At 70.3% G+C, this 57,671-nt stretch carries 27 protein-coding genes and 2 pseudogenes (1 of these 29 running past the window's edge); 7 read left to right on the plus strand and 22 right to left on the minus strand.

Features of this window, described 5'->3' with window-relative positions:
• The 13 genes from D7Y15_RS05285 to D7Y15_RS05340 all read right to left on the minus strand — a co-directional run.
• Positions 1–413 (minus strand): hypothetical protein (locus D7Y15_RS05285; protein WP_148712695.1); only part of this gene is annotated, 413 nt, incomplete at its 3' end.
• On the minus strand, positions 410–29,635 hold the full coding sequence (locus tag D7Y15_RS05290; protein ID WP_148712696.1) for a non-ribosomal peptide synthetase: 29,226 nt from the start codon (positions 29,633–29,635) through the stop codon (positions 410–412). The genes D7Y15_RS05290 and D7Y15_RS05285, both read right to left, overlap by 4 nt.
• A gap of 317 nt (positions 29,636–29,952) precedes the next feature.
• A complete protein-coding gene (locus D7Y15_RS05295; protein WP_199745884.1) occupies positions 29,953–30,897 on the minus strand; it encodes a 5'-nucleotidase in 945 nt (314 codons plus the stop codon).
• A 66-nt stretch (positions 30,898–30,963) separates the two neighbouring features.
• Complete coding sequence (locus D7Y15_RS46360; protein ID WP_255429453.1) at positions 30,964–31,098, minus strand: hypothetical protein; 135 nt, start codon at positions 31,096–31,098, stop codon at positions 30,964–30,966.
• On the minus strand, positions 31,098–31,973 hold the full coding sequence (locus D7Y15_RS05300) for a tetratricopeptide repeat protein (protein ID WP_121751881.1): 876 nt from the start codon (positions 31,971–31,973) through the stop codon (positions 31,098–31,100). The genes D7Y15_RS46360 and D7Y15_RS05300 overlap by 1 nt, the downstream gene beginning before the upstream one ends.
• Before the next feature lie 74 nt (positions 31,974–32,047).
• Positions 32,048–33,301 carry a protein-glutamate O-methyltransferase CheR gene (locus tag D7Y15_RS05305; protein WP_120576042.1) on the minus strand — a complete coding sequence of 418 codons (1,254 nt, stop codon included), beginning with the start codon at positions 33,299–33,301 and terminating at the stop codon, positions 32,048–32,050.
• Positions 33,302–33,312: 11 nt separating this feature from the next.
• The gene (cheB, locus tag D7Y15_RS05310; RefSeq protein ID WP_120576041.1) at positions 33,313–34,371 is read right to left on the minus strand and encodes a chemotaxis-specific protein-glutamate methyltransferase CheB; all 1,059 of its coding nucleotides are present in this window, start codon (positions 34,369–34,371) and stop codon (positions 33,313–33,315) included.
• Positions 34,372–34,482: 111 nt separating this feature from the next.
• The gene (locus D7Y15_RS05315; protein ID WP_121751882.1) at positions 34,483–37,410 is read right to left on the minus strand and encodes a response regulator; all 2,928 of its coding nucleotides are present in this window, start codon (positions 37,408–37,410) and stop codon (positions 34,483–34,485) included.
• Positions 37,407–39,218 carry a methyl-accepting chemotaxis protein gene (locus tag D7Y15_RS05320; RefSeq protein ID WP_121751883.1) on the minus strand — a complete coding sequence of 604 codons (1,812 nt, stop codon included), beginning with the start codon at positions 39,216–39,218 and terminating at the stop codon, positions 37,407–37,409. Before D7Y15_RS05320 ends, D7Y15_RS05315 begins: the two co-directional genes overlap by 4 nt.
• A 2-nt stretch (positions 39,219–39,220) precedes the next feature.
• Positions 39,221–41,065: a methyl-accepting chemotaxis protein gene (locus tag D7Y15_RS05325; RefSeq protein WP_120576038.1), complete on the minus strand. Its 1,845-nt coding sequence runs from the start codon at positions 41,063–41,065 to the stop codon at positions 39,221–39,223.
• Positions 41,062–41,430 carry a protein CrdC gene (locus D7Y15_RS05330; protein ID WP_120563960.1) on the minus strand — a complete coding sequence of 123 codons (369 nt, stop codon included), beginning with the start codon at positions 41,428–41,430 and terminating at the stop codon, positions 41,062–41,064. The genes D7Y15_RS05325 and D7Y15_RS05330 overlap by 4 nt, the downstream gene beginning before the upstream one ends.
• Positions 41,431–41,434: 4 nt before the next feature.
• Positions 41,435–41,869 carry a chemotaxis protein CheW gene (locus D7Y15_RS05335; RefSeq protein WP_120576036.1) on the minus strand — a complete coding sequence of 145 codons (435 nt, stop codon included), beginning with the start codon at positions 41,867–41,869 and terminating at the stop codon, positions 41,435–41,437.
• A 23-nt stretch (positions 41,870–41,892) separates the two neighbouring features.
• Positions 41,893–42,642, minus strand: coding sequence for an OmpA family protein (locus D7Y15_RS05340; RefSeq protein ID WP_120576045.1), 750 nt, complete (start codon positions 42,640–42,642; stop codon positions 41,893–41,895).
• Positions 42,643–42,818: 176 nt separating this feature from the next.
• Between D7Y15_RS05340 and D7Y15_RS05345 the strand changes: the two genes are divergently transcribed.
• Complete coding sequence (locus D7Y15_RS05345) at positions 42,819–44,279, plus strand: sigma-54 dependent transcriptional regulator (RefSeq protein ID WP_121751884.1); 1,461 nt, start codon at positions 42,819–42,821, stop codon at positions 44,277–44,279.
• A 148-nt stretch (positions 44,280–44,427) separates the two neighbouring features.
• On the opposite strand, the pseudogene D7Y15_RS46720 reads toward D7Y15_RS05345, so the two are convergent.
• From D7Y15_RS46720 to D7Y15_RS46725, 4 genes and pseudogenes are all read right to left on the minus strand, one after another.
• Positions 44,428–44,628 (minus strand): annotated as a pseudogene (locus tag D7Y15_RS46720) (tyrosine-type recombinase/integrase); the annotation flags it as partial.
• Between the two features lie 292 nt (positions 44,629–44,920).
• Entirely contained in the window at positions 44,921–45,325 is a 405-nt protein-coding gene (locus D7Y15_RS44620; protein WP_158629011.1) for a phage minor tail protein L, read from the minus strand.
• On the minus strand, positions 45,322–45,573 hold the full coding sequence (locus tag D7Y15_RS44625; protein ID WP_158629012.1) for a hypothetical protein: 252 nt from the start codon (positions 45,571–45,573) through the stop codon (positions 45,322–45,324). Before D7Y15_RS44625 ends, D7Y15_RS44620 begins: the two co-directional genes overlap by 4 nt.
• Positions 45,574–45,683: 110 nt before the next feature.
• Positions 45,684–45,908: pseudogene (locus tag D7Y15_RS46725) on the minus strand (phage tail protein); the annotation flags it as partial.
• Between the two features lie 278 nt (positions 45,909–46,186).
• On the opposite strand from D7Y15_RS46725, the gene D7Y15_RS05365 reads away from it, so the two are divergent.
• Together D7Y15_RS05365 and D7Y15_RS05370 are read left to right on the plus strand one after the other, a co-directional pair.
• Positions 46,187–46,630, plus strand: coding sequence for a hypothetical protein (locus D7Y15_RS05365; protein WP_121751887.1), 444 nt, complete (start codon positions 46,187–46,189; stop codon positions 46,628–46,630).
• A 2-nt stretch (positions 46,631–46,632) separates the two neighbouring features.
• Entirely contained in the window at positions 46,633–47,139 is a 507-nt protein-coding gene (locus D7Y15_RS05370) for a hypothetical protein (protein ID WP_120578856.1), read from the plus strand.
• Positions 47,140–47,321: 182 nt separating this feature from the next.
• On the opposite strand, the gene D7Y15_RS05375 is transcribed toward D7Y15_RS05370, so the two are convergent.
• On the minus strand, positions 47,322–48,653 hold the full coding sequence (locus tag D7Y15_RS05375; RefSeq protein ID WP_121751888.1) for a hypothetical protein: 1,332 nt from the start codon (positions 48,651–48,653) through the stop codon (positions 47,322–47,324).
• 249 nt (positions 48,654–48,902) lie between these two features.
• Between D7Y15_RS05375 and D7Y15_RS45170 the strand changes: the two genes are divergently transcribed.
• From D7Y15_RS45170 to D7Y15_RS05385, 3 genes are all read left to right on the plus strand, one after another.
• Positions 48,903–49,475 (plus strand): hypothetical protein, encoded by a 573-nt coding sequence (locus D7Y15_RS45170; protein ID WP_172808733.1) that lies wholly within the window; start codon positions 48,903–48,905, stop codon positions 49,473–49,475.
• Positions 49,462–49,845, plus strand: coding sequence for a GIY-YIG nuclease family protein (locus D7Y15_RS45175; RefSeq protein WP_126935224.1), 384 nt, complete (start codon positions 49,462–49,464; stop codon positions 49,843–49,845). Before D7Y15_RS45170 ends, D7Y15_RS45175 begins: the two co-directional genes overlap by 14 nt.
• A gap of 125 nt (positions 49,846–49,970) precedes the next feature.
• Positions 49,971–51,488 carry an Hsp70 family protein gene (locus D7Y15_RS05385; protein WP_120578852.1) on the plus strand — a complete coding sequence of 506 codons (1,518 nt, stop codon included), beginning with the start codon at positions 49,971–49,973 and terminating at the stop codon, positions 51,486–51,488.
• Here D7Y15_RS05385 and D7Y15_RS05390 read toward each other — a convergent pair.
• Positions 51,485–54,223: a response regulator gene (locus tag D7Y15_RS05390; protein ID WP_121751889.1), complete on the minus strand. Its 2,739-nt coding sequence runs from the start codon at positions 54,221–54,223 to the stop codon at positions 51,485–51,487. The genes D7Y15_RS05385 and D7Y15_RS05390 overlap by 4 nt on opposite strands.
• A gap of 117 nt (positions 54,224–54,340) precedes the next feature.
• Positions 54,341–55,540, minus strand: a complete 1,200-nt coding sequence (locus D7Y15_RS05395) for a hypothetical protein (RefSeq protein ID WP_121751890.1) — start codon at positions 55,538–55,540, stop codon at positions 54,341–54,343.
• A gap of 201 nt (positions 55,541–55,741) precedes the next feature.
• Here D7Y15_RS05395 and D7Y15_RS05400 point away from each other — a divergent pair, with 201 nt between their 5' ends.
• Positions 55,742–56,119: a two-component system response regulator gene (locus D7Y15_RS05400; RefSeq protein ID WP_233597215.1), complete on the plus strand. Its 378-nt coding sequence runs from the start codon at positions 55,742–55,744 to the stop codon at positions 56,117–56,119.
• 10 nt (positions 56,120–56,129) lie between these two features.
• Here the strand turns inward: D7Y15_RS05400 and D7Y15_RS05405 are convergent, their stop codons facing one another.
• On the minus strand, positions 56,130–56,804 hold the full coding sequence (locus D7Y15_RS05405; RefSeq protein ID WP_120578849.1) for an SOS response-associated peptidase: 675 nt from the start codon (positions 56,802–56,804) through the stop codon (positions 56,130–56,132).
• Between the two features lie 56 nt (positions 56,805–56,860).
• A protein-coding gene (gene dgt, locus D7Y15_RS05410) for a dGTP triphosphohydrolase (protein ID WP_121751891.1) crosses the window boundary here: on the minus strand, positions 56,861–57,671 show its 3' portion. 629 nt of this gene lie beyond the right edge of the window; the window shows 811 of its 1,440 coding nt (coding positions 630–1,440); its start codon lies beyond the right edge, outside the window; its stop codon occupies positions 56,861–56,863.

Consider the following 57,671-nt stretch of genomic DNA (forward strand, 5'->3'; position numbering starts at 1 on the left):
GGGGCGGCCCGCCACAGGCGCCTGGCGGTCAGGGCCATGAACACGCCCATGGTGCCGTTGAGGTACAGCCACGCGACGTGGAGGTGCTGCTTCGCGGTCCAGAACCACACCATCAGGGCCAGGTTGAGGACGTAGACAAGCGCCACCACGCCCAGCGCGGAGAGGATGCCCGCCCGCCGCTTGAAGATGAGCAGCGCGATGGTGAGCGGGTTGAGGACCGTGAACAGCTCGTTCACGACGACGAACGGCATGGGCAGCGGATCCGCCGGATCATTCGCGAAGAGGCCGTACTTCGCCACGACGAGGATGTGGATCAGTGAGCCCACGGAGAAGCACACGAACCAGATGGCCAGGATGATGCGGTTGGGCCACGGTGAGCCCCCGCTGGATGTCGCGGATGTTTCAGTGGTCATGACTTGTCCTCCAGGGCCTCGCGCAACAGCGTGGCCACGTGCCGCACGTACGGCTCCTGCATGAGTTGATGGTGTCCCCCAGGGACGTCCTTCACGTCCAGTCCCCCCCGGACGAAGGGCTCCCAGCCGCGGTGGCGGGGCACCTCGGGGGTGGGGGTCCCTTCCGTGGCGGCGAGCAACAGCGCCGGTCCGTCGTAGGGGCCAGGCACGTAGCGGTCCATGGCGCGCAGGTTGGCCTGGTAGACGCGGAACAAGGCGCGCAATTGCTCGCGGCCCGTCGCTTCCTCCAGGAGTCCGGCCTGGACGCCCACGGCGAGGAGCGTCCCCAGCATGGCTTCGTCATCCATGCGCTCCAGGGCCTCGTTGGACACCGGCAGGGTCAGGGAGAAGGCCTGGGCCACCGTCAGGGCGAAGGCGACGCGTGTGCTGGCGTCGGGGTCTTTCCTGGGAGCGTCGCCGGGAGGCGCCCCGACGCCGGGGACGTAGGCGTCCAGCAGCGCCAGCAGCCCCACGGTCTGGCCTTGAGCGCGCAGCTGGCGGGCCATCTCGAAGGCGATGACGCCGCCGAGCGACCAGCCCGCGAGGCGGTACGGCCCTTCCGGCTGCTCCGAGCGAATGGCGGCCACATACAGGGTGGCCATCTCCTCCACGGTCTCCACCACGGCATGGCCGGCCTGGAGGCCGCGAGCCTGGAGGCCGAAGACAGGCTGCTGGGGCCCCAGGAGCCGCGCCAGCTCCGGGTAGGCGAGCACGTTGCCGCCACCCGGGTGGACGAGGAACAGGGGCCGGAGGCCCGCGTCGCCCTTCTCCAGCGGGACGAGCGGCGACCACGTCTCCGTCTCGGCGCGAAGCAGGTTGGCCAGGTCCTCCACGGTGGGGTGCTGGAAGAGCGCGGCCAGGGGGACATCGCGGCCCAGTTGTTCGCGCAGCGCGGCCATCAGGCGGACCGCGAGCAGCGAGTGGCCTCCCAGCGCGAAGAAGCTGGTGCGCACCCCGATGGGCTTCACGCCCAGGACCTCTTCCCACACCGCCACGAGCTGGGACTCCAGCGCGTCACGGGGTGCGACGAAGTTCTCGGCCTGGGACGTGGTGACGTCCAGGTCCGGCAGGGCCTTGCGGTCCACCTTGCCGTTGGAGTTGAGCGGCAGTGCCTCCAGCACCACCACCGCTCCGGGCACCATGTACTCCGGCAGCCGTTGGCGCAGGCTTGCCTTCAGGGCCTCCGCTTCCAGTGTCGCGTTGGCCTTCGGCGCCACGTACGCCACGAGCCGCTTCTCCGCGCCCTCCCCCTTCGCCACCACCACCGCGTCCTTCACCGTCTCCTGCTGGCGCAGTGCGGACTCCACTTCGCCCAGCTCGATGCGGAAGCCTCGCACCTTCACCTGGAAGTCCACCCGGCCCAGGTACTCCAGCACTCCATTCGCGCGGTACCGCACGCGGTCCCCCGTGCGGTACATCCGGCTGCCTTCGGGGCCGTAGACTTCCGGCAGGAACTTCTCCGCCGTCAGATCCGGCCTCAGCAGGTAGCCGCGTGCCTGGCCTTCGCCTGCCAGGAACAACTCTCCCGCGACGCCCACCGGCACTGGCTGGAGGTACTTGTCCAGCACGTACGCACGCGTGTTGGTCAGCGGCCGGCCGATGTTCGGCACCTCATTCCGCCCCACCAGCGACCACGTCGAGTACGTCGTGTCTTCCGACGGGCCATACAGGTTGTACAGCTTGCGCACCGTGGGGATGCCGTAGACGCCCTTCGCCAGTGTCTCCGGCAAGGCTTCACCGGCGAGGTTGATGACCTGCACCGACGGCGGCACTGCGTTCAGCCGCGCCAACTGCGCCATCGCAGACGGCACCGTGTTGATGAGCGTGACGTCCACCTCCGGCTTCTCCTCCACCAGGTGCAGGGCATTGCGCACCACCACCACGCTGCCGCCCCTCACCAGCGGCGCGAAGAGTTCGAAGACGGAGAGGTCGAAGTTCAGGCTCGTTGCCGCGAGCACTGCCTTCGTCTCTTCTTCGGTGAACGTCTCCGTTGCCCACGACAGGAAGGCCACCGCGTTCCGGTGCGTCACCGCGACGCCCTTCGGACGGCCCGTGCTTCCCGACGTGTAGATGAGGTACGCCACGTTCTCCGGGCGCAGATCTGCTTCCGGTGCCTCCTTGGGCTCCGTGGCCAACGTCGCGTCCGTGTCCAGGCAGACCGCCTGCGCCCTGAAAGCGGGCAACGACTCCAGCAGGTGCGAGTGCGCCACCAGTGCCGGACCCTGCGCGTCCTCCAGCAGCCAGCCCAGGCGCTCCTTCGGATAGCTCGGGTCCAACGGTACGTACGCGCCGCCGGCCTTGAGGATGCCCAGCGTCCCCACCACCACGTCCGCCGTACGCTCCACGCACAGGCCCACTCGGGACTCGGGACCCACGCCCAGCTTGCGCAGCCGGTGCGCCAGCTGGTTCGCCTTCGCCTCCACCTCCCGGTACGTCAGCCGCTGCTTGCCGCTCACCACCGCCACGGCATCCGGCGTGCGCTTCGCTTGTGCCTCGAAGAGCTGGGGAATCGTCGCGGCGCGGTCGTACTCCGCCTGCTGCTGGTTCCACGTCACCAGCACCTGCTGGCGCTCCGCCGGAGTGAGTAGGGGCAACTGGCCCACCGCTGTTTCCGGCTTCGCCACCACGCCTTCCAGCAGCATGTGCAGGTGCTCCACCATCCGGCGCACCGTCGCTGCTTCGAACAGGTCGGTGCTGTATTCCAGCGTTCCGCTCAGGCCCTCCGCGGTCTCCACGAAGAAGACGCTCAGGTCGAACTTCGACGTTCCGCCCGCGATCTCCACAGGCCTGAGCGTCATGCCGGGCAGCCGGGCTTCACCCACGGGCACGTTCTGGAGCGCCAGCAGTGTCTGGAACAGCGGCGTGTGGCTGCGGCTGCGCTCGGGCTGGAGCGCCTCCACCAGCTTCTCGAACGGCACCTCCTGGTGTTCCTGCGCCTCCAGAACCGTCTCACGCACCTGCTGGAGCAGGCCCCGGAAGCTGGGGTCTCCGGACAGGTCCGTGCGCAGCACCAGCGTGTTGACGAAGAAGCCGATGAGGCCCTCCACCTCCGCGCGTGTGCGGCCCGCGATGGGCGAACCCACGCTGATGTCCTGCTGGCCGCTGTAGCGCGACAGCAGGACCTGCCAACCCGCCAGCAGCACCATGTACAGCGAGGCCCCTTCACGCTGCGCGAGGCCACGGAGTCCCTGGGCCAGCGATTGCGGCCAGAGGAAGTTCTGGGTCGCTCCCGCGGTTCCTCGCACCGCGGGACGCGGACGGTCCGTGGGCAACTCCAGCACTGGCGGCGCACCGGAGAGCTTCTGCTTCCAGTAGTCCACCTCCCGCTGGAGCGTCGCGCCCTGCAACCCGCCGCGCTGCCAGGCCGCGTAGTCCGCGTACTGCACGGGCAACTCCGGCAGCGGCGAGGGCTGGCCCTGCACGAACGCCGCGTAGAGCGCGCCGACCTCGCGGACCAACACGCCGAGCGACCACCCGTCCGACACGATGTGATGCATCGTGACGACGAGCACGTGTTCGCGCGTGTCGAGCTTCAGCAGGAGCGCTCGGAGGAGCAGACCGTGTGCGAGTTCGAAGGGCCTCAGCACTTCCTGCTCCACACGCTTGCGAAGCGCGGCGGTGTTCGACGTCAGGTCATCCACCGCCAGCGTGAAGGCGCTATCGGACGTGGTCCGTTGCTCCGGCTCGGGGTTGCCCGCGACGAACGTTGTCCGCAGGGCCTCGTGACGGCGCACGACCTCACGCAGGGCCCGGTCCAGGACCTCCACGTTCAGGTCGCCTTCCAGCCGTACCGCGATGGGCACGTTGTAGAGCGCCGTGCCCGGCTCCAACTGGTCGATGAACCACAGGCGCTGCTGCGCGAACGACAGTGGCAACGCTGTGTCTCGTGACACGGACACGATGGCCGGTGCCTTCGCGCGTCCAGCCTTCTCCAACCGACGGGCGAGGGCTTCCACCGTGGGCGCTTCGAACAACGCGCGCAGCGGCAGCTCCGCGCCCGTCTCCGCGCGCACCCGCGACACCACCTGTGTCGCGAGCAGCGAGTGGCCACCGAGCGCGAAGAAATCGTCCTTCACGCCGACCTGAGGCACTCGCAGCACTTCCGCCCAGATGGTCGCCAGCTTCGCTTCCACTTCCGTGCGGGGCGCTTCGTACGTGTTGCCGGACTTCTGGGCCTCCGGCTCCGGCAGGGCCTTGCGGTCCACCTTGCCGTTGGAGTTGAGCGGCAGTGCCTCCAGCACCACCACCGCTCCGGGCACCATGTACTCCGGCAGCCGTTGGCGCAGGCTTGCCTTCAGCGACTCCGCTTCCAACGTCGCGCCGGCCTTCGGCGCCACGTACGCCACGAGGCGCTTCTCCGCGCCCTCCCCCTTCGCCACCACGACGGCTTCCTTCACCGTCTCCTGCTGGCGCAGCGCGGACTCCACTTCGCCCAGCTCGATGCGGAAGCCTCGCACCTTCACCTGGAAGTCGACGCGGCCCAGGTACTCCAGCACTCCATCCGCGCGGTACCGCACCCGGTCTCCCGTGCGGTACATCCGGCTGCCTTCCGGGCCGTACACTTCCGGCAGGAACTTCTCCGCCGTCAGCTCCGGCCTCAGCAGGTAGCCGCGGGCCTGGCCTTCTCCTGCCAGGAACAACTCTCCCGCCACGCCCACCGGCACCGGCTGCAGGTACTTGTCCAGCACGTACGCCCGCGTGTTGGTCAGCGGCCGGCCGATGTTCGGCACCTCCCCGCGTCCCACCAGCGACCACGTCGAGTACGTCGTGTCTTCCGACGGGCCGTACAGGTTGTACAGCTTGCGCACCGTCGGTACCGCGTACACGGCCTTCGCCAACGTCTCCGGCAACGCTTCACCGGCGAGGTTGATGACTTGCACCGATGGCGGCACTGCGTTCAGCCGCACCAACTGCGCCATCGCCGATGGCACCGTGTTGATGAGTGTCACCTCCGCCTCTGGCTTCTCCTCCGCCAGGTGCAGGGCGTTGCGCACCACCACCACGCTGCCGCCTCGCACCAGCGGCGCGAAGAGTTCGAAGACGGAGAGGTCGAAGTTCAGGCTCGTCGCCGCGAGCACGGCCTTCGTCTCTTCTTCGGTGAACGTCTCCGTTGCCCACGCGAGGAAGGCCGCCGCGTTCCGGTGCGTCACCGCCACGCCCTTCGGGCGGCCTGTGCTTCCTGATGTGTAGATGAGGTACGCCACGTTCTCCGGGAGCAGATCTGCTTCCGGTGCCTCCGTCGGCTCCGTCGCCAATGCCGCGTCCGTGTCCAGGCAGACCGCCTGTGCACTGAAGGCGGGCAGCGACTCCAGCAGGTGCGAATGCGCCACCAACGCCGGGCCCTGCGCGTCCTCCAGCAGCCAGCCCAGCCGCTCCTTCGGGTAGCTCGGATCCAGCGACACGTAGGCGCCACCGGCCTTGAGAATGCCCAGCGTGCCCACCACCACGTCCGCCGTGCGCTCCACGCACAGGCCTACTCGCGACTCCGGGCCCACGCCCAGCTTGCGCAGCCGGTGTGCCAGCTGGTTCGCCTTCGCCTCCACCTCCCGGTACGTCAGCCGCTGCTTGCCGCTCACCACGGCCACGGCATCCGGCGTCCGCTTCGCCTGCGCCTCGAAGAGCGCCGGAATCGTCGCGTCGCGGTCGTACTCCGCCTGCTGCTGGTTCCACGTCACCAGCACCTGCTGACGCTCCGCGGGCGTGAGCAGTTGCAGCCGGCCCACCGCCGCGTCCGGCTTTGACACCATGCCTTCGAACAGCATGCGCAGGTGCTCCACCATCCGGTGCACCGTCGCCGCTTCAAACAGGTCGGTGCTGTACTCCACCGCTCCGGCCAGCCCGTCCGGCGTCTCCGTGAAGAAGAGACTCAGATCGAACTTCGACGTGCGCCCCTCGAGACTCATGGGCTTGAGCACCAGCCCTGGGAGATGGGACTCCTCGATGGGCACGTTCTGGAGCGACATCAACGTCTGGAAGAGCGGCGTGTGGCTCAAGCTGCGCTCCGGATGCAGCGCTTCCACCAGCTTCTCGAACGGCACGTCCTGGTGCTCGTACGCGCCCAGCACCATCTCCCGCACCTGCGCGAGCAGTGCGCGGAAGGACGGGTCTCCATCCATCTGGGTGCGCAGCACCAGCGTGTTGACGAAGAAGCCGATGAGGCCTTCCACCTCCGCGCGCGTGCGGCCCGCGATGGGTGAACCCACGCTGATGTCCTGCTGGCCGCTGTAGCGCGACAGCAGCACCTGCCACCCGGCCAGCAACACCATGAACAGCGAGGCGCCTTCACTTCGAGCCAGTGCGCCCAACCGCTGGGACAGCTCCAGCGGCAGCATGAAGCCCAGCGTCGAGCCGGCGTTGGTGCGCACCGCCGGACGCGGACGGTCCGTCGGCAACTCCAGCACCGGCGGTGCTCCCGTCAGCGACTGCTTCCAGTAGTCCACCTCGCGAGCCAGGGTTTCATCCCTCAGCCAGTCGCGCTGCCAGGCCGCGTAGTCCGCGTACTGCACCGGCAGCGGCGGCAGTGCCAACGCCAGGCCCTTCGCCCGCGCGGTGTACAGCGCCCCCAGCTCGCGGAGCAGGACGCCCACGGACCAGCCGTCCGACACGGCGTGGTGCATCGTGACCACAAGCAGGTGGTCGCGTGCATCCATGCGCACCATCAGCGCCCGCAGGAGCGGGCCTCGCATCAGGTCGAAGGGATTCGCAAGCTCCTCCATCACCCGCTGACGGGCCACGTCCTCCCGCTCGGGCCCGGAGCCCGTCAGGTCCAGGATGTTCAACGGCACGTCCACGGACGCGTGGATGCGCTGGACGGGCTGGCCTGCCTCCTCTTCGAACGTCGTGCGCAGGGCTTCGTGCCGTTGCACGACCTCCCTCAGGGCCTGCTCCAGCGCGGCGGCGTCCAGGTCGCCCTCCAACCGCACCACGGTGGGCACGTTGTAGAGCGGGCTGCCCGGTTCCAGCTGGTCGATGAACCACAACCGCTGCTGCGCGAAGGACAGCGGCAGCGACGCCGGACGCGCTCCGGCGCTCAGCGTGGGCACACCGGAGCGTCCCAGTTGCTCAATCCGCTGCGCCAGCGCATCCACCGTGGGCGCTTCGAACAGCAGGCGCAGAGGCATCTCAACGCCCAGCGACGTGCGGATGCGCGACACCACCTGCGTCGCCAGCAGCGAGTGGCCACCCAGCGCGAAGAAGTTGTCCTTCACGCCCACGCGCTCCAGCCGCAGCACCTCCGCCCAGATGGATGCGAGCTTCGCCTCCGTCACGGTGCGCGGGGCCACGTAGGCGTCGCCCCCACGGGCTGCCTCCGGCTCTGGCAGCGCCCTGCGGTCCACCTTGCCGTTCGCGTTGAGCGGCAGGGCGTCCAGCACCATCAGCGCCCCCGGCACCATGTACTCGGGCATCCCCTGGCGCAGGCCCGTGCGCAGCGTGTCCACGTCCAGCGCGTGGCCTTCCTTCGCCACGACGTAGCCCACGAGCCGCTTGTCGGCACCGTCGCCCCGCACCAGCACCACGGCCTCGCTCACTCCCGGCTGCCGCGCCAGCGCGATTTCGACCTCGCCCAGCTCGATGCGGAAGCCGCGCACCTTCACCTGGGAGTCGATGCGGCCGACGAAGTCCAGCTGGCCGTCCGCACGCCAGCGCACGACGTCGCCCGTCCGGTAGAGACGGGCGCCCACTTCACCCGAGAAGGCGTCCGGCACGAAGCGCTCGGCGGTGAGTCCCGGGCGTCCCGCGTAACCACGCGCCACGCCCACGCCGCCGATGTGCAACTCACCGCGCACGCCCATGGGCACCGGCTGCCCGTATGGGTCCAGCACGTAGACGCGCACGTTCGCCAGCGGCCTACCGATGGGCGGCACGTTCCCATCCGCCACCACCTCGCCCAGCGTGGCGATGACGGTGGCTTCCGTCGGGCCGTATGTATTGAGCAGGCGCCGCCCCGGAGCCCAGCGCGCGGCGACGTCCGCGGGCAGGGCCTCACCGCCGGAGATGACGGTGCGAACATTGGGCAACCCCTCGGAAGAGGTGGCCGCCAGTGCCGCGGGGGTGAGGCTGACGACGCTCAACTCCTGCTCACGCAGCAGCACGGGCAGCGGCGCGCCCGGCATCAACTTCTCCAGCGGCGCGAGCACCAGCGTGGCGCCGTTGCAGAGTGTGGTGAAGATCTCCTCCACCGACAGGTCGAAGCTGAGGCTGGCGAACTGAAGCACTCGGCTGCCAGGGCCGATGCCGTACGCCACCGCTTCGTGGGTGACCAGGTTGGCCACGCCGCGATGCTCCACCGCCGTGCCCTTCGGCGTCCCCGTGCTGCCCGAGGTGTAGAGCAGGTACGCCATGTTCGCGGGCGTCACGCCCGTCACAGGCGCATCCGTCGACTCCCTGGCCAGCGACTCGCGCTCCGTATCCAGGCAGAGCGCACGTGCATGCAGGGCCTCCGGGAAGCGGGCCACCAGGGGCTGCTGGGTGACGAGCACCTGCGCCGCGCTGTCCTCCAGCATGAAGGCCAGGCGCTCACGGGGCAGGAGCGGATCCACGGGCACCCAGGCGCCACCGGCCTTCAGGATGCCGAGCAGGCCCATGACGATGTCGAGGGAGCGCTCGACACTGAGGGCGACGCGGACCTCCGGGCCCACGCCACGACGGCGCAGGGCGTGGGCGAGCTGATTGGCGCGCGCATCCAGCTGCGCGTACGTCAGTTGCGTTCCCTCGAAGACAGCAGCCACTGCCTCTGGCGCGCGACGGACCTGTGCCTCGAAGAGCGCGTGCAGGCAGGACTCGGGGAAGGGCGCGCGCGTGGCGTTCCACTCCACCAGCATTTCGCGGCGTTCGGCGCCGGTCAGCAGGGGCAGTCGGGCCACTCGCGTGTCCGGGCGCGCGACCGCGCCTTCGAGCAGCGTGAGCAGGTGCGTGACCATCCGCTGGACCGTGCCCGCGTCGAACAGCTCCGTGCTGTACTCCATCGTGCCGGAGAGGCCCTGAGGCTGCTCCATGAATGACACGCTCAGGTCGAACTGCGCGATGGGGCTCTCCACGTTCACCGGCTGGAGCACCACGTCCGGCAGCCGCAGCTCGCCCATCGGCATGTTCTGGAGGGCGACCATCGTCTGGAAGAGCGGCGTGTGGCTGCGGCTGCGCTCGGGCTGGAGGACCTCGACCAGCTTCTCGAACGGGACCTCCTGGTGCTCGTACGCATCCAGCACCGTTTCACGCACCTGGGCGAGCAACTGCCGGAAGGACAGGGCGCCGTCCACGTCCGCGCGCAGCACGAGCGTATTGACGAAGAAGCCGATGAGCCCCTCCAGCTCCGCGCGCATGCGGCCCGCGATGGGTGAACCCACGCTGATGTCCTGCTGGCCGCTGTAGCGAGCCATCAGCACCTGCCACCCCGACAGCAGCACCATGTACAGAGAGGCCCCTTCCCGCTGGGCCAGCGCCTTGAGCGCTCCCGTCAACGACCGGGACAGGGTGAAGGCGTACTTCGCGCCCGCGATGCCCCGCTCGGGCGGACGCGGGCGGTCCGTGGGCAGCTCCAGCACCGGCGGCGCGCCGGCGAGCTTCCGCTTCCAGTAGTCCACCTGCCGCGCGAGGACTTCTCCCTGGAGCCGGCCGCGTTGCCAGGACGCGTAGCGCGCGTACTGCACGGGCAGCTCGGGCAGAGGGGACGGCTGCCCCGAGGAGAAGGCCGCGTAGAGCGCGCCCACCTCGCGGATCAACACGCCCAGCGACCAGCCGTCCGACACGATGTGGTGCATCGTCACCACGAGGACGCTCTCGCGCTCCCCGAGCGTGAACAGCCGGGTGCGGATCAACGGCCCACGGCCCAGGTCGAAGGGGCGGAGCATCTCCTGCTCCACCTGCCGGTGGGCCTCCGTCTCGCGGCGGGCTTCGTCGATGGACCGCAGGTCCTCCCGGCCCAGCTCCAGTGACAGGGTGGGCTGGATGACCTGGATGGCCTGACCGCCGCGCTCCTCGAAGGTGGTCCGCAGGGCTTCGTGACGGCGCACGACCTCGTTCAGGGCCCGCTCCAGGGCCGCGACATCCAGCGCGCCCATCAGCCGCACCGCCACGGGCAGGTTGTAGAGCGCCGTACCCGGCTCCAACTGGTCGATGAACCACAGGCGCTGCTGCGCGAACGACAGCGGCGGCGTCATGCCCATCAACGAGTCGCCCGGCATCGAACTCTGACCGCGGCCCGCCGTCCCCATCCGTTGGGCCAGGGCCTCGAGCGTGGGAGCCTCGAACAGCGCACGCAGCGGCAACTCCACGCCGGTCTCCGTGCGGATGCGCGACACCACCTGCGTCACCAGCAGCGAGTGGCCTCCGAGCGCGAAGAAGTCGTCCTTCACGCCCACCTGGGGGACTCGCAGCACTTCCGCCCAGATGGCCGCCAGCTTCGCTTCCGTCTCCGTGCGCGGGGCCACGTACGTGCGGGTGGAGGTCGGTGCCTCCGGCTCCGGCAGGGCCTTGCGGTCCACCTTGCCGTTGGAGTTGAGCGGCAGTGCCTCCAGCACCACCACCGCCCCAGGCACCATGTACTCCGGCAGCCGCTGACGCAGGCTTGCCTTCAGCGACTCCGCTTCCAACGTCGCGCCGGCCTTCGGCGCCACGTACGCCACGAGGCGCTTCTCCGCGCCCTCCCCCTTCGCCACCACCACTGCTTCCTTCACTGCCTCTTGCTGGCGCAGCGCGGACTCCACTTCGCCCAGCTCGATGCGGAAGCCTCGCACCTTCACCTGGAAGTCCACTCGGCCCAGGTACTCCAGCACTCCGTCCGCCCGGTACCGCACCCGGTCCCCCGTGCGGTACATCCGGCTGCCTTCCGGGCCGTAGACTTCCGGCAGGAACTTCTCCGCCGTCAGCTCCGGCCTCAGCAGGTAGCCGCGCGCCTGGCCTTCGCCCGCCAGGAACAGCTCTCCCGCGACGCCCACCGGCACCGGCTGCAGGTGCTTGTCCAGCACGTAGGCCCGCGTGTTGGTCAGCGGCCGGCCGATGTTCGGCACCTCTGCGCGCCCCACCAGCGACCACGTCGAGTACGTCGTGTCTTCCGACGGGCCGTACAGGTTGTAGAGCTTCCTCACCGTGGGGATGCCGTAGACCCCCTTCGCCAACGTCTCCGGCAACGCTTCACCGGCGAGATTGATGACCTGCACTGACGGCGGCACCGCGTTCAGCCGCACCAACTGCGCCATCGCCGACGGCACCGTGTTGATGAGCGTCACCTCCGCCTCCGGTTTCTCCTCCGCCAGGTGCAGGGCATTGCGCACCACCACCACGCTGCCGCCTCGCACCAGCGGCGCGAAGAGTTCGAAGACGGAGAGGTCGAAGTTCAGGCTCGTCGCCGCGAGCACCGCCTTCGTCTCTTCTTCGGTGAACGTCTCTGTCGCCCACGCGAGGAAGGCCGCCGCGTTCCGGTGCGTCACCGCCACGCCCTTCGGACGGCCCGTGCTTCCCGACGTGTAGATGAGGTACGCCACGTTCTCCGGGCGCAGTTCTGCTTCCGGTGCCTCCTTGGGCTCCGTCGCCAATGCCGCGTCCGTGTCCAGGCAGACCGCCTGCGCCCTGAAGGCGGGCAGCGACTCCAAGAGGTGCGAGTGCGCGACCAACGCCGGGCCTTGCGCATCCTCCAGCAGCCAGCCCAGACGTTCCTTCGGGTAGCTCGGATCCAACGGCACGTACGCGCCGCCGGCCTTGAGGATGCCCAGCGTCCCCACCACCACGTCCGCCGTGCGCTCCACGCACAGGCCCACTCGCGACTCCGGACCCACGCCCAGCTTGCGCAGCCGGTGTGCCAGCTGGTTCGACTTCTCCTCCACCTCCCGGTACGTCAGTTGCTGCTTGCCGCTCACCACGGCCACGGCATCCGGCGTGCGCTTCGCCTGCGCCTCGAAGAGCGCCGGAATCGTCGCGTTCCGGTCGTACTCCGCCTGCTGCTGGTTCCACGTCACCAGCACCTGCTGACGCTCCACGGGCGTGAGCAGGGACAGCCGTCCCACCGCTGCGTCCGGCTTTGACACCACGCCTTCCAGAAGCATGCGCAGGTGCTCCACCATCCGGCGCACCGTCGCTGCTTCGAACAGGTCGGTGCTGTACTCCACCGCTCCGGCCAGCCCGTCCGGCGTCTCCGTGAAGAAGAGGCTCAGGTCGAACTTCGACGTCCGGCCTTCGTAAGGCACGGGCTTGAGCACCAGGCCGGGGAGTCTGGACTCCTCGACAGGCACGTTCTGGAGCGACATCGACGTCTGGAACAGCGGCGTGTGGCTCAGGCTGCGCTCGGGCTGCAGTGCCTCCACCAGTTTCTCGAAGGGCACGTCCTGGTGCTCGTATGCGCCCAGCACCGTGCCCCTCACCTGCTTCAGCAGCTCACGGAAAGACGCCTCTCCGTCGACCTGGGTGCGCAGCACCAGCGTGTTGACGAAGAAGCCGATGAGGCCCTCCACCTCCGCGCGCGTGCGTCCCGCGATGGGGGAACCCACGCTGATGTCCGTCTGCCCCGAGTACCTCGACAACAGCACCTGCCACCCGGCCAGCAGCGCCATGAACAGCGAGGCACCCTCTTGCTGGGCCAGCGCGTTCAGCTTCCGGGACAGGTCCAGCGGCAACATGAATCCCAGCGTCGTGCCACCGTTGGTGCGCACCGCCGGACGAGGACGGTCCGTCGGCAGCTCCAGCACCGGCGGTGCTCCCATCAGCGACTGCTTCCAGTAGTCCACCTCGCGCGCCAGGGTTTCATCCCGCAGCCAGTCACGCTGCCAGGCCGCGTAGTCCCCGTACTGCACGGGCAACTCGGGCAGGGGTGACGGCTGCCCCGAGGAGAAGGCCGCGTACAGCGCGCCCACTTCGCGGATCAACACGCCCAACGACCAGCCGTCCGACACGATGTGGTGCATCGAGACGACCAGCGCGTGCTCCTGATTGCCCAACTTCAGCAGGAGCGCTCGCAGCAGCGGACCACGCGACAGGTCGAACGGCTTCAACATCTCCTGTTCGATCCGCTGCCGTGCAGCGGACTCGGACACCTCCACCCGCTCCAGGTGCAGGGCCAGGTCCGAATGGATGACATGGAGGGGCTGACCGTCCTGCACCTCGAAGGTCGTGCGCAGGGCCTCGTGACGGCTCACGACCTCCCGCAGGGCACGCTCCAGGACGCCCACGTCCAGGTCACCTTCCAGCCGCAGTGCCACGGGCATGTTGTAGAGCGCGGTGCCTGGCTCCAGTTGGTCGATGAACCACAACCGCTGCTGCGCGAACGACAGCGGCCGTGCAGTGGCCCCCAGCCGGCGCCTCATCGCCGTCTTGCTCGAGAACGCGGCTTTCTCCAGCTGATGGGCGAGCGACTCCACCGTGCGCGATTCGAACAGCGCGCGCAGCGGCAGCTCCGCGCCCATCTCCGCGCGCACTCGCGACACCACCTGTGTCGCCAGCAGGGAGTGGCCACCCAGCGCGAAGAAGTCGTCCTTCACGCCCACCTGGGGCACCCGCAGCACCTCCGCCCAGATGGCCGCGAGCCTTGCTTCCGCATCCGTGCGCGGAGCCTCGTAGGTACTTCCGGCCTTTTGCGCATCCGGCTCCGGCAGGGCCTTGCGGTCCACCTTGCCGTTGGAATTGAGCGGCAGTGCCTCCAACACCACCACCGCCCCAGGCACCATGTACTCCGGCAGCCGCTGACGCAGGCTTGCCTTCAGCGACTCCGCTTCCAACGTCGCGCCGGCCTTCGGCGCCACGTACGCCACGAGGCGCTTCTCCGCGCCCTCCCCCTTCGCCACCACCACCGCTTCCTTCACCGACTCCTGTTGACGCAGGGCTGCTTCGACTTCGCCCAGCTCGATACGGAAGCCTCGCACCTTCACCTGGAAGTCCACTCGGCCCAGGTACTCCAGCACTCCGTCCGCCCGGTACCGCACCCGGTCTCCCGTGCGGTACATCCGGCTGCCTTCCGGGCCGTAGACTTCCGGCAGGAACTTCTCCGCCGTCAGCTCCGGCCTCAGCAGGTAGCCGCGCGCCTGGCCTTCGCCCGCCAGGAACAGCTCGCCCGCGACGCCCACCGGCACCGGCTGCAGATACTTGTCCAGCACGTACGCCCGCGTGTTGGTCAGCGGCCGGCCGATGTTCGGCACCTCTGCGCGCCCCACCAGCGACCACGTCGAGTACGTCGTGTCTTCCGACGGCCCATACAGGTTGTAGAGCTTCCTCACCGTGGGGATGCCGTAGACCCCCTTCGCCAACGTCTCCGGCAATGCTTCACCGGCGAGGTTGATGACCTGCACTGACGGCGGCACTGCATTCAGCCGCACCAACTGCGCCATCGCCGACGGCACCGTGTTGATGAGCGTCACCTCCGCCTCTGGCTTCTCCTCCGCCAGGTGCAGGGCATTGCGCACCACCACCACGCTGCCGCCTCGCACCAACGGCGTGAAGAGTTCAAAGACGGAGAGGTCGAAGTTCAGGCTCGTCGCCGCGAGCACCGCCTTCGTTTCCTCCTCCGTGAACGTCTCCGTTGCCCACGCCAGGAAGGCCACTGCGTTCCGGTGCGTTACCGCCACGCCCTTCGGGCGGCCTGTGCTTCCTGACGTGTAGATGAGGTACGCCACGTTCTCCGGGCGCACCTCCGGCGTCGGCGGGCAGCAGGACTCTTCCGCCCACTCTTCTTCACGGTCCAGGCACACCGGCTTCGCGCTGAAGGCGGGCAGCGACTCCAGCAGGTGCGAATGCGCCACCAATGCCGGGCCCTGCGCATCCTCCAGCAGCCAGCCCAGTCGCTCCTTCGGGTAGCTCGGATCCAACGGCACGTAGGCGCCGCCGGCCTTGAGGATGCCCAGCGTGCCCACCACGACGTCCGCCGTGCGCTCCACGCACAGGCCTACTCGCGATTCCGGACCGACTCCCAGCTTGCGCAGCCGGTGCGCCAACTGGTTCGCTTTCGCCTCTACGTCCCGGTACGTCATCCGCTGCTTGCCGCTCACCACGGCAACGGCATTCGGAGTGCGCTTCGCTTGCGCCTCGAAGAGCCCCGGAATCGTCGCGTCGCGCGCGTACTCCGCCTGCTGCTGGTTCCACGTCACCAGCACTTGCTGGCGCTCCGCTTCCATCAACATGGGCAACTGGCCCACCGCTGCGTCCGGCTTCGCCACCATGCCTTCGAACAGCACTCGCAGGTGCTCCGCCATCCGGCGCACCGTCGCTGCTTCGAACAGGTCGGTGCTGTACTCCATCGCACCCGTCAGTCCGTCTGGCGTCTCCATGAAGAAGAGGCTCAGGTCGAACTTCGACGTCCGGCCTTCGTAGGCCACGGGCTTGAGCGTCAAGCCCGGCAGTCGCGTTTCGCTCTCAGGCAGGTTCTGGAGCGCCAGGAACACCTGGAACAACGGCGTGTGACGCCGGTCGCGCTCAGGCTGGAGCGCCTCCACCAGCTTCTCGAAGGGCACGTCCTGGTGCTCGTACGCGCCAAGCACCGTCTCCCGCACCTGCGTGAGCAGCGCCCGGAAGGACTGGCCTCCATCCACCTGGGCGCGCAGCACCAGCGTGTTGACGAAGAAGCCGATGAGGCCCTCCACCTCCGCGCGCGTGCGTCCCGCGATGGGCGAACCCACGCTGATGTCGTCCTGCCCCGAGTACCTCGACAGCAGGACCTGCCAACCCGCAAGCAGCGCCATGTACAGCGACGCACCTTCCCGCTGGGCCAGCGCCTTGAGGTCCCCCGTCAGCGACCGGGACAAGGGGAAGGAGTACGTCGCTCCCGCGCTGCCACGCACCGGCGGACGGGGATGGTCCGTGGGCAACTCCAGCACCGGCGGCGCGCCAACGAGCTTCCGCTTCCAGTAGTCCACCTCCTGCTGGAGCGTCGCGCCCTGCAACCCGTCGCGCTGCCAGGCCGCGTAGTCCGCGTACTGCACAGGGAGCTCTGGCAGCGGCGACGGACGGCCTTCCGCGAAGGCCGCGTACAGCGCGCCCACCTCCCGGATCAGCACGCCCAGCGACCAGCCGTCCGACACGATGTGATGCATCGTGACGACCAACACGTGCTCCGCGCTTCCCAGCGTCAGCAGGAGTGCCCGGATCAGCGGACCGCGCGACAGGTCGAACGGCTTCAACATCTCCTGCTCAATCCGCTGCCGCGCATCCCCCGAGGACACCTCCACCCGCTCCAGATGCAGGGTCATGTCCGAGTGGATGACCTGGAGGGACTGACCATCCTTCTCCGCGAACGTCGTCCGCAGCGCTTCATGGCGCCGCACCACTTCGCGCAGCGCCCGTTCCAGGACGTCCTGGCGCAGCGCCCCCTCCAGCCGCACCGCGACGGGCACGTTGTAGAGCGCCGTCCCCGGCTCCAGCTGGTCGATGAACCACAACCGCTGCTGCGCGAACGACAGCGGCCGGGCGGCATCCCCCAGCCTGCGCTCCATCGTGTTCTTGCCAGAGAACGCGGTCTGCCCCAGCTGACGAGCGAGCGACTCCACCGTTCGCGCTTCGAACAGCGCACGCAGCGGCAGCTCCGCGCCCGTCTCCGCGCGAACTCGCGACACGACTTGTGTCGCGAGCAGCGAGTGTCCGCCCAGCGCGAAGAAGTCGTCCTTCACGCCCACCCGAGGGACGCGCAGCACTTCCGCCCAGATGGCCGCCAGCTTCGCTTCCGTCTCCGTGCGCGGGGCTGCGTAGGTGATGATGGCTGCCGGCGCCTCCGGATCCGGCAGGGCTTTGCGGTCCACCTTGCCGTTGGAGTTGAGCGGCAGTGCCTCCAGCACCACTACTGAACCGGGCACCATGTACTCCGGCAGCCGTTGGCGCAGGCTCGCCTTCAAGGCCTCCGCTTCCAGTGTCGCGCCGGCCTTCGGGGCCACGTACGCCACGAGCCGCTTCTCCGCGCCCTCCCCCTTCGCCACCACCACCGCTTCCTTCACTGCCTCTTGCTGGCGCAGCGCGGACTCCACTTCGCCCAGCTCGATGCGGAAGCCTCGCACCTTCACCTGGAAGTCCACTCGGCCCAGGTACTCCAGCACTCCGTCCGCGCGGTACCGCACCCGGTCTCCCGTGCGGTACATGCGGCTGCCTTCGGGGCCGTACACCTCCGGCAGGAACTTCTCCGCCGTCAGCTCCGGCCTCAGCAGGTAGCCGCGCGCCTGGCCTTCGCCTGCCAGGAACAACTCTCCCGCTACGCCCGCCGGTACCGGCTGCAGGTACTTGTCCAGCACGTACGCCCGCGTGTTGGTGAGCGGCCGGCCGATGTTCGGCACCTCTGCGCGCCCCACCAGTGACCACGTCGAGTACGTCGTGTCTTCCGACGGGCCGTACAAGTTGTAGAGCTTCTGAACTGTTGGCACCGCGTACACGGCCCTTGCCAGCGTCTCGGGCAGCGCTTCACCAGCGAGATTCACTACGCGCACCGACGGCGGCACCGCCTTCAGCCGCACCAACTGCGCCATCGCCGATGGCACCGTATTGATGAGCGTGACGTCCGCTTCTGGCTTCTCCTCCGCCAGGTGCAGAGCGTTGCGCACCACCACCACGCTGCCGCCTCGCACCAGCGGCGCGAAGAGTTCGAACACCGAGAGGTCGAAGTTCAGGCTCGTCGCCGCGAGTACCGCCTTCGTCTCCTCCTCCATGAACGTCTCCGTTGCCCACGCGAGGAAGGCCACCGCGTTCCGGTGCGTCACCGCCACGCCCTTTGGGCGGCCTGTGCTTCCTGACGTGTAGATGAGGTACGCCACGTTCTCCGGGCGCACCTCCGGCGTCGGCGAGCAGCAGGACTCTTCCGCCCACTCCTCCTCACGGTCCAGGAAGACCGCCTGCGCGCTGAAGGCGGGCAGCGACTCCAAGAGGTGCGAGTGCGCCACCAATGCCGGGCCCTGTGCGTCCTCCAGCAGCCAGCCCAGTCGCTCCTTCGGATAGCTCGGATCCAACGGCACGTACGCGCCGCCGGCCTTGAAGATGCCCAGCGTGCCCACCACCACGTCCGCCGTGCGCTCCACGCACAGGCCCACTCGCGACTCCGGGCCCACGCCCAGCTTGCGCAGCCGGTGCGCCAGCTGGTTCGCCTTCGCCTCCAGCTCCCGGTACGTCAGCCGCTGCTTGCCGCTCACCACGGCTACAGCATTCGGGGTGCGCTTCGCTTGTGCCTCGAAGAGCAGGGGAATCGTCGCGGCGCGGTCGTACTCCGCCTGCTGCTGGTTCCACGTCACCAGCACCTGCTGGCGCTCCGCGTCCGTCAGCATGGGCAGCCGGCCGACTGCCTCCTCCGGCTTCGCCACCACGCCTTCCAACAGCACTCGCAGGTGCTCCACCATCCGGCGCACCGTCGCCGCTTCGAACAGGTCGGTGCTGTATTCCACCGCTCCGCTCAAGCCCTGCGGCGTCTCCGTGAAGAAGATGCTCACATCGAACTTCGACGTACGAAGCTCCAGCTCCAAGGGCTTCATCGTCAGCCCGGGCAGCCGTGCCTCTCCATCGGGCGTGTTCTGCAACGCGAGCAGTGACTGAAACAGCGGCGTGTGACTCAGGCTGCGCTCGGGCTGCAGCGCTTCCACCAGCTTCTCGAACGGCACGTCCTGGTGCTCGTACGCCTCCAGCACCGTGCCTTTCACTTGCGTCAGCAACTCCCGGAAGGATTTCTCTCCGTCCACCTGCGCGCGCAGCACCAGCGTGTTGACGAAGAAGCCAATGAGCCCTTCCAGCTCCGCTCTCGTCCGGCCCGCGATGGGCGAACCCACGCTGATGTCCGTCTGTCCGCTGTAGCGCGACAGCAGCATCTGCCACGCCGCCAGCAGCACCATGTACAGCGATGCACCCTCGCGCTGCGCCAGCGCCTTCAGTCCCTGCTCCAGCGATAACGGCAGAACGAATGAATGGATCGCACCCGCGTTGCCTCGCACCGCGGGGCGCGGATGGTCCGTGGGCAATTCCAGGACGGGCGGCGTCCCGGCGAGCTTCCCCCTCCAGAAGTCCACCTCCTTCTGGAGCGTCTCGCCCTGCAACCAGCCACGCTGCCACACCGCATAGCCCGCGTACTGCAACGACAGCTCCGGCAGCGGCGACGGACGCCCTTCCGTGAAGGCCGCGTACAACGCTCCCACTTCGCGGATCAGCACGCCGAGCGACCATCCGTCCGACACGATGTGGTGCATCGTGATGAGCAGCACGTGCTCGGCGGCTCCCAGCTTCAGCAGGCTCGCCCGGATGAGCGGCCCCTTTTGCAGGTCGAAGGGCTCCGCCAACTCCACTCCGAGCCGGCGCCGGACTTCCGCCTCCCGCTGCTCGCCGTCCAATGCCCCCAGGTCGACCTGCACCATGGAGAGGCGCACTTCGTCGGCATGGATGCGCTGCACGGGCTGTCCCTCGTGCAGCTCGAACGTCGTGCGGAGGGATTCGTGGCGCCGGACGATTTCACGCAGGGCCCAGTCCAGGGCTCCCACGTCCAGCTCGCCTTCCAGGCGCACCGCGACGGGCACGTTGTAGAGCGCCGAGCCCGGCTCCAACTGGTCGATGAACCACAGGCGCTGCTGCGCGAACGACAGCGGCGACGGCCCAGCGTTCGCGATCGACTCCAGCGCCACGGGCAGCGGACGCTCGGCCGTCTCCAGCCGTCGGGCCAGGGCTTCAAGCGTCGGAGCCTCGAACAACGTCCGCAGTGGCAGCTCCGCGCCCAGCTCCTTCCGGATCCGCGACACCACCTGGGTCGCCAGCAGCGAGTGCCCGCCCAGCGCGAAGAAGTTGTCCCTCACCCCGACCCGCGGGACGCGCAGCACTTCCGCCCAGATGGCCGCCAGCTTCTGCTCCGACTCCGTGCGAGGCGCTTCGTACTCGTGCTGCGAAGCAGTCGCTGCGATTTCAGGTAGCGCCTTGCGGTCCACCTTGCCGTTGGCCGTGAGCGGCAGCGCTTCCAACACGCCCATCGCCGACGGCACCATGTACTCCGGCAACCGCTGCCGCAGCTCCGCTTCCACTGCCTTCGGATCGATGTTCTGTCCCGGCTTCGCCACGAGCCACGCGACGAGCCGCTTGTCTCCGCCGACGTCGCGCACCACCGCCGCGGCTTCCGCCACGCCCGGATGCTGGAGGAGGGCCGCTTCCACCTCGCCCAACTCGATTCGGAAGCCTCGCACCTTCACCTGGAAGTCGGTGCGCCCCAGGAACTCCAGCGTCCCGTCTTCCTTCCAGCGCGCCTTGTCTCCCGTCCGGTACAGCCGCGCGCCGGGCTCCGTACTGAACGCGTTCGGAACGAAGCGCTCCGCCGTCAGGTCTGTACGGTTGAGGTAGCCCCACGCCAGGCCTTCGCCGCCGACGTACAGCTCTCCCGGCACGCCCACTCCGGCCACGCCGCCGTACCCGTCCAGCACGTACGCCGTCGAGTTTCCAATCGGCTTGCCGATGGGCACTGAAGCGGTGACGGCCGAGTCACGCGTGAGCGCGTGCGTCGCGGAGAACGTCGTGTTCTCCGTCGGGCCGTATCCGTTCACCAGCACCGCGCCTTCCGGCAAGTGCTTCAAGTGCTCGCGCACTCGCTGGGCTGGCAACACGTCGCCGCCCGCGAGGACCTGCGACACTTCCGCCAGCGCATCCACCTGATGCAGCGCCATCTGTTCGTACAGCGCGGCGGTCAGCCACAGCGTGCTGATGCGCTCCTTTCGCAGCAGCACGCCCAGCTCCTCCAGCGTCTGTGCGTGCGGCGGCGCCAGCACCAGCTTCGCCCCGTGCAGCAGCGCGCCCCAGAGTTCCAGCGTCGACGCGTCAAAGGCCACCGGCGCCAGTTGCAGCCAGACCTCCCCCGGCCCGAAGCGCAGGAAGTCGTTGCCCACCACCAGCCGCGTGATGCCCCGGTGCGGCACGCTCACGCCCTTCGGCCGGCCGGTGCTTCCCGACGTGAACATCACGTACGCCAGGTCGTCCGCGCTCACTTCTTCCTGCGGCGCCGAGGTCGGCAGGTGCGCGATCTCGCTCCATGCAGTGTCCAGCAGCAGCGGCGTTCCCGCGCTCGCCGGCAGCTTCTCCACCAGCGACCGCTGCGTCAGCGTCACGCCCACGCCCGCATCCCCCAGCAGCAGCGCGATGCGCTCCGCCGGGTAGTTGCGGTCCACCGGGACGTATACGCCCCCGGCCTTCAGGATGGCCAGTAGCCCCGCCACCATCTCCAGCGAGCGCTCCACGTACACGCCCACCCGCGTGCCACGCTTCACTCCCTGGCTCCGCAGGTGGTGCGCCAGCTGGTTCGCCTTCGCGTCCAGCTCGCCGTAAGTCAGCGTGCCGCCCCCTTCCGCGAGCTTCAGCGCCACCGCGTCCGGCGTCTGCTTCGCCTGTGCCTCGAAGCGGGCGTGCACCGACATGTCACGGGAGGACTGCGTGGCCGTCGGGTTCCACGTCAGCAGCACCTGCTGGCGCTCCGCCTCCGTCAGCATGGGCAGCCGGCCCACTGCCTCCTCCGGCTTCGCCACCACGCCTTCCAGCAGCACCCGCAGGTGCTCCACCATCCGGCGCACCGTCGCTGCTTCGAACAACTCGGTGCTGTACTCCACCGCTCCACTCAAGCCCTGCGGCGTCTCCGTGAAGAAGATGCTCACGTCGAACTTCGACGTGCGGATCTCCAGCTCCAGGGGCTTCATCGTCAGCCCGGGCAGGCGCGCCTCTCCCTCGGGCGTGTTCTGCAATGCCAGCAGTGACTGAAACAGCGGCGTGTGACTCAGGCTGCGCTCGGGCTGCAGCGCCTCCACCAGTTTTTCGAACGGCACGTCCTGGTGCTCGTAGGCCTCCAACACCGTGCCCCGCACCTGCGTCAGCAACTCACGGAACGACTTCTCACCGTCCACCTGCGCATGCAGCACCAGCGTGTTGACGAAGAAGCCGATGAGTCCTTCCAGCTCCGCCCGCGTCCGACCCGCGATGGGCGAACCCACGCTGATGTCCGTCTGTCCGCTGTAGCGCGACAGCAGCGCCTGCCACGCCGCCAGCAGCACCATGTACAGCGATGCGCCCTCGCGCTGCGCCAGCGCCTTCAGTCCCTGCTCCAGCGATGACGGCAGCACGAAGGAATGAACCGCTCCCGCGTTGCCTCGCACCGCCGGCCGCGGATGGTCCGTGGGCAACTCCAGGACTGGCGGCGTCCCGGCGAGCTTCCCCCTCCAGAAGTCCACCTCCTTCTGGAGCGTCTCTCCCTGCAACCAACCGCGCTGCCACGCCGCGTAGCCCGCGTACTGCAACGACAGCTCTGGCAGGGGCGACGGACGCCCTTCCGTGAAGGCCGCGTACAACGCCCCCACTTCACGGATCAGCACTCCCAGCGACCAGCCATCCGACACGATGTGGTGCATCGTGATGAACAGCACGTGCTCGGTGACGCCCAGCTTCAGCAGGCTCGCCCGGATGAGCGGCCCCCTGTACAGGTCGAAGGGCTCCGCCAACTCCACTCCGAGCCGGCGCCGGACCTCCGCCTCCCGCTGCTCGCTGTCGATTCCCTCCAGGTCGACGTCCGCTACCGGCAGGCGCGCGTGGGGATGGATGCGCTGCACGGGCTGGCCCTCGTGCAGCTCGAACGTCGTGCGGAGGGACTCGTGGCGCCGGACGATTTCGTCCAGGGCTCGCACGAGCGCACCCCGCTTCAAGGTGCCCCGCAGCCGGACCGCGACGGGCACGTTGTAGATCGCGCTTCCCGGTTCCATCTGGTCGATGAACCACAGGCGCTGCTGCGCGAACGACAGCGGCGGCGCTTCATCACTCGCGGCGGACTTCAGCGCCGTGGACTGGTGACTCGCGGCCGTTCCCAGCCGCTCGGCCAGGACTTCGAGCACGGGGGCCTCGAAGAGGACGCGCAACGAGATCTCCACTCCGAACTCCGAGCGGATCCGTGACACCACCTGCGTCGCCAGCAGCGAGTGGCCACCGAGCGAGAAGAAGTTGTCCCTCAGCCCCACCCAGGGCACCCGCAGGACCTCCGCCCAGATGGCCGCCAGCTTCTTCTCCACCTCCGTGCGGGGCGCTTCGAAGGCGGTGCCTGCCTCCTGCGCTTCCAGCGCCATGAGCGCCTTGCGGTCCACCTTGCCGTTGGCCGTGAGCGGCAGCGCTTCCAACACGCCCATCGCCGACGGCACCATGTACTCCGGCAACCGCTGCCGCAGCTCCGCTTCCACTGCCTTCGGATCGATGTTCTGTCCCGGCTTCGCCACGAGCCACGCGACGAGCCGCTTGTCTCCGCCGACGTCGCGCACCACCGCCGCGGCTTCCGCCACGCCCGGATGCTGGAGGAGGGCCGCTTCCACCTCGCCCAACTCGATTCGGAAGCCTCGCACCTTCACCTGGAAGTCGGTGCGCCCCAGGAACTCCAGCGTCCCGTCTTCCTTCCAGCGCGCCTTGTCTCCCGTCCGGTACAGCCGCGCGCCGGGCTCCGTGCTGAACGCGTTCGGAACGAAGCGCTCCGCCGTCAGGTCTGTACGGTTCAGGTAGCCCCACGCCAGACCTTCGCCACCCACGAACAGCTCACCCGGTACGCCTACTCCGGCCACGTCACCGTGCGGATCCAGCACGTACGCCGTCGAGTTTCCAATCGGCTTGCCGATGGGCACCGAAGCGGTGAGTTCCGTGTCGCGTGTGAGAGCGTGCGTCGCGGAGAACGTCGTGTTCTCCGTCGGGCCGTACCCGTTCACCAGCATCGCGCCTTGTGGCAGGCGCTTCAGGTGCTCGCGCACTCGCTGGGCCGGCAGCACGTCGCCGCCCGCCAGCACTCGCGAGACCTCGGCCAGAGCGTCCACCTGGTGCAGCGCCATCTGCTCGTACAGCGCGGCGGTCAGCCACAACGTGCTGATGCGCTCCTTGCGCAGCAGCGCGCTCAACTCCTCCAGTGCCAACGCGTGTGGCGGCGCCAGCACCAACTTCGCCCCGTGCAGCAGCGCGCCCCAGAGTTCCAGCGTCGAGGCGTCGAAGGCCACCGGCGCCAGCTGCAGCCAGACCTCCTCCGGTCCGAAGCGCAGGAAGTCGTTGCCCACCACCAGCCGCGTGATGCCCCGGTGCGGCACGCTCACGCCCTTTGGGCGGCCCGTGCTTCCCGACGTGAACATCACGTACGCCAGGTCTTCGGCGCTGACCTCCACCCGCGGCGCCGTCTCCGGATGCCGGGCCGCTTCGGCCCATACCGTGTCCAGCAGCAGCGGCGTGCCCGCGCTCGCTGGCAGCTTCTCCACCAGCGACCGCTGCGTCAGCGTCACGCCCACGCCCGCATCCCCCAGCAGCAGCGCGATGCGCTCCGCCGGGTAGTTGCGGTCCACCGGCACGTACGCGCCTCCCGCCTTCAGGATGGCCAGCAGCCCCGCCACCATCTCCAGAGAGCGCTCCACGTACACGCCCACCCGCGTGCCACGCTTCACGCCCTGGCTCCGCAGGTGATGCGCCAGCTGGTTCGCCTTCGCGTCCAGCTCGGCGTACGTCAACGTCCGCCCGTCATGCACCTGGATCGCTACCGCGTCCGGCGTCTTCCGGGCCTGTTCGGAGAACAGCGCGTGCACCGGCGTGGTGCCCACGGCCTCCGCCGCCATGCGGTTGCCACCGTCGAGGATCCGCTGCCGCTCTTCCGCGTCCACCATCGGCAGCCGGGACACAGCGGCCTCCGGACGCGCCATCGCAGCATCCAGCAGCACCCTCAGGTGCTCCACCATCCGGCGCACCGTCGCGGCGTCGTACAGCTCGGTGCTGTATTCGACCGAGCCCCTCAGCCCTTCGCCCTCTTCCACGAAGAAGACGCTCAGGTCGAACTTCGACGTGTGGCTCTCCATCATCAGCGGCTTGAGCGCCATGCCCGGCAGCCCCAGGTCGCCCTGCGGCACGTTCTGGAGCGCCAGCAGCGTCTGGAACAGCGGCGTGTGGCTCAGGCTGCGCTCCGGATGCAGCGCTTCCACCAGCTTCTCGAAGGGCACGTCCTGGTGCTCGTAGGCCTCCAGCACCGTGCCTCGCACCTGCTTCAGCAACTCACGGAAGGACGTCTCCCCATCCACCCGCGCGCGCATCACCAGCGTGTTGACGAAGAAGCCGATGAGCCCTTCCAGCTCCGCTCTCGTCCGGCCCGCGATGGGCGAACCCACGCTGATGTCCGTCTGTCCGCTGTAGCGCGACAGCAGCACCTGCCAGCCCGCCAGCAGCACCATGTACAGCGATGCACCCTCGCGCTGCGCCAGCGCCCGCAGGCGCTGTGTCAGCGAAGGGGGCCACTGGAAGAAGTGCATCGTGCCCGCGTTGCCCCGCACCGCCGGACGCGGACGGTCCGTGGGCAACTCCAGCGCGGCGGGTGCTCCCGCGAGCCGGCCCTTCCAGAAGGACACCTCGCGTTCGAGCGCGTCGCCCTGAAGCCAGCCGCGCTGCCAGGCCGCGTAGTCCGCGTACTGGAGCGGCAACTCCGGCAGCGAGGAGGGCTGGCCCTGCACGAACGCCGCGTACAGCGCACCGATCTCCCGCACGAGCACGCCCAACGACCAACCATCCGAGATGGCATGGTGCATCGTGAGCGCGAGCAGGTGGTCGTGCTCCTCCAACCGCACCAACTGCGCGCGGACCAGCGGCCCCCGCGACAGGTCGAAGGACCGCAGCCCCTGCGCCATCACCCGGCGGCGGGCCTCCTGCTCCCGCTCGCCCGCTTCGACGCCGCGCAGGTCCTCTACCTCCAGCGGCATCGCCGAGGGCGGATGCACCACCTGAACCGGCGTGCCTTCGTGCGACGTGAACGTCGTGCGGAGCGCTTCGTGACGGCGCACCAGTGCATCCAGCGCGCTCTGGAGCACCGCGACGTCCAGCGCGCCCTCCAGTCGGACCGCCAGCGGAACGTTGTAGACCGGGCTGCCCGGCTCCAGCTGGTCGATGAACCACAGGCGCTGCTGCGCGAACGACAACGGCAGGGGCTGCTCTCGCGAGACGGGCACCAGCGGCGGGGCGACGGAGCGGGTGGCTCGCTCCAGGCGGAGCGCCAGGGCTTCCAGGGTGGCGGACTCGAACAGCTCCCGCAGCGGCAGCTCCACTCCGAACCCGGCTCGGATCCGCGAGGCCACCTGCGTCGCCAGCAGCGAGTGGCCGCCCAGTTCGAAGAAGTTGTCCGTCACGCCCACCTGGGGCACGCGCAGCACCTGCGCCCAGATGGCCGCCAGCTTCGCTTCGGTCTCCGTGCGGGGCGCCTCGAAGACCTTCTCCGAGCGCGGGGCTTCCGGCTCCGGCAGCGCCTTGCGATCCACCTTGCCGTTCGCGCTGAGGGGCAGCGCGTCCAGCGACATCAGGGCCGTGGGCACCATGTACTCCGGCAGCCGCTGCCGCAGGTGCGCCTTGAGCTCCGCCGCGTCGAGCGTCCGCTCCGGCTTCGCGACCGCGTACCCCACCAACTGCTTGTCCGCGCCCTGCCCCCGCGCCACCACCGTGGCTTCCGCCACGTCCGGATGCTGGAGGAGCGCGGCTTCGATTTCACCCAGCTCGATGCGGAAGCCACGCACCTTCACCTGGAAGTCGGTGCGCCCCAGGAACTCCAGCGTGCCGTCCTCCCTCCACCGGGCCTTGTCGCCCGTGCGGTACAGGCGCGCACCGGGCTCCGTGCTGAAGGGATGGGGGACGAAGCGCTCCGCCGTCAGGTCCGCGCGGTTGAGGTAGCCCCACGCGAGGCCTTCGCCGCCCACGTGCAGCTCACCCGGGACACCCACGCCCGCCACGTCTCCGTGCGCGTCCAGCACGTACGTCGTCGAGTTTCCAATCGGCTTGCCGATGGACACCGCCCCATCGAGCACCGACCGACCCGTCATCGTGTGCGTGGTGGAGAACGTGGTGTTCTCCGTCGGGCCGTACGCATTCACCAGCACCGCGCCTTCCGGCAGCCGCGCCAGGTGCTCCCGTGCGCGAGGGAGCGGCATCACGTCACCGCCCGTCAGCACCTGCGACACGCCCGCCAGCGCGTCGCCCTGATGCAGCGCCATCTGCTCGTACAGCGCCGTCGTCAGCCACAGGACGCTGACGCGCTCCTGCCTCACCAGCGCGCTCAACTCCTCCAGCGTCAGGGCGTGCGGCGGCGCCAGCACCAGCTTCGCTCCGTGCAGCAGCGCGCCCCACAGCTCCAGCGTCGACGCGTCGAAGGCCACCGGCCCCGTCTGCGACCAGATGGCATCCGGTCCGAAGCGCATGAAGTCGTTGCCCAGCACCAGGCGGGTGATGCCCCGGTGGGGAACGCACACGCCCTTCGGCCGGCCCGTGCTGCCCGACGTGAAGATGATGTACGCGAGGTCTTCTCCGCCCACCTCCACGTCCGGTGCCGTCTCCGGTTCACGACGGATGGACTCCCACGCCGCGTCCACGCAGAGCAGCGTGCCCGCTCCGGCCGGCAGCTTCTCCACCAGCGACTGCTGCGTCAGGGTCACTTCGACGCCCGCGTCCTCCAGCAGCAGCGCGATGCGCTCCGCCGGATAGTTGCGGTCCACCGGCACGTACGCGCCCCCAGCCTTCAGGATGCCGAGCAGCCCGACCACCATCTCCCACGAGCGCTCCACGTACACGCCCACCCGCGTGCCACGCTTCACTCCGAGCCCGCGCAGGTGGTGCGCCAGCTGGCTCGCCTTCGCGTCCAGCTCGCCGTACGTCAGCGTCCGGCCATCCACGCCCTGCACCACCGCCACCCGGTCCGGTGACTTGCGCGCCTGCTCCGCGAAGAGCGCGTGCACCGGCCTCTCCCTCGGATACGCCGCCTGCGTCCGGTTCCAGTCCTCGGCCAGCACGCGGCGCTCGGCGGCCTTCACCATGGGCAGCCGGGCCACGGGCATCGCCGGGTGGGCCACGGCGGACTCCAGCAGGCCGCGCAGGTGCTCCACCATCCTCGCGACGGTGGCGGCGTGGAAGAGGTCGGTGTCGAACTCCACGTAGCCGCTCAGGTTCCCTTCCGCCTCCGTGAGCTGGAGGAGCAGGTCGAACTTGGCGGTCTGGGTGTCCACCTCCATCGCGTTCAGCTTCAGGCCCTGCACGGCGACCGGGCCTCGCGGCGCGTTCTGCAGCGCGAACATCGCCTGGAAGAACGGCGTGCGCCCCGAGTCACGCTCCGGCTGCAGCGCCTCCACCAGCTTCTCGAAGGGCACGTCCTGGTGGTCCGTCGCGCCCACCATCGTCTCGCGCAGCTGGCGCACCAGCCCCTGGAACGACAGCTCTGGCGTGAGGCGCGCGCGCAGCACCAGCGTGTTGACGAACATGCCGATGAGGCCTTCGAGCTCCGAGCGGGTCCGGCCCGCCATGGGAGAGCCCACGCACACGTCGTCCTGCCCGGAGTAGCGCGACAGCAGCGACTGCCACCCGGCCAGGAGCACCATGAACAGCGTCGCGCCCTCCCGCTGCGCCAGCGCCCGGAGCGAGTCCGTCAACTCACGCGGCCACTGGATGGGCGTGCGCGCGCCCCGGAAGCCACGCGTCGCGGGCCGTGGCTTGTCCGTCGTCAGCTCCAGCGCGGGCGGTGCGCCCGACAACTGCTCACGCCAGTACGCCAGCTGCCGCTCCAACGCCGCGCCCTGCAACGTCTCCCGCTGCCAGGCCGCGTAGTCCGCGTACTGCACGGCCAGCTCCGGCAACGGCGACGGCTGGCCCTGCAGGAACATGGCGTACAGCACCGCCACCTCGCGCACGAGCACGCCCAGCGACCACCCGTCCGACACGATGTGGTGCATCGCCACCAGCATCAGGTGGTCCGCGTCCCCCAGCTTCACCAGCAGCGCGCGCATCAGCGGCCCCGTGGCGAGGTCGAACGGGCGCAGCGCCCCTTCCCGCACCCGGCGCCAGGCTTCGGCCTCGCGCGCTTCCGCCGAGAACGCGCTCACGTCCGTCCGATCCAACTCCAGCACGGGCGCGTCCGCGAAGTGCTGCACCGGCCCGCTGTCTCCGCCCTGGAAGGTCGTGCGCAGCGACTCGTGACGCCGCACCACCTCGAGCAGCGAGCGCTCCAGCACGGGCACGTCCACCGCGCCCTCCAGCCGCACCGCCACGGGCACGTTGTAGAGCGGGCTTCCCGGCGCCAGCTGGTCCATGAACCACAGCCGCTGCTGCGCGAAGGACAGCTCCGCCGGCCGCGAGCGGTCCCTCAGCGGGAACGCCGCCCGCGCCGGAGTCCCCGCCGCCTGCTTCTGCGCGGCCATCTTCTTCAGCAGCTCCGCGCGCTTCTCCGGCGACAGATTCGCGATCCGCTTCGACAAATCACCGCTGCTGCTCATCGAAATGACTCCGAACTCTGGACGCGACACGGCCCGGAGGGACGCCCGGAAATCTGGACGCGGGGCCCTCGGGTCAGTGCCGGCAAATGTCGATCACGCGCGGCCTGCCACTCGTCGTGCGAGCAGCGTGGGGGAGGCCAGAAACCTGTTGATCACATTATTCGGTCGAAGAGTGACCTGCCACGCGTTCCACGCCCCCGGGCCCGCCTGCTCTCCAGCAGGGCTGGAACGGGCGTGACACATCCCGCGACAGGCGATGAAACAGGTGTTTCCGCCCCCGTCCCAGGATGGACGGGGTTGGCCACGAGCGAGGAAGCTCAGTGACCCGCGGAGCCGGGCGGCTCGACGCGCTCCACCTGCTTCTGCACGGCGGCATCCGACGCCACGTCCGCACCCAGCTGCAGGTACGTCAGCAAGTACGTGCGCCCCGTCGCCGGGCCCTGCGCCGCCGCCGTGCGGGCCAGGGCGTCACGACGTGCTTCGAAGGAGGTCAGCGTCTCCTGGAGTGAGCGGCGCGCGTCCTCGTTCTTCTCCGCCTTCAGGCGCTCCTGCACCCGCGCGATGTTCGCCTCCACCATGCGCTGGCTCTCCCGGGCGCGGTTCGCCTCGGACAGGTCCGCGAAGGGACCGGTGCCCTCCACGGACAGCTCCAGCTTCGCGACCTGGCGGCCCCGCTCTCCAGGCGGTACCAGCGTGGACACGCCCTGGCGCTGCGCCATGCCCACGCCCCGGCCGTCGTGCGACTGCAGCACGAAGTCCACGCCCTCGGCGCCCTGGGCCAGCTTCACGGCCGCCACGTAGGGCACCGCCGCGAGCAACACCACCAGCGACACCTGCTCCTTCTGGCGCAGGCGCTTCACCTCGGCGGTCACTGCCGGGCCCACCGGCAGGCCCCGGACACCCTCGGGCAGGAAGGCCGTGCCCTCGGAGCCGCCGGCCGGAGCCTTGGGGTCCGCGGACGCCGGGGACACGCCGATGATGCCCACCTTCAGCCCGCCCACCGTCGTCACCACCGACGCGGGGAAGAGCGGCTGTCCCTTCGCGTCCACGAGGTTCGCGGACACGAGCTTCAGCTTCGCGCCCTTCGTCTTCTTCTTCAGGAAGTCCACGCCCAGCACGAGGTCGCGCTGGCCCACGGCCATGGCCGCGTAGCCCTGCGCGTCCAGCTGCTCCAGGAGCAGCTCCGCGCGAAGCTTCGCCTCCTGGCCATCCACCAGGGTCTTGAAGAGCGCGTTGCCAGCGTCCAGTGCGAGCACCGGCACGCCCTTCACGCGCTCCTCCGTCAGGACCGTCTTTCGTCTGGCCAGACCGCCAGACGGGTTGTGTCGTCAACCACAGGGGGCGATTTCGCCCCCGTTGTCTCCGGTGAAGAGCAGCACGAGCTTCTTCGGCGCGGCCCCCGCCACCAGCGGCAGGAGCAACAGCAGCGCCAGGGCGGCGAGCCGGGGAGCGCGGGGGCTCATCACTTCTTCGCCTTCTTCGGCGCGGGGGCAGGCGCGGGCGCGGGCTTCTTGTCCAGCTCCACCAGCTTCGTCTTCGCCGTCTTGGCCGCGTCCGACTTGGGGTAGCTCTTCACCAGCTCCTCCAGCGCCAGCTTCGACTCCTCCTTCATCTTCAGCTTCAGGAAGCAGTCGGAGGAGCGCAGGTACGCATCCGGCGCGGACGGCGTCTTCGTGTGGTCCTGCACCACCTTGCCGTACTCGAAGAGGGCCTCGCGGCACTTGGACTCGGTGAAGTACGTCTCACCCAGGCCGAAGTGGGCCTCGCCCACGAGCGCGTCCTTGGGCCACTTCTTCACGAACTCGTTGTAGAGCTGGCGCGCGATCAACGTGTCGCCGGCCTTCGCCTTGTCCTGCGCGAGCGCGATGAAGTCCTTCGCGGTCGTGGGGCGCTGGAGCTCCTCGGCCTTCCTCTTGGCCTCGGCCTCCTTCACCGCCTCCGTGCCCTGGAGCGCCAGCAGCCGCTGGTTGGTCTCCTCCGTGCTCTTGCCGAGCGCGGCCTCCAGCTCACCAATCTTGTAGAGGTACGTCTCCACCTGGCCGCGCAGCTGCGCCAGGTCCTCCACCGTCTTCTGGAACTGCACGCCGATGTCCGCGTCCTTGCGGCGCGCGGCGGTGTCCAGGCTCTGCAGGGCCTGCGTCACCTGGGCGATCTTCTCGTCGAGCTTCGGCTGGGTGACGGCGAGCTGGTCGCGCGCCTCCTTCAGCTCCGTGGCCAGCTTGGCGTTGTCCGCGCCCAGCCGGTCCACCTTGGCTTCCAGGGCACGGCCGCGGTCGGCGGGGTAGAAACAGCCGGGAACGGCGGCGGTCAACAGGGCGAAGAGCACGAGCCTGCGCATGGGCCGCGCATCCTAGGTCCAAAGTGCCCCGCGCGCCGCTTCTGTTTCCATCGCGCCCGGCCGCCCCCTGCCCTTCAGCGCGCCCCTTCCGCCTCCAGCCGCTCCACCGCCCGGGCGCAGGCCACCCGGAGCCGGGGCAGGTTGAGGAAGAAGGGCACCGGCCGCGCCCGCCCGGACTCCACCGCCCGCAGGGCCCGGCGGTAGGCCTCCAGGGCGGCGCCGGGCTGGCCGCACTGCTCCAGCAGGAGACCCAGCAGGTAGCGGGCGGCGACGTGGTCCGGATCCAGGTCCAGGCACCGGCGCAGGTCGCGCTCGGACTTCTCGTCCGGGACGCCCGTGGAGGCCCCGTCCAGCACGCACGAGAAGAGCCAGTCCGCCTGCGCCATCGCGGCTTCGTCCGGAACCGAGGGCGGAACCGGGGGCGGAACCGCCGGAGCTTCCGGCTTCGGCGCGGCGGGCCCGGTGGCGATGCTCGGGAACCGGCCGGATTCCCGCTTGGGCCGGACAGGCTCCGCGGGCGCGGCGTCCTCGCGCACGTAGAAGAACGCGTGCTCACTGGGCAACAGCCGCAACTCCGGGGGCACCTGGAGCAGCGGCTCCGCGGCGGACAGCACCAGCACTCCGCCGGGCGCGAGCCGCTCGCTCAGGCTCCGCACCGTGCGCTGGAAGGCCTCCGGGGTGAAGTAGATGAGGACGTTGCGGCAGAAGATGATGTCGAACCCGCCGCCCCCGGGGGCCTCCGGATACGGGGCTTCCATCAGGTTGTGGCGCCGGAACTCCGCCTGCGTGCGCAGCGACGCCACCAGCGAGTGGCGCCGGCCCTTCGGCTCGAAGTAGCGGGAGCGCGAGGCTTCCGGCACGCGCCGGAGCGCATCCGCGAGGAAGCTCAATTCGCGCGCCCGGGTCAGCACCTGTTCGGAGATGTCCGTGCCCAGCACGCGGCTGGAGGGATCCGCGCCCTCCTGCGCCATCAGGAGGAGCAGCGTGGCGACCTCCTCGCCCGCCGCGCAGCCCGCGCTCCACACGTGCAGCGGCGTCTTGGAGCGCTGCACCCGGGGCGACAGCACGTGCTCGCGGAAGGCGGACAGCTGCACCTCGTCCCGGAACACCTCCGACGTGTGCACCGCCACCGCGTCCACCAACCGCGCCAGGTCCGCCGCTCCCGTGGGCGTGCGCAGGTGCGCCACCAGCCGCGTCGCGCTCTGCCCGTGTCCCAGGGCGTCCAGCCGCGCGTCCAGCCGCCGCTGCTGGGCCCCGCTCAGCGCCATGCCCGTGTGGGCCTGGAGCCAGGCGTGGACGGGAGTCCAGCGCTCGGGAGAGGACGTCATGGCGCGCGAGGTCAGCGGCTTGCGGCCAGCGACTCTCCGCGCGCCAGGCGCGCCAGGGTGGCCGCGACGTCATCGCCGTGGATGAGGTGGTCCACCGCCTTGCGCTCCACCGCCGCGCCCGGCATGCCGAACACCACGCAGGACTCCTCGTTCTGCGCCAGCGCCAGCCCACCGCCCTGCTTGATGGCCAGGAGCCCGTCCGCCCCGTCCGCGCCCATGCCGGTGAGCACCACGCCTACCGCGCGCCGGGCGTAGACCTTGGCCACGCTCTCCAGCAGCACGGTGCCGCTGGGCATGTGCCCGTCGCGCTCCACGCCGGGCTTGAGCGCCACGCGGCCTCGCACGGGCACCACCATGTGCTGATCCGGCGGCGCCACCAGCACCAGCCCCGGCTGCAGCGTGTCCCCGTCCACCGCCAGCCGGACCTTGAGCTTGCTCGCGTTGGCGAGCCAGCTGGCCAGCGACTCCGAGAAGGCGGCGTTGATGTGCTGGACGATGACGATGGGCGCCGGGAAGTCCGCCGGCAGCTCCGACAGCATCCGGTAGAGCACCTGCGGGCCGCCCGTGCTGGCGGCCACCGCGACGATGCCCATGGAGGCCGCGGGCAGCACCGCGACCGGGGTGTGGGGCGTCCCCGGCGGGCCGCGCTTCTGGCCGCGCACATGGCGGATGACGCGCACGGAGGAGATGAGCTTCACCTCCTTGGTGAGGTTCCACGCCTCCGGCCCCGCGTCGATGGAGGGCTTGATCTGCAGCGCCAGCGCGCCCAGCTCCAGCGCGCGGTACGTCAGCGCGGGGGCCTGCGAGCGCGGATCGCCCGTCAGCACCAGGATGGGCGTGGGGCACTCGGCCATGATGTGCTCCACGGCCGTGAGCCCGTCCATGACGGGCATGTCCACGTCCATGGTGATGACGTGGGGGCGCAGCTCCTTCGTGAGGGCAACGGCCTCCTGGCCGTTCGCGGCGGTGCCGACGACCAGGATGTCCGGGTCGTCGCTCAACGCCGCGCTGATGAGCTGACGGCAGATGACCGAGTCATCCACCACCAGCACCGTCACTTTCTTGCCCATGTCCGTTCAATACCCCGTACGCGCCGCGGGAGTATAGCAATGCGATGGGCCCCCGGGCGTCTCCCGGCGGCTCTCCGGGCGGCGCCGAGCCTCTCGGAGCCTTCGGGGACTTCAGGCCAGGAGCCGCCCCACGACGTCCACCAGGTCCTGGCGGACGAGGTCGCCCTTGGTGATGTAGCCGTCCGCCCCGGCCGCCAACCCACGCGCCCGGTCCGCCTCCCCTCCCCGGGTGGTGAGGATGACGACGGGCAGCCCGCGCCGGGCCGGGTCCGCCTTCAGGCGCCGGGTGAGCTCCACGCCGTCCATCTCCGGCATCTCCAGGTCGGTGACGACCAGCTCCACCGGAGGCCCCTCCTGCCCCAGCTGATCCAGCGCCGAGGGCCCGTCCGCCGCCCGGAGGGTGTCGTACCCCACCGCCTCCAGCAGGTTGGCCACCAGCTCCCGGGTGAGGGGCGAGTCGTCCACCACCAGGATGCGGCGGCGGCGAGGCGCGGGCGCGCGCACCGGGGGCCGGGCGAGCTTCAGGGGCGCGGTGCCATGCACGGCCGCCGCCAGCGCGGCCGCGGACAGCACCATGGCCAGCCGCCCGTCCGCGAGCGACGTGGCCCCGGTGAGGTGCGGGTAGCGCGCGAGGATGCCCTTCAAGGGGAGGATGGCCTGGACGCGCTCCTCCAGCACCCGGTCCACCGCCAGTGCGGCCTCCATGCCCTGGCCCTTCACCACCAGCACCAGCTCCCCCTCCCGGGCCGGGCGCTCGGTGGCCAGCCCCAGGAGCGACGCCAGCGAGGCGAAGGGCAGCACGCGTCCCTCCATTCGGAGGATGGGCCGGCCGGCGACCTCTCCCACCTCGGAGGCGTCGACCTTGAGGGCGCGGGAGACGTGGACGGCGCTCAGGGCGAGCGTCTCGTCGAAGACCTGGACGAAGAGCAGGGGCGCCACGGTGAGGGACACCGGGACGCGCAGGGTGAAGATGGTGCCCCAGCCGGGCGCGGACTCCACGCCCACGTCGCCGCCCAGGGCCTGGAGGGACGTACGCACGGCATCCAGCCCCACGCCCCGACCTGACAGGTCGGTGACCACCTCGCGCGAGGTGAAGCCGGGCAGGAAGACGAGCTCGCGCGCGGCGGCGTCGGAGAGGGCGTTGGCGGCGGGCTCGTCCAGCACGCCCCGGCGCACGGCCACGCGCCGCAGGAGCGCTGGATCCATGCCCGCGCCGTCGTCCTCCACGCGCAGGATGATGCGGCTGCCCTCGCGGGCGGCGCGCAGGGTGAGGCAGCCCCGGGGGTGCTTGCCGGAGGCGACGCGGTCCACGCGCGTCTCCAGGCCGTGGTCCAGCGCGTTGCGGACCAGGTGCATGAGCGGTTCGCGCAGGGCCTCCACGACGGAGCGGTCCGCGCGGGTGTCCTCGCCGTCCACGACGAGCTCCACCTCCTTGCCCAGCTCCCGCGCCAGGTCGCGGACCATGCGGGGATAGGGTTCGAAGAGGACGGAGAGGGGCAGCATGCGCAGGCCCTGGATCTCCTCCGACACCTGATCCAGGTCGCGCAGCTCCGCGTTGGCGAGCAGCTTGGCCTCGCGGTGCAGGGTGGCGGCCAGCTCCTTGGCGCGGCCCAGGCGCTCCGCGAGCGGGATGCCCGCGGGTCCCAGGTCCTCCGCGGACCGGGCCAGCTCGCTCAATTCGCGCACAAGCTCCAGGCGGCGAGCGGTGGCCAGTTCGCGGCGGCGGGCCACCTGGCCCAGGTTGGTGACCGCGCTGGTGAGCATGTCCAGGCTGGCCACGCCGATGCGCACGGCCGTGTCCATGCGGACGTCGCCGGTGCGCACTGTGGCGGTTCCGTGCTTCGACGCGGCGGGCGGGCGCGAGCGGGCGGTGTCGACCATCCGCGTGCCAGGCGACACGGCTGGATTCGAGGACGTGCCCGTCGCGGGGCCGACGAGGTGCGCGCTCCCTGAACCGCCGGCGGCGCCACCCAGGTGCGCCCCCGTGCTTCCAAGAGCGGGCGACACGAGGTGTGCGCTCCCCGGGCTTCCCGTCACCGGGGCCACGAGGAGTGCGCTCCCCGGGCTTCCCGTCACCGGGGCCACGAGGTGTGCGCTCCCCGGGCTTCCCGTCACCGGAGCCACGAGGTGTGCGCTCCCCGGGCTTCCCGTCACCGGAGCCACGAGGTGTGCGCTCCCCGGGCTTCCCGTCACCGGGGCCACGAGGTGTGCGCTCCCCGGGCTTCCCGTCACCGGAGCCACGAGGTGCGAATGGCCCGAGCCTCCCGGATGGAGACCGTGCGAGCCCGGTGCGGCGCCCGCGCTCTGGCCAGGTCCTGGACTTCCGTGCGCAGCGCCCGGTGCCGCTCCGTGACCTGGATGGACGAGGTGCGAGCCTGGGGATGCGCCAGCAGCAGCGCTCCCGAGCGCGGTGCCCGGTGCGCCCCCTGCGGCGGACGACGCCCCGTGCGTACCCGCCGGACTCCCGGAGGCTTCTGTCCGGAGGGCCGTGGCGAGGAACTGCGATGCGGCGGCGCCCACCGGTGCGTCCGGGCGTGACGCGGGCGTTCCCCAGTGCGAGGGCACGACCACGGCCCCGGACGGCTCCCGGCGGTCCGCCACGATGAGGTGCGACGCGCCCTCTGACTTCGAAGCCCGGCCACCCTCTGCCGGACGCGCGGACTCCACGATGACCCGCTGCTGCAGCGTCGCCACCAGCGTCTCCACCGCCAGCAGCGGCTCTCCCGCCTGGAGCGCCCCCGACAGCGCGAGCACCGTGTCCGCCGTGGCGAGCAGCGCGTCGGTGGACTCCGACGACAGCCGGTAGCGCTGCGGCTCCGCGCACCGGACCAACTCCTCCATCTCATGCGCGAGCGTGTTGATTTCGCCGAAGCCCATCATCCGGGCCTCGCCCTTGAGCCCGTGCAGTTCGCGCAGCACCCGCTGCCCGGCCTCCAGGTTGCCCCCGGACTCCAGCTCCATCAGGGAGCGGTTGATGCGCTCCAGGCGGACCGTGACCAGGTCGCGGAACTGCTTGAGGAGCCGTTCGCTGGGGTTCACCCGCCGCCCCCCTTGCGCAGGGTCGCCTGGTGGATCTGGAAGCGCTCCACCACGCCGCGCAGGTCCTGCGCCAGCCCCAGGAGGTCCCCGTTCGCCGCGCCCACCTGCTTCGTCGCGTTGAGGCTCTGCTGCGTGATGCGCAGGATGTCCGCCATCGTCTCCGCGAGCTGATCCGTGCCCGCCTGCTGCTGCTGCGTGGACCGGGAGATGATCCGCACCGAGTCCGACGTCCGCCCCGCCAGGTCGACAATCTGGCGAAGCGACTCGGACACCTGCTCCGCCAGCCCCGTCCCCGTCTCCACCGCGCGCACGCCGCCGCCCGTGACCGTCACCGCGGCGGCGGAGGCCTCGCGAACCTCCTCGATGAGTCCTTCAATCTCCTTCGTGGACTCCAGCACGTTCTCCGCCAGCCGGCGCATCTCCGCCGCCACCAGCGAGAAGCCCCGCCCCACCTCGCCCGCCTTGGTGCCCTCCAGCTCCGCGTTGAGCGCCAGCAGGTCCGACTTGTCCGCGACGCCGTTGATGAACTCGACGATCTTCCCGATCTGCTGCACGCGCTTGTCCAGCCGCCCCACCGCCGAGCCGATGGCGTGGTTGTCCTGGCGCATGCGCGACATGGCCCCCAGGAAGGACTCCGCGCTGCGCTGCCCGCCCTGGGCCGCCGCCAGCGTGCGCTGGGCGATCTCCGCCACCGAGCTCGCGTTGTCCGCGATCTGCTTCGCCGAGCGCGCCAGTTCCTCCGTGGTGGCGCTCGTCTCGTCCAGGCTGCTGGCCTGCTCCGCGGCGCCGGCCTCGTAGCGCCCGGAGGTGCTGAGAATCTCCTCCGTGGTGGCCGAAATCTGCGAGCCCGCGCGCTGAAGCTCCGCGAGCACGTCCGCCAGGTGCGTGCGCATCGTGGTGAAGGCCGCGGACACCGCCCACACCTCGTCCTCCGCGGGCACCAGCCGGGGACTGGCCAGGTCGCCCGCGGCGATGCGGCGCGCCTCGCCGGACAGCTCCCGCATGGGCCGCCCCAGCAGCGTTCCGCCCAGGTACGCCGTGGCCAGCGCCAGGCCGAACACCACCGCGCACAGGAGCGCGCTGGACGTGAACGCGTCCACCAGCACGCCCTGCGCGGCCGGGCTGCCTCCGTCCACCAGCCGGTTGAAGAGCCGGTCCGTCAGCGCCGTGACGACCTGCGCGCACATCACCGCGGGCGTCACCACGCAGATGGCGGTGAAGGCCACCAGCCGCGCGCGGATGCGCGAGCGCCGGGGCAGCGCGGCGATGACCTGCGCGTGCGTCAGCCCCTGCTCCGCCACCCACAGCACGCCGCGCCGCGCCCTCAACGTGACGAGCCCGTACACGAGCAGCGACGAGAGCGGACCGAACAGCGCCCCCAGGCCCGCGACCCGCAGGGTGTCGCGCCCCGACAGGTCCCTGCCCGACCAGAGCGCCATCGCCACCACGCCCGTGGTCAGCGCCCACAACCCCAGCGAGCGGAAGAACGCCTCGCCCGGCGCGCGCGCCACCTCGCCCACCGCCGTCGCCAGGTGCTCCGGCGTGGGCGGCAGCACTCCGCGCTCCAGGGCCCGCAGCCGGGGGAAGCGGCGCAGGGACACGCCCACGCCCAGGAGCATGTGCAGCGCGCTCACGCCCACCACCAGGACGACGAGCGACCCCAGCTTCTGGGACAGCGGACTGCCCACCACGAGCGACGCGAAGTGCAGCCCCAGCGTGGAGCCGACCAGGTTCGCCAGCGGCACGGGGAACATCAGCTGCTGACTGAAGGCGGCCCGCCGGGAGTCCGAGCGCGAGGAGTGGTCCATTGTCACCCACCTCCCGTCGCGACAGGAGCCCCGCCGGAAGCTCCGGTGGATTCGCCGCCAGTCGGCTCGACATGGAAGCGCCGCACCACGTGCTGGAGGTCCGCCGCCAGGGCGGACAGGTCCGCGTTGGCCGCAACCATCTGCTTGGTGGCCGCGGCGTTCTGCTCGGTGACGCGGAGGATGTCCCCCATGGCCGCCGCGAGCTGATCCGTGCCCGTCTGCTGCTGCAGCGTCGCCAGCGAGATGCTGCGCACCGCGTGCGACGTCTGCCGCGCCAGCTCCAGGATGAGGCTCAGGCTGTCGTCCACCTGCGCCGCCAGCAGCGTGCCCAGCTCCGTCGTCTTCAGCCCCGCCTCCGTGGCCATCACCGCGCCGTTCGTCGCGTCGCGGATCTCCCCGATGAGGCCTTCAATCTCCTTCGTGGAGCGGATGACGTTCTCCGCCAGCCGGCGCATCTCCGCCGCCACCAGCGAGAAGCCCCGCCCCACCTCGCCCGCCTTGGTGCCCTCCAGCTCCGCGTTGAGCGCCAGCAGGTCCGACTTGTCGGCGATCTCGTTGATGAACTCCACCACCTTGCCAATCTGCTGCACGCGCTTGTTGAGGCGAACGACCGCCTCCGCGATGGCCTCGTTGTCCTCCTTCATGCGCTGCATGGCGCCCAGGAAGGCGGTGGCGCCGCGCTGGCCGGACTGCGCCGCGCCGAAGGTCGTCTCCGCGATGGTGGACACGGACTCCGCGTTGTCGGCGATCTGCTGCGCGGACCGGGCCAGCTCCTCCGTGGTGGCGCTGGTGGCGTTGAGCGCCCCGGCCTGCTCGTCCGCGCCCACCTCCTGCTCCGTGCTGGTGGCCACCAGTTGCTCGGTGGTGGAGGAGATTTGAATGCCCGCCCGCTTGAGCTGCGACAGGGCCTGCACCAGCTGCACCTGCATCTGGGTGAAGGCCGCGGAGGTGGCCCACACCTCGTCCTCCGCGTGGATGACGCGCGGGGGCCGCACCTCGCCGCGCGCGATGCGCGTCGCGTCCTCGGTGATGGCGCGCAGGGGCTCCGACAGCGCCGTGCCCGCGAGCGCCGCGGTGCCCAGGATGAGCAGCGTGACGATCCCCGCGATGAGCCCCAGGGGCGGCCCGCCTCCTTCGCGCGCCCGCGCCATCACCTCCATGCGCGCCTCCGGCGTGGTGGCCTGGGTCCACGCGTCCACCACCGTCACCGTGCGCGTGAAGGCCACGTCCAGGATGAAGAGCGACGGGCTCAGGACCGCGATGGCGGTGAAGACCACCAGCCTGCGGCGGATGTGCATGCGCCGGGGCGGCAGCGCGGCCAGCACCTCCAGCGGCGCCAGCCCCAGCGACACCAGCCGGTCCAACGTGGCCCGCGCGCGGCGCACCACCATCAGGTAGGTGAGCATGGCGCTCAGGGGCCCGATGGACAGCCCCAGCACCATCACCCGCACGCCCTCCGTCCACGGCACGTCCGCCAGGGTGGGGAAGGCCAGGGCCACCGTCAGCGTGCCGCCCAGCCAGCCCTGCATCACGAACCAGAAGCTGCGGCCGGGGATGGCCGCCACCTCCTGGACCGCCACCAGCAGGTGCTCGGACGTGGCGGGCAGCCGGCCCTCGCCCAGCGCGAAGAGCGTGCGCAGGGCCCGCGTGTCGCGCGCGTACCCCACGCTGATGAAGAGCACGAGCGCGCCCAACATCAGCCACGTCAGCGGCGTGCGCCCGGTCTCCGGCAGCGTGTGCGACAGGTGGATGTGGAGGAACGCGATAGCCACGCCCAGGCAGCTGCCCGGGATGCGCGGCCGCGTCGTCCAGCGGCCCAGGGCGCGCACTTCCAGCGGCGCCATCATGCGCCCTCCCCGTCCAGCCCGCGCAGGTAGCGTTGGAAGGCGTCCAGGCTCAACAGCGGCCAGAGCACCCCGCGCGTGATGACGAAGCCGCGCAGGCTGCCTCCGGAGGACCCCGCCACCACCGGCGAGGGCGGCAGCACGGACAGCACCTCCGAGTCGATCTCCAACCCGTCCACGCCCACCGTCCCTCCGGTGGCCGTCACCAGCACGCGCTGGGCGCCCCCGGCCCCCAGGAAGGCCCGGTGGGCGGACACGGTGCCCGCGTCCGGCGCGGCGATGGAGGCCACCTCGCCCGCCTCGAAGGCGATGCGGTGCGGCCCCACGTGGCACAGGAGCGTCCCTTCGACCCGGCCCGCGGGAAGCATGAGGCTAGCTGCCCTGGCTGAGGTGGTCGAAGAGGCCTTCCGGGTCGATGACGGCCACGTCTCGCGAGCCGCTCTTCACGGGGCCGCGCAGATGGACGTGCACGCCCGAGGGGCCCAGGGGCTCCAGCGGTCCCATCAGCGCGGACACGCCGGCGACGCTGCTGGCCGTGAGGGCGAGGGTGCCTCGGGACAGCCGCACCAGGACGGCGCGGCGGGACCCGGCGGTAACCCCGCCCACCAGCAGGCTCATGTCCACGACGGGGATGACTTCACCCCGGTGCGCGAACACACCCAACAGGTGGGGCGGGGAACCCGGTACCCGCGTCAGCTCGGGGAAGGTAACGACCTCCGCCGCGGCTTCCGCGGGCACCGCGTACCAACTGCTTCCACACGCGAAGACAAGGTAGGACTGACGCGCTTCAGACTCTAGGGCGGCCATGCGCGCCAGAGCCTACCCCAGAACTAGCGCTGGAACTCCACGCGGCGGTTCTCCGCCCAGCCTTCCTCGGTGGCCGCGCTGGACACCGGGCGGGTCTCACCATAGCCCACCGTGGAAAGCCGGTTGGACGGCACGCCCAGGTCGACCAGGTAGCGCTTCACGGCCGCGGCGCGGCGGTTGGACAGCTGGAGGTTGTACTCCTCCGTGCCGCGCTCGTCCGCGTGGCCGCCCAGGGTGATCTTGCCCTGGCTGGCCTTGATGCAGGCCGCCAGGTCGCCCAGGCGGGACTGCGCGCTGGAGTCCAGGGTGGACTCGTTGAAGCCGAAGCGCACCGCCGAGTAGTCGCAGCGCGAGGAGGCGTCCGCCGTCACGCACTTGCCGGACTGGCACTCCTGGCCCTCACCGCAGTCGGTGCTGGCGGTGCAGGTGTCGCGGGGCGCCTGGCAGCGGCCGGCCTGGCACTTGCCACCGTTGCACGCGGAGTCGTCCTTGCACTGGGCCTCGGCGCACTTGCCGGCCTCACAGATGCGGCCGGTGCCACAGGCCGCGTCCGTGGTGCACTCGGGCGGCTTGGGCGCGCACTTGTTGGCCTGGCAGGTGAAGCCTTCGCGGCAGTTCGCGTCCGTCGCGCACTCCTGGCACTGGCCCTGGACGCAGACCTCGCCCTTCTCCTGGCACTGCTCGTCGTTGTTGCACTTGGGGTAGGTGGGCGGGCACCCGGTCAGCACGGCCACGGCGAGGGCCAACCCGGCCCAAAGCGAAATCCGACGCATCATTCCTCCGACAGCAACCACGGGAAAAGAGAGGCCCACAGGGAGCGGGCCGATGCTGTCGCGTCTAGTCGCACCCACCGGGGAGAGTCAAAAGATTTGTCTTTTCCTTGCCCCTCCGGGCAACACGAGACCCTTGATGCCCCGATTATTTCCGTGAGAGTGTGAACGGTTTGCCCATGCCCGCTGCGGTCCTCATCGTTGACGACGAAAAGAACATCCTCCTCACCCTGAGCCAGTCGTTGCAGTTGGCCGGCTACCGCACGGAGCTGGCCAGCAGCGGGCAGGTGGCGCTGGACGTGGTGAGCGCGCGGCCGGTGGACGCCGTGTTGATGGACGTGAAGATGCCGGACATGGACGGCCTCACGGTGCTGGCGAAGCTCACGGCGCTCAAGCCGGACCTGCCCGTCATCATGATGTCCGGCCACGGCACCATCGACACTGCGGTGAAGGCGACGCAGCTGGGGGCGCGCGACTTCCTGGAGAAGCCGCTGGCGCGCGACAAGCTGCTGGTGGCGCTGCGCAACGCGCTCAAGCACCAGGCGGCGATGGAGGAGTTGGAGGAGCTGCGCGCGCAGCTGGGCCGCTTCGACATGGTGGGCGGCGGGCCCGCCATGCAGCGCATCTTCTCCCTCATCCAGCGCACGGCGCCCAGCGAGGGGCGCGTGCTGATCACCGGTGAGAACGGCACCGGCAAGGAGCTCATCGCGCGGGCGCTTCACCAGAACTCCCGGCGCAAGGGCGGGCCGTTCGTGAAGCTCAACTGCGCCGCGGTGCCGCACGACCTCATCGAGAGCGAGCTGTTCGGCCACGAGAAGGGCGCCTTCACCGGCGCGGTGAGCGTGCGGCGCGGCAAGTTCGAGCTGGCGCACGAAGGCACCCTCTTCCTGGACGAGATTGGCGACATGCCGGCCGCGATGCAGTCGAAGCTGCTGCGCGTGCTCCAGGAGGGAGAACTGGAGCGCGTGGGCGGCGCGGAGACGCTCAAGGTGGACGTGCGCGTCATCGCCGCGACGAACAAGAACCTGGAGAAGGAGATCGCCGCGGGGCGCTTCCGCGAGGACCTCTACTACCGGATCAACGTCGTGCAGATTCACTCGCCGCCGCTGCGTGAGCGCCGCGAGGACCTGCCGGACCTCATCGACACCTTCCTGCGCGAGGCGTGCGCGAAGAACGGGCGGCGGCCCCTGGCACTGTCGCCGGACGCGCTCGCGGTGATGAGCGCGTATGACTACCCGGGCAACGTGCGTGAGCTGCGCAACCTGGTGGAGCGGCTGGCCATCCTCTGCGAGGGGCCGGTCGTCTCGCGCACGGACGCGCTGGAGCTCTTGCCCCGGGGCCGTCCCCTGCCCCCCATGCCCGAGCCCACCGTGGGCGGTGACGTGCCCCCCGTCGCGGCCGTCACGCAGGCCGCGCCCGCCCCCGAGCCTGCCAGCGCGAACCCGGGCGGCTGGAAGCCTCGCGTGGATCAGACCTTCCGCGAGCAGGTGGAGAACGCGGAGCGGGAGATCATCCAGCGGGTGCTCGCCCACACGCATGACAACGTGACGGAGGCGGCGCGGATCCTCGACCTGGAGCGGGGTCACTTCTACAAGAAGATGAAGGCCCTGGGCCTGCGCCGCGGACAGTCTGAATCGTAAATGCCTGCATTTGCTGCTCCTTTTTAGAGGTACTGCCCTCGCGGACCGCCCCGTGGCTGGTCCGTGTGCTCGCCGTGTGCTCGTCCGCCATTCCTGAAACCACCCGGAACCGGCCAACCTGCCGTGCCAGGTGCGCGACGTCGGCCGCCAGGTAGATGGCGGCCGTCACCTGGGGGGACGCGTGCCCCAACAGGCGCTGGGTGGCCACGAGGTCCCCGGTGGCCTGATGGACGAAGCTACCGAACTGCTTCCGGAGGCCGTGGAAGGTGAAGCCCGCCGGCAGCGTCACGCCAGCCCGGTTGGCGATGGAGCGCAGAAGCTTCGTCACATGCCAGCTCGTGTGGCGCATGCCGCCCTTCCGCGGTGCCGGGAAGACGAGTCCATCCCCTCCCCACGACGCGCTGCCTGTAGGCGTCCAGCTCTGGGCGGAGCTGCGGGTGGATGGGCACGAGCCGCTCCTTCGAACCCTTCGTCGTGCTCCTGGAGCAGCTTCGCCGGACGTGGATGACGCCGTGCTCCCCGGCGTCCCAGTCGATGTCCGACCACTTCAGGGCCCCCAACGGCGGGCGAGGGCACGGAGAGGTCCAGCTTCCAGACGCGCCCGAAGCGCTTCCCCAGGGGCCCACCCAGGACGATGGTCGTCAGCATCGGGAGGCGTCCGGGAAGGCGTCCAGCGGCGAGGCGGTGGAATTGACGCCTCCGGGAAAGTTCACCGCGTCCAAGTAGCGGACGAAGGTGCGCTTCCGGAGGACACGCGCGCCCAGCAGGTCGTTCAGGTCCCTCGCCATGGCGCCGATGGTGCCGGCGACGTTGGCGAGCGTCAGGGTGGGCCGGGGCAAGCGCCCCATGCCCGACCTGTCGAAGCCCTTCACCTGGATGGCCCAGGGCTCGTAGGCCATGCCCTGCCAGACGACGGGCCCGCAGAGGCCATTGGTCCCCGCGTGGAAGTGGCTGACGCCTCCGCTTGGCAGGTTGGTGGCGTCCAGGACGAAGAGCTCCACGAGGGCCCCCGCGTCCAGCCTCTGGATGTCTCTGGCGATGCTCACCCTGCCTCCTCCTGGAACGTCGCGGTGAAGTCGTAGGCGTTGAAGCCCTTCGCGACACGGTGCCACTCCTCGCACACGACGTGCGCCGCCAGTTCGCCCGCTCCGGTGAAGGTGAGCGCGGCCCCGGCGCCTGGCGCCACGGCGAAGGTGACGAGTCCCGAGGCGGAGAGCGTGTAGGCAGTCCCCTCCATCTGGACGACGCCCGCGACGTAGACGGCGGGCGGAGCCGTCCAGCCCGTGGCAGGCACCAGCAGCTCCGGCACCTCCGGGGAGAGCGGTCGCTGCAGGAGCCACTGCGTCCGGGCCCATCCCCTATCCCGAACGGCTGCGCGGTGACGGCCCAGGCCGTGTCCGGGGTGATGAACTCGAAGGCCTCGACGCCCGCGCGGGCGCGCAGGAAGGCCTCCAGGGTGTCCGCGTCTACTTTCGTGAGGCTGGAGAACTGGAGGGCCCAGCGGCGCAGGACGGGGTTGAGGCCGTCCAAGGAGCGCTGGGTGTAACCCTCGCCGAACTGAGCCTTGCGCACCCGGGGCACCGAGTCCGCCTGGGCCCCATAGTCCGGGGTGAAAGGGAAGCGCTCCATGCCTACCGCCTCCCGCCGAGAGTCAGCCTGCACATGCGGGCCACATTCGGCGGAGGCGCGGACAAAATCCGGCTGTGGTCGGCAAGTGGCCCGGCAGTTCGAGTCGGACGGGCGGAGTTCTTGCCCGGTAGTTCGGCTCCTCCGTCCCCCACTGGGCGTTGCGCGAACCGCTTGTCTATGAACGGACACCGCGCCGCGCAGTTCCCTGCCACTGTGCGATGACGAGCGCGCACGCTTCCCACCAGCCCTGCGGTTAACGCCGCGGGCGAGGGGAGCCCATGTCTAACCTGCGCGCGTTGCTGGTGTGCCTGCTGGCCAGCCTCTGGGGCGGGTGTGGAGCGGCCGTCATCCCGGCCACCGAGTGCAATCAGTCGGATAGCACGGTCTCCTGTTGCCTCAAGCGACACCCGGGCGCCTACGAGGCCTGTGGAGCCGACGCGCCCGCGGAGCGGATGCTCGGCGCGCGTGGGACGCGCATCGACAGCAAGACGCTGTGGCAGAAGGGGAGGGTCCGCCTCGATGTGGAGAACCCGGCGCCCGGCGTGCGCCCCGGACAGATCCACTTCCAGGATGCGCAGACGGGGGCGAAGTACCTGTACAACCCCGCGACGCGCAGCTTCACCAACGCGCCCCGCTGGGTGAACGAACTGCTGACAACGGACGCCAAGTTTGCCTCGTCCGTCCAGAAGGGGCTGTACTACCTGGGCGAGGTGGCCCTGTGAGGTTGAACGTGCTGATGCAGGCGTACCTGCGAAACGCCCAGGTCCAGGCGGTGCAGTCGCGCCCGCTCACCCCGAGGATGCAGGCGCTGCTCGATGAGGGTGTCGTCGGCAGGCATGGCCTCTGGGTGTGGCGGCGGCAGGCGCTGGAGGTCGCCCCGGCCATTCAGCCCACCTTCCCGGACGCCACCGGCTACGAGTGCTTCACGAACAAGGTGCACGTCGCCGACTTCGTGGGCTCCTTCGACGAGGAGCCGTGGGAGCGTCGGCTGCCGCTGAAAGAGCAGGTCGGCTACGGCCTCCGGCTCGCGCTGGAACTGCAGCGCGTGCTGCCAGCGGAGGAGCGTTTCACCACCATCCTCGGGTGCAGCAACGCCTGCACACTGCGCTTCCACCTCTCCCGGCCCGGGGAACGGTGGCTGGAGGAGGACCTGGAGAACTACCCGCGTGACGCCCTCCTGGAGCTTGGCAACCAGGACGACGTGAGAGGATGGGCTGCTCACCCATCTTGACGGGCAGGGCTGCGGCACCTCCCGCCTACCGCTCCCTGACGAAGGTGTACGTCATCCTGGCCAGGCGACATCTACTCCCACATCACCTGCGCAGTGGCGACGCGCCTCCAGCAGGACGGGGTGGACGTGCACGCGAAGGAGGACGCCCAGTCCGAGTCGTAAGCGCTCGGATGGACCGCTCCCTACTCTGGGGGCGGAGGCGCGGGGCGCTTGCGCCAGCCCTGAAGAATCCTCTCGGCGGCGGCGCGATAGAGCCAGTCCGCCCGGGCGAGCAGCACCTGCTCACCGCGCTTGATCCGGATCGCCATCCATATCGGCGGGCCCGGAACGAAGTGCGCATCCCCCGGGGTCCAGGCAAGCCCTCCCGTGGCCTTCACCACGCGGGAGACACAGGCGTCGAACTCCGCCGCGGGCAGCCAGCGCAGTTCCTCCAACACCCGGTCCGCCTCGAACCCCTTCAGCGGCGTGGGCTTGCCGGTGACGGCCTGAAGCGCCTGGGGGCCGCGCCTGTCGGGGATGAACGCCAGCGCGTGGGGCCGCAGGACGCAGACCCCGTCGACGTCCCCCACCTTCGCGGGGAGGAGGGCCATGTCCTCCAGCTGCTCGCCCGACCGAGCCGCCGCGCCGAGGAGGGGTGGCTGACGATGCAGCTCCAGCGAGAGCATCAACCCCAGGGCATCCCGCACGCTGCGCGCGCACAGCCGGCGGTCGCCCTTCACCACCAGGTCGAACTGGCTCCGGTCCAGGTGGACGCCGTCATCCAGGATCGAGTCCAGACGCACCGCCTGTGCCGCGCCGAACACGGGCGTCCAGAGGACCCGCTCGCTGGTGATCCGCACCCTGCCGGAGCGCAGCACGGACCACACCAGGGGGCCTCCCAGGGAGAGCCCCAGGAAGGCCATCCCCAACTCCCGGGCCCAGGGAAGACCAGAGGCCAGGAGGAGGATGAAGAGCAATGCGCCCAACGGCACCATCAGGAGAGGGAGAGAGGGCACGTTCATGCCGCCCATGCCCGGGCCCGGCTCCCTCGACCGGCCGTGGGCGGGCTCGAAGACGAGCACCTCGCCCTCTTTCAGCGCCTTGCTGACAGGCTGGCGAAGCAAGGCCTCCAACCGCGTCAGCGCCTCTTCGAGGCTCACGTCCGGAGGCGCGACCGTCAACGTGTCCAGCCGTTGCCGCGCGAGCCGGGTGAGGCGCTCGCGCCGCGCGGACAGCGCCCGGGCCTGCCGCAGGACGGGGACGTCCTCGGTCCACGCCTCCACCGCCGCGCGGCGGTGCACCCGCTCCAGCGCTTCCCGCACCCCTCTGTCCCCAGCCACGAGGGCCGACACCCGCTCCGGGTGCTTCAGGAACCGGCGCTTCCAGCCACGGGCCGACAGCACGGCCTCCAACTCGGCATGGGGGCGCAGCGCCCCGGAGATGAGCTCCGCGCCGCCCTCCAGGATCCGCTCGGCCTCCAGGCCGGATACAGCATGGTCGTTCAGGGAGGGAGTTGTGCGTGCGCGTTCGGGCATCACCGCCGGAACATACCCGGCACGCGCCCCCTGGGGATGGTCCGAGTCATGGTGTGCCCTCCCGGCCACTTGCCGCCAGCCGCGTTGACGCCCGCGCGGCGCGTCTGGTCTATTGTGCCTCACGGGTGCCGAGGGGTGCCCGCCGCCCGGAAAGACGACGTCACCCTCGCTTCACCCGCTGTCGCCAGAGCCCCGATGAAGTCCTTCCACGGTCCCCCAACGGGTGAGGGCCAGCACGGAGGATTCGTCATGGGAACCGGCAGCACCCTCCCCGTCACGCTTCATGAGTACAAGGTCCGCGCGTCCCTGCTCCTCAAGGACCTGGACTCGTCCGACACGGCCCGCGCCACGCGCGCCGCGGAACGGATGCGCGCCCTGCCCTTCTTCGCGGCCCTGCCCCTGGGCGAGGTGCTCGCGCGCCGGGACGCCGTGCAGCACAAGCACGGGCTCGCCGTCGTCGCGCGCGAAGCAGGGCACACCACCTGGACGGAGCTGAAGCAGGCCCTGGAGGGCGGTGCGCGGGCGCTGGACACGCGCGCCTTCTTCCAGAAGGGCCTGAGCCCGTTCCTCAACCGGTGGTTCTCCACCTACGAGGAGGCATCGCGTTCACTCGACGCGCAGGGCGGCTTCCTCTTCCCCTTCCGCGAGCAGTGCTTCATCTGCGGGGCCGACTTCCTCCAGGCGCTGGGCATCGACTCGCGGGACGTGGACTGGGAGCGCATGGGCCGCGACTGGGTGCGCCCGCGCGACCTTGCCGCGAAGGAGCGGCTGGAGGCGAAGCTCGTCTCGCTGGGCCTCGGAGGCAACCATGGCGTCCGGTGACGACTCGCGCGCGGCCCGCTCGGAACGCAAGCGCGCCTACAAGGAAGCGGAGGTGCCCATGGGCATCTACGCCATCCGCTGCCACGCCAACGGCAAGCTGTTCGTGGGCCACGCCCTCAACCTGACCGCGATGTTCAACCGCATCCGGTTCGAGTTCGCCCAGCGCATGCACCGCGTCCCCGAGCTGCAAGCGGACTGGGAGCGCCACGGCGAGGCAGCCTTCTCCTTTGAGGTGCTGGACAAGCTCCCACCTCGCGAGGAGCCCGGCGGCCCTCCGCCCGTGGAGGAGCTGAAGGTGCTGGAGGAGATGTGGCTGGAGCGCCTGAAGCCCTACGGCGACGCCGGCTACAACACGCCGCCCAGGACCTGACACGGTGGGTTCAACCGACCTCCGCGCCCAGGCGAATGGCGCTGTCCGGGAGCACCCCTGAGCACATCCAGCCTGCCGTGCCGGGTGCCCCGGCGCGGCGGGACGTGCGAGGATGGAGGCCCCCCATGAGCACCAGCGCCGCCCCCATCCTCGGCATCGACTTCGGGACCACCAACACCGCGGCGGCCTTCTTCGACAAGGCGAACAAGCTGCGCGTGGTGCCCATCGCGGACAAGAGCCTCACCCTGCCCTCCATCGCGTGGTTCCACGCGGGCGACAAGGCCATCGTCGGCCCCGCGGCGCGGCGGCAGATCATCGACGACCCGCGCCACACCATCTTCGGCGCCAAGCGCTTCCTGGGCCGCCGCTTCCAGTCCGAGTACGTGGCCCGCCACCGCAACCGCTTCGCCTTCGAGCTGGTGGAGGGCCCGGACGGCTACACCGCCGTGGAGGTGTACGGGAAGGTGACGCCGCTCATCGACGTGGCTCACTTCATCCTCAAGCACCTCAACACGCTGGCCACGCACGCGGCCGGGACCCCGTTCAAGGAGTGCGTACTCACCGTGCCCGCGCACGCCACCATCCGCCAGCGCGAGGCCATCCGCCGCGCCGCGGAGAAGGCGGGCCTGCGCGTGCGCGCCATCGTCAACGAGCCCACCGCCGCGGCGCTCTACTACGCCAACCTGCGCAACCCCGAGCAGACGGTGATGGTGTTCGACCTGGGCGGCGGCACCTTCGACGTCACCCTCATGTCCGTGCAGAACCGCGTGGTGAAGGTGCTGGCCACCGGCGGCGACGCGTTCCTGGGCGGCGCCAACTTCGACGAAGCCATCGTGGAAGCGCTGGTGGACGACTTCCAGAAGCAGCACGGCATCGACCTGCGCGGCAACAAGGTCGTGATGCAGCGCCTGGTGTTCGCCGCCGAGTCCGCGAAGATGGCGCTCTCCAGCGGCGCGTCCGTCCCCATCCGCATCCCCTGCATCACGCAGAAGGACGGCGCCTTCGTGGACTTCAACGTCACGCTCACCCGCGAGCGGATGGAGGCCATGGTGTTCCAGCTCATCGAGCGCACCGCCGCCGCGTGCGACGACGTGCTGGAGAAGGCGGGCCTGAAGCCGGACGCCATCGACGAGCTGGTGATGGTGGGCGGCCAGACGCGCATGCCCGCCATCCGCAAGCGCCTGGCCCACTTCAAGAAGCTGTCGTCGGACAAGGAAGTGCACCCGGAATTGGGCGTGGCCGTGGGCGCGGCCATCCTGGGGCGCAACCTGGCGCGCGGCATCAGCGGCCTGTCGGACGTGGTGCCCATGCCCATTGGCGCCATGGTGCCCGGCGGCGGCCAGCACGAGGTGCTCCCCGCCAACACGCCCGTGCCCGGCACTCGCTCCGTGGACCTGGAGCTGCCGCCCTGGCCCGGCCCCGTGCCGGTGGCCCTCTTCGAGGCGTTGGACCGGACCACCGTGGAGCGCGAGCTCCTGGGCACCGTGCGCATCGAACCGGACTGGCGCGTGGCCCACCCGGGCCCCACGACGCTGGAGCTGCGCATGGGGCCGGACTTCTCGCTCACCGCGAGCCTCGTCGCGAAGGATGGACAGCGGCAGCCGCTCACCATCAGCGACCCGAACGCGCCCCAACGGGCCTAGAAGGCGTCAGGCCTTGGCCCGGACACCACGGTGCCCTTGAGCTGCTCCAGGAGCTGGCGGCTTTCGTCCAGCGCCTCCTGGCAGTGGGCGACGAGCGGCTCCATCCCGTCCAGCACCCGGGCGTCCGCGCGCTGCTCGATGTCCCAGCACAGCGACTCCAGCATGGCCGCGCCGAAGTAGGCCGCGTTGGACTTGAGCGTGTGCGCGGCGCGCGCCAGGTTCTCCAGCTCGCCACGCGCGAGCGCCCCCCGCGCGTCCTCCATCAGCCGGGGCATGCTCTCCAAAGCGGTGTCCACGAGCTCCGGGAGCATCCGCTCCACCTGCCCGTCCAGGGACTGCCACAGCCGCTCCAACGCGCCCGACTCCAGGCCCCGGATGCGCGGGGCCCCCATGCGCGGGCCCACTGGTGCACGGGTGGAGGGGGCGGCCCCGGGCTCGCGCTGCAGGCGCTCCCAGGCGCGGCGCAGCGCGGAGATGAGCTCCTCCACGCGGATGGGCTTGCTGAGGAAGTCGTCCATGCCCGCGTCCAGGCACTCGCGGCGGTCCGACGTCATCGCGTTGGCCGTCATGGCGATGATCCACGGCTGTTCGCCTAGGGGCATGTCCCTGCGCAGCTGGCGCGTCGTCGCCAGGCCGTCCAGCTCCGGCATCTGCACGTCCATCAGCACGACGTCGTAGCGCTTGCGCGCCAGGAGGTTCAGCCCTTCACGGCCGTTGTTCGCGGTGTCCGCCGGGTAGCCCAACCGGTCCAGCACCAGCAACGCCAGCTTCTGGTTGGTGGGGTTGTCCTCCACCAGCAGGATGCGCAGCGGCATCTGCTCGCCAGGGCGCGAGTTGAACACGGAGCGCTCGCGCGTGGCGGGCGCGGGCGTGACGGGCATGGGCCGGGCGGAGATGAGGTCCTGGGCCAGGCACGTCATCAGCGCGTCATGCAGCTGCGACGCCTTCACCGGCCGGGGCAGCACCGCCGTGAAGAGGCCGGGCGGCTGCGCGTCGCGCTGATCAAACGAGGTGAGCAGCAGGAGGGGTAGCTCGCGCGCGTCGCGCTGCTGGCGGATGTGCGCCGCCAGCGTGGGCCCGTCCATCAGCGGCATGCGGTGGTCCAGGATGGCCAGGTCGAAGCGGGCCCCGGACTCCAGCTTGGCCAGCGCCTCCGCGCCGGAGCCCACCTCCACGATGGCCATCCCCCACGCGGCCAGCTGGCGGCCCAGCAGCTTGCGGTTGATGGCGTTGTCGTCCACCACCAGCACGCGCCGGCCGTGCAGCTTCAGCGCGTCCGGACGCAGGGCCTCCGCGCCGCGCGGGGCCTCGCGCGCCTGGAAGGTGAAGTGGAACGTGGCGCCCTTGCCCGGCACGCCCTCGCTCTCCATCCACAGCCGCCCGCCCATCGCCTCCACCAGCCGCTTGCTGATGGCCAGCCCCAGCCCCGTGCCGCCGTAGCGGCGCGACACGGATTCGTCCAACTGGTTGAAGGGCTGGAAGAGGCCCGCGCGCGCGGCCTCGGTGATGCCCAGGCCGGTGTCCTGCACCGAGAAGTGCAATTCGAAGAGGCCGCCCGGCGCGAGCGGCTGGCGCGGCGTGTCCACGGAGATGGACACCCCGCCGCGCTCGGTGAACTTCACCGCGTTACCCACCAGGTTGAGCAGCACCTGCCGCAGGCGCGCGCCGTCGCCCACCACGCTGACGGGCGTCTCGTCCGTGACGTGGTAGCCCAGGTCCAGGGACTTCTCGCTCGCGCGCATGGCGAGCAGGTCCAGCACGGACTCCACGCACTGGCGCAGGTTGAAGGGCTGCTGCTCCAGTTCGACCCGGCCGGCTTCGATCTTGGAGAAGTCCAGCATGTCGTTGAGCAGCCCCAACAGCGCGTCCCCGCTCTGGCGGATGGTGGACGCGAAGTCGCGCTGCTCGGGCGTGAGCGCCGTGTCCATCAGCAGCCCCGCCATGCCGATGATGGCGTTCATCGGCGTGCGGATTTCGTGGCTCACGGTGGCCAGGAACAGGCTCTTGGCCTGGTTGGCGTCCTCGGCGGACTGGCGCGCCCGCTGGAGGTCGGTGACGTCGTGGTAGATGGCGATGAAGCCCATGGACTGGCCCGCCACCGTCACCGGCATGGCGCGCAGCTCCACGTCCACCACCGTGCCGTCCTTGCGCACGCGCTTGGTGACGACGTGCACGCGGTCCTTGCTCAGCACCTCGCGCGACGTCTCCTCGGCCTGCGGACGGATGTCGTCCACGTTGGCCACGAGCTTGAGGATGTTGCGGCCCAGCGCCTCCTGCGGCGCGTACCCGAAGAGCCGCTCCGCGGCGGGGTTCCAGGACAGCACCTCGAAGGCGCGGCTGATGGTGACGATGGCCACCGGGCTGTGGCGCACCACCGCCTCGAAGAACTCCTTCTGCTGCCGGAGGATGGACTCGGCCGCCAGGGCCGCGTCCAGGCCCCGGAGCAGCAGCAGCCAGCCGCCGTCCTGCGGCACCGCCTGCACCCGCACGGAGCGCACCGGGCCCACCGGGAGCTCCGTTTCCAGGGCAGCGTCGCCCGGAGAAGAGACCTGGGGGGGCGTCCAACCCGGCAGCACGCCCTCCACGGACCGCCCCACCCACAGGTCGCGAGGGCCCAGCAGCGCCTCCGCGGCGCGGTTCACGGCCACGACCCGCAGGGTCGGGTCCAGGACGAGCACGCCGTCACGCGTGTGCTCGAACAAGGCCGGATACGCGCTGGGTGGCAGTTCGGGCAAACTTCCCCCTCCGTTCAAGAACTGTAGGTCAGTCGAGGCGCCAGTTCCATGTCATCCACGGAAAACCGTGGAGGTGGGCAGGCGCAGGCCTTTTCCCGGTGCTCCCGGGACGGCGATTCAGGGGGTTGGAAGGCCTGCCTGGCCATGCAGGGGGGCGGGATGTTTCGTTCTGTTTCCATGCAGCGGCGTGAGGTCACCCAGGGTGCTGGCGAGGACGCCCCGGGCGATGCGTGAGCGGGCCCATTGGCCGGGGGCCCAGGGGATCCATGCCACGGAGGAGGCCAGGGAGGACATTCCTGATGCAGGGTCCTCCAACGTCACACTTCGCGTGCGCACCTCATGCGCTGCGAGCGTGGGGCAGCCGGCGTCCGCCAGGTCGCGGTCGAGCGCGGCGGTGGCCTCATCCAGGGAGGGGGCCGCGAAGGACTCCAGCAGCCGCGCGTGGAAGGCGGTCTCCGTCAGGGCGATGCACCGGTTCGCCTCCGTCGCGCAGCCGCGGGCCTTCCGGGCCACGTCCGGCGGCGCGGCGAGTCCCGCGAACGGGGGAGCCGCTTGGAGCAGGGCGTTCATCCGGGCCGTCTGCTCGGCGGGCATGGGCGTCCAGTCCTCCGGGGGCGAAGGCATGGCGTCGTGCGCGAGCCGCTCGATGTCGAGCAGGTTGACGGCCAGCGAGCCGCCCACGAGCGAGTCCGTGCGCAGGCTCAGCCACGCCAGGTGGCGCACCTGCTGCGCGGCCTCCACCGGGTGGCCGGTCCTCAGGCCGTGGAGCATGCGGAACTTCGCCCAGCGCTGGAGGAGGAAGAGGTCGGGGACCTCACCGGCGGCCCAGTTGAAGCGGCCCTCGGCGCTCAGGGGGCTGCCGTTGAACAGGTCCCACCGGTCATAGGCCAGCAGCCGGACCATCCAGTCGAAGTCCAGGCGGGACACGTCGACCTTCGCGGTGAGCCACCGGCCCTGCTTCAGGTCCAGGGCCTCTTCGCGAAGCGACTCCGGAAGGACGAGCGGCGAGCCTTCCGGCGGGGCCCGCTTCAGGTCGCGCGACCAGGGCAGCCAGGCGTTGAGCAACAACCCCGCGTCCCCTTCCGTCCGGCCTTCGTGGAACCAGGGGTCGGCGCCCAGCATGGCCTCTTCGGCGCAGTAGGCGTCCACGTTCGCGGCCAGCGCTTCGCGGTGCAGACGCAGCGGGGTTTCGAACCTCCCCTGGAACCACGCCTCCACTGCCAGCAGGCCGGCACCGGCCAGTACGGCGAGCCCCGTCAGGGAAGCCACGGCGATGCGCCGGCGCCTGCCTGGCGCGACCCTGTCGGAGGACGTCATGGCGCGAATCCTAGAGGGCTTTTTCCGGAGCACCCAGGAAGTGTCCCGGGCCGCCGCGCCACTGTTTCAGGGCAGACGGCCAGCCAGCCCCCTGCCTCACTGGCCGTGACTGGAACCGCCAGCCCGGAATCAATGGTGGGCCCTGGGCAGTGCGGTGTTCGGGCGACCTAGCTTTCCTTTGACCACGCGGAAGAGAGAGCCGTGCCCGACGCGACGACCCCGCCCTTGATCCTCCTCATCGACGACGAGCCGGAGCTGGAAGTGATGGCCCGGTACCTCGAATTCGAAGGCTATTCCGTGCTGACGGCGACCAATGGTGAGGAGGGATTACTGGCGCTGGCGTCCTGCCGAAAGCCCTGCATCGTCCTGCTGGATTTGATGATGCCGGTGATGGACGGACACAGCTTCCTCCGCCGGATGAACGACGACGCGACGCTGTGTGGGCTGCCCGTCTTCGTGCTGACCGCCAGCTTCCAGACGGAGCACATGGCCGGCGTCGTCGGGACCTTGCAGAAGCCCCTGCACATGGAGCTGTTCAAGGAGGCGGTGGCGCCCTACTGGGCGCCCACGGGAGAATAGAAGGCGCGGCTCAGGCCGCGATGCGGGCCACGCACTCCGGGCTGTCGTTGGCGGGGGAGTTCACCCCGCGCGCCACTTCGTAGACGTCCAGCGGCGCTTCCGTCGCGGGGACGAGCAGCGGCAGCAGGACGGAAGCCTCCTGAGGCTCCGGGCGCAGCCACACGGCCTGACCTTCCGGCGACAGGATGACGGGCATCCGGTCGTGGATGGGCGCCATCAGCGCGTTGGGGCTCGTGGTGATGATGGTGCAGGTGCGCAGCACCTCGCCCGTGTCCGGCGCCGTCCACTCCTCCCACAGGCCCGCCAGCGCCAGCGGCTTCCCGTCGCGGTGGTGGAAGAAGTACGGCGTCTTGGGCTTCGTGGATTGCTTCCACTCGTACCAGCCGTCCACCACCACCAGGCACCGCCTGCGCTTCAACGCCGAGCGGAAGCTGGGCTTCTCCGCCACCGTCTCACCGCGCGCGTTGATGAGCTTGTTGCCGATGGACGCGTCCTTCGCCCAGGACGGGATGAGCCCCCAGCGGAACACGTCCAGCAGCCGGGCGCCGTCGTTGGGCACCACGGGCAACAGCTGCGTGGGACAGAGGTTGAAACGCTCGCGCTCCAGCGTCGCGCGCGCGCCCGCGAGCTCCAGCTCGGCGACGAGCTGCGCGGGGGAGGTCCGGACGGTGACTCGGCCACACATGGGGATGAAGCGTAGCGCCCGGCGGCCGGCGCCGCACGTTCCGGACGCCCGAGGGCCTACGTGGGCAGCTGGATGCCAGACAGGCGCTGGTAGAGCTCCACCGCGCGGCTGTCCGACAGGCCGGTGATGTAGTCCGTCACGCACAAGAGCCGCTGGTACGGCGTGAGCCGCTGGATGGCCTCGTCCCTGCGGAGCGGCTTCTGCGCCGCTTCATCCGCCGCCGCGAACTCCGGGCGCTGGAAGCACTCCATGGGCAAGAGCTGCCGCAGCTTCTTCTCCTCCGCGTTGGGGGACTCCGCCACCACCGACAGGGCGAACATGTCCAGCAGGCCGCCCAGCGTCTTGAAGCCCGCGCTCTCAATCTGGAGCACGCGCTCGCTCCAGTAGCCATGCTCGCGGGTGAAGTCGGTGATCTCCTCCAGCTGCGCGCGCACGTCGGGCTTGAGCGCGGTGAGCGACGTCTCCGTCCGCCCCGCCTCCAGGTCCTGCGCGTGCTCCACGAAGGCGTCCACGCACTTGGGGATGAGCTTCCCGATGGCCCGGGCCCGCGCCTGCGCCATCCGCGTCTCCAGGTGCCGGGGCGGTTTGCGGACCGTGGGCTCCGGCAGCACCGACTCCAAGAGCTGGCACGCGCGCTCCATGGACACGAGCCCCAGCTTCGCGGAGTCCTCCAGGTCGATGACCGCGTAGCAGATGTCGTCCGCCGCCTCGACGAGGAAGGCCAGCGGGTGGCGGCTGAACACGCCGGGCTCGCGCTCGCGCAGGCCCGTGGCGCGGTACGCCTCCAGCGCCAGGTCGACGTCGTCCTGGAAGTAACCGAACTTCTTCTCCGACACGACGCCCTTCGTCTTCTGCCGCGAGCCGGGC

Source organism: Corallococcus sp. AB030, from assembly GCF_003668965.1.
Lineage (GTDB): Bacteria > Myxococcota > Myxococcia > Myxococcales > Myxococcaceae > Corallococcus > Corallococcus exiguus.

Bases quoted from the DNA above. Each gene is read 5' to 3' on its own strand.
- D7Y15_RS05290 (WP_148712696.1), bottom strand. From the start codon at position 29,635: ATGAGCAGCAGCGGTGATTTGTCGAAGCGGATCGCGAATCTGTCGCCG.
- D7Y15_RS46360 (WP_255429453.1), bottom strand. From the start codon at position 31,098: ATGAGCCCCCGCGCTCCCCGGCTCGCCGCCCTGGCGCTGCTGTTGCTC.
- D7Y15_RS05300 (WP_121751881.1), bottom strand. From the start codon at position 31,973: ATGCGCAGGCTCGTGCTCTTCGCCCTGTTGACCGCCGCCGTTCCCGGC.
- D7Y15_RS05305 (WP_120576042.1), bottom strand. From the start codon at position 33,301: ATGACGTCCTCTCCCGAGCGCTGGACTCCCGTCCACGCCTGGCTCCAG.
- cheB (WP_120576041.1), bottom strand. From the start codon at position 34,371: ATGGGCAAGAAAGTGACGGTGCTGGTGGTGGATGACTCGGTCATCTGC.
- D7Y15_RS05320 (WP_121751883.1), bottom strand. From the start codon at position 39,218: ATGGACCACTCCTCGCGCTCGGACTCCCGGCGGGCCGCCTTCAGTCAG.
- D7Y15_RS05325 (WP_120576038.1), bottom strand. From the start codon at position 41,065: ATGATGGCGCCGCTGGAAGTGCGCGCCCTGGGCCGCTGGACGACGCGG.
- D7Y15_RS05330 (WP_120563960.1), bottom strand. From the start codon at position 41,430: ATGCTTCCCGCGGGCCGGGTCGAAGGGACGCTCCTGTGCCACGTGGGG.
- D7Y15_RS05335 (WP_120576036.1), bottom strand. From the start codon at position 41,869: ATGGCCGCCCTAGAGTCTGAAGCGCGTCAGTCCTACCTTGTCTTCGCG.
- D7Y15_RS05340 (WP_120576045.1), bottom strand. From the start codon at position 42,642: ATGCGTCGGATTTCGCTTTGGGCCGGGTTGGCCCTCGCCGTGGCCGTG.
- D7Y15_RS05345 (WP_121751884.1), top strand. From the start codon at position 42,819: ATGCCCGCTGCGGTCCTCATCGTTGACGACGAAAAGAACATCCTCCTC.
- D7Y15_RS05365 (WP_121751887.1), top strand. From the start codon at position 46,187: ATGTCTAACCTGCGCGCGTTGCTGGTGTGCCTGCTGGCCAGCCTCTGG.
- D7Y15_RS05375 (WP_121751888.1), bottom strand. From the start codon at position 48,653: ATGCCCGAACGCGCACGCACAACTCCCTCCCTGAACGACCATGCTGTA.
- D7Y15_RS45170 (WP_172808733.1), top strand. From the start codon at position 48,903: ATGGGAACCGGCAGCACCCTCCCCGTCACGCTTCATGAGTACAAGGTC.
- D7Y15_RS45175 (WP_126935224.1), top strand. From the start codon at position 49,462: ATGGCGTCCGGTGACGACTCGCGCGCGGCCCGCTCGGAACGCAAGCGC.
- D7Y15_RS05385 (WP_120578852.1), top strand. From the start codon at position 49,971: ATGAGCACCAGCGCCGCCCCCATCCTCGGCATCGACTTCGGGACCACC.
- D7Y15_RS05395 (WP_121751890.1), bottom strand. From the start codon at position 55,540: ATGACGTCCTCCGACAGGGTCGCGCCAGGCAGGCGCCGGCGCATCGCC.
- D7Y15_RS05405 (WP_120578849.1), bottom strand. From the start codon at position 56,804: ATGTGTGGCCGAGTCACCGTCCGGACCTCCCCCGCGCAGCTCGTCGCC.